The organism is Streptomyces sp. NPDC048473 (assembly GCF_043200155.1).
Classification (GTDB): domain Bacteria; phylum Actinomycetota; class Actinomycetes; order Streptomycetales; family Streptomycetaceae; genus Streptomyces.
In genome coordinates, this window is the sequence record NZ_JBICXE010000001.1 from 398,323 (window position 1) to 453,828 (window position 55,506).

A 55,506-nucleotide genomic window follows, 5' to 3' on the forward strand; every position below is an offset into this window, starting at 1 on the left:
CCTGGCCGGGACCCGTTCGCACTGGCCACTGGACTGACGGCCTGGGGGGGAAATGGAGCGCGGATCAGCTCGCGGCGTCTACGCGCGATCGCAAGGCGGCGGAGCTTCCTCAGATGGGGTCTCCCTGCTCGAACGAAGTTGAGAGCTTGGGGAAGTAGCTATGAGGACGTTTCGCCAATGCGGCGAGCGTGCGTACCGGGCGTCGCGAGCCTGCGGGCTGTTTCCCCCCAGGCCGTGAGTGTCACAGGCGGCCGTTAAGGTCACAGACATGGCACAAATTGCGGTGATCGGCGCCGGGATGGGCGCGATGGCGGCGGCCGCCCGGCTCGCCGTGGCAGGCCACCGGGTGACGGTGTACGAGCGGTCGGAGACCTTCGGCGGCTCGGTCGGCCGGTATGCCCATGAGGGCTTCGCCTTCGACACCGGTCCCACGCTGCTGCATCTGCCCGCGGTCTACCGCGACTTGTTCGTGAAGACGGGCAAGGAGCCGCTGGAGCGGTGCGTCACCATGACCCAGGTCGATCCGGCGAGCCGCCACCTCTTCGCGGACGGCACGGCGGTCTCGCTGCCGAATGCCTCACGGGCCGGGGTGGTCGCCGCCCTGGACACCGCGCTCGGGGGCGGCGCGGGCGCGGCCTGGGGCGAGTTCCTCGACCGGGCGCGCGATGCCTGGGACCGGTCCCGGCGTCCGCTGCTCGAGGAGCCGTTGCGCTCCGACTGGCAGGTGCTCGGCCGTGATCCGTATCCCGCGCTCCGGCAGCGCCGGCTGCTGCGCCCGGCCCGTCAGGCGGGCACGGTGACGGAGGTCGGGGCGTGGGAGCTGTCGGACCCCCGGCTGGCCGCCCTCCTCGACGGGTACGCCCTGTCGTACGGGCTCGACCCGCTGCGCGCACCGGCGGCGGCCGCCCTGCTGCCGTACATGGAGGAGACCTTCGGCAGCTGGTACGTCTCCGGCGGGATCCGGGCCCTGGCTCAGGCGGTGTACGAGCGGTGTCTGGCCCGGAAGGTGGAGTTCGTCTTCGGCGGTGAGGTGGCCCGGGTCGTCGAGAAGGACGGCCGGGCGGCGGGCGTCGAGCTCCTGGACGGGACGGTTGCCGAGGCCGGCCATGTGGTGCTGGGGGCCCGTCCGCATCCGGGCCTGGTGCCCGGTCAGGAGCTGTGGCGGGACGGCGATGTGACGGTTCAGCCGGGGCAGGGGCAGGGGGTGGTGCCGGGCCGGTTCCTGGTCCTGCTGTCGCTGCGCGGCGCCCGGCCCGCGGATGCCGTGCACCGGACCCTGGTGCACCCGGCGGACGGCGGCGCCGAGCGCGAGGCGGTGTTCGACGGAACGCTCGCCGACCGTCCCACGGTGACGGTGCTGCGCCCGGACGACCCCTCGACCCGCCCCGACGACGCGCACGAAGCAGTGACGCTGATGGCGACGGTCGCCCCGCACGGGGCGGTGGACTGGACGGACACGGCGTTGCGCGAGCGGTATGCCGACGCACTGATCGAGGCGGCCGGCGCGGCCGTGCCCGGCATACGGGAGCGGCTGCTCCACGCCGAGGTGCGGACCCCGGCCGAGACGGCGGCCGACACCGGCGCCGAGGGCGGCTCGGTGCCCGCGCCCGCGCTGGCCGGGGCGGGGGGCGCGTATCTGCATCCGGGCAATCGCACCCGGCTGCCGGGGCTCTACGCCGCGGGCGGCTGGTCGCACCCGGGCGGCGGGCTCGCCCACGCAGGGATGTCTGGGGCGCTGGTGGCCGGGCTGATCGTGGAGGGGGACGGGTTCCGGGGCTCCCGATGAGGGAGAGGCCGTCGGCAGTCGGCGCCACCGGGGTGCCGGGCGCGTCCGATCTCCGCCCTGCCCTCGGTCACCCCCGCAGCCCCCTGCCCCTGCCGGGCCGCCGTCAGTAGCGGTGCTGCTGCTCGTTGTAGCCGGTGTCGTAGCCGTTCGGGTACGGGGCAGGCTGTGCGGGCTGCTCCGTAGGCGGGGACGGGTACTGCTCGCCCTCGCGCTGCTGCGGCACCCAGACACCGCCGGGCGGCGTCTCGGGGGCGTAGTGCTGGGCGTAGGGATCGGCGGCGTACTGCTGCTGGCCGCCGTAGCTGTCGTAGCCGTTGCCGTTGCCGTAGCTGTCGTACTGCGTGGAGCCGCCGGTGGTGCCGGTCCCGATGTAGGGGTCGGAGTACGCCGCGTACTGCTGCTGGCCGGTGCCGTAGTCGTACTGCCCGGCAAAGGCATCCTGCCCGCCGAAGGAGTTCTGCCCGGCGTACGGGTCCTGGCCCGGCGCCGCGTACGTGGAGTGATCGGCGTAGGGGTCGTACGCGGCGTACTGGGGCTGCTGCTCGGGCTGCCGGGCCTGGTTCTGCCCCTGCTGCGACTGCTGGTGATCGCTGTAGATGCCGTACTGCCCGGTGTCGTCCGGCAGCGGCTCCGGCTCGTAGACCGAGGCCCCCGGTGCCGCGGCGTCCGCCCGCTGCGGGACCTGCTCGTCGTACTCCGTCTCCAGGTCCGACACCTCAAGGGTGGGCTCGCGGCTGTCCCGGGCGCCCCCGCCCCGGCGGCGACGGCTCTCGCCCGGGCTGCCCCCTATCGCCCAGCCGGTCGAGAAGCCGCGTCGGAAGGACAGCGTGACGTACGTCTGACCGGTCGCGAACGCGATCGCGCCGACGGCGATGACGAACACGGACGGCATCAGTACGCCGACGACCACACAACCGAAGCCTGCGAAGGCGAGCAGACGCCAGCGAAGACGCGCCTTGTACTGCAGGAGCACCTCGCCGAGCAGCCACAGCGCGACGATTCCGAACGCGATGTAGAGGACCGTCCAGCCCATGCCCGCCCCCTCCTACGGCCACCGCCCCGGGTCGTGGCGGGTACGGCCGGTCACGACTGCTTGTGCAGTCCGAGATTCTCGTAGATTTCGAGCGTCGCCGTCGAGTTGTTGAGCGTGATGAAGTGCAGTCCGGGCACACCCTCGGATCGCAGCCTCGCGCAGAACTGCGTGGCGAAGTCGATGCCAATGGAGCGTACAGCGGCGGGATCGTCCTTGGCGGCGAGGATGCGTTCTTTCAGCGCGGAAGGGAAAGACGCGTTGCTGAGCTGCGCAAACCGGTCCAACTGCTTGACGCTGGTCAGCGGCATGACCTCGGGGATGATCGGCGTTTCGCAACCCGCAGCGACCACACGGTCACGCATCCGCAGATAGTCCTCCGGATTGAAGAACATCTGGGTGATCGCATAGTCGGCACCGGCGCGGCACTTGTCCACGAAATGCCGGGTGTCGGTGTCCCAGTCGGTCGAGCGCGGGTGCATCTCGGGAAATGCCGCGACGCCGACGCAGAAATCGCCGGATTCCTTGATGAGCCGGACGAGATCGGCCGCGTACCGCACGCCCTGCGGGTGCTCGACCCACTCGCCCATCGGGTCGCCCGGCGGGTCTCCGCGCACGGCGAGGATGTTCCGGATTCCGGCGTCGGCGTACTGTCCGATCATGTTGCGCAGCTCGGCGACGGAGTGGTTGACCGCCGTGAGGTGCGCGACCGGGGTGAGGGTGGAATCTGCGGCAATCTGCTGGGTGGCCTTGACCGTCCCGGCCCGGGTGGAGCCACCGGCCCCGTAGGTCACGGAGACGAAGCTCGGCCCCACCGCCTCGACGCGGCGCAGCGCATTCCAGAGATTCCGCTCGCCCTTCTCGGTCTTGGGTGCCCAGAACTCGAACGAGTACGAAGTCTTGCCGGTCGCGAGGAAATCACGCACCGTGCGCGCGTGATCTGTCCTGGTAGAGGGTGTGCCAAGGGCCATACGGGCAGGTTAACCAGAGCGCGACGGCCGCAGGACCAGACCAGCGGTAATTGCCCGAATTGACTGGATGTTTGTCCACCCTTCGGACAGTTGGCCGGATCATGCTCCGGCGCGCGCCCGGATTCTCTTGGCCAGCTCGGCAGTGGCGGCGGCCGGGTCGGTGGCCTCGGTGATCGCCCGTACGACGACCACCCGGCGCGCTCCGGCGTCCAGTACCTCGTCGAGGTTGTCCGCGTCGATCCCACCGATGGCGAACCACGGGCGCGGCTGATCGAGCGAGGCGGCGTACCGCACGAGGTCCAGCCCGGGGGCGTGCCGGCCGGGCTTGGTCGGGGTGGGCCAGCAGGGGCCGGTGCAGAAGTAGTCCACCCCGGGCTCGGCGACGGCCGCGTCGACCTCGGACTCGGCGTGGGTGGAGCGACCGATCACCACGTCCTCGCCGATGATGGCGCGGGCGGCGGGGACCGGCAGGTCGCCCTGGCCGAGATGCAGCACATCGCAGCCGGTGGCGTGGGCGACATCGGCCCGGTCGTTCACCGCGAGGAGCTTGCCGTGGCGCCTGCAGGCTTCGGCGAAGACGGCCAGGTGTTCCAGCTCCTCGGCCGCTTCCATGCCCTTGTCGCGCAGCTGGACGACGTCCACCCCGGCGGCGAGGACCGCGTCGAGGAACGCGGGGAGGTCGCCTTGGCGCTTGCGGGCGTCCGTGCACAGATAGAGCCGGGCGTCGGACAGCAGCGCACGAGGCGTGGACATGGTGCGGTTCCCCCTGGAGAGCATTGCGGAGCGGTTGTCGGTACGGCGCGGGGGTGCGGGCCGCGCACTGCTGCGCGGCCCGCCCCTCACATACGGCCGGCGGTCAGACGGCGAGCGCCTGGGCGCGGCGCTTCACCTCCGTGCCGCGATTCTCGCTCAGTGCCTGGGCAGGGGTGCCCGGCAGGGTCGGGTCGGGGGTGAAGAGCCATTCCAGCATCTCTTCGTCGGAGTAGCCGTCGTCCCTCAGGAGCGTCAAGGTGCCGGAGAGGCCCTTGACCACCTTGTCGCCGTCGATGAAGGCGGCAGGCACCTGGAGCGCCCGGTTCTCACCACGTCGTACGGCGATGAGCTGGCCGTCCTTGACCAGCTGCCGCACGCGCGTCACCTCGACACCGAACATTTCGGCGATGTCAGGAAGGTGGAGCCAGGCGGGGACGAGAGCATCGATCTTTGCGTCAATCTCGGTCACAGGGACAAGCGTGCCATCCCGGACCGACAGTCGGTAGCCGGGCCGACCGTACGGGGGTCGGCCTACGCCGTCAGAGGGTTGCCGATTTCAGCGGTACGGAGGGGTCGGCGGCCCGTGCCGGATCGAGCCGCGCCCCCGCCTCGATGAGCTTGCGCCCCTGCGCCAGATCGCGCGGCCGGCCGACGGCGAGGACCGCGATCAGGACGCCGCCGCGCAGCCAGCACACCGACCAGGAGGGGCCGGCGGGATCGCCGCGCCACAACAGGGTGTCGGCGCTCCCGTGGTGGCCCGCGTACTGCACGAACCGGTCGAACTGCTCGGACCAGAAGTACGGCACGGGGTCGTACGTCCGCGGCGCCCGACCGTCCTCGGCCCCCGCCCCGATGATGTTGGCGGCGGCGGTCCGCGGGCCCTGGAGGGCGTTGTCCCAGTGGTGGATGAGAAGGCGTTCGCCGTACCGGGCGGAGGGGAACGAGGCGCAGTCACCGACCGCGTACACATCGGGGAGCGAGGTGCGCAGCGCCCCGTCGGCGGTCACCGATCCGTCGGGGCCGAGCGCGATGCCGGAGCCGGCCAGCCAGCCGGTGGCGGGCCGGGCGCCGATTCCGACGACGACCGCTCCGGCCGGGATCGAGCGGCCGTCCGCGAGGATCACCCTGCCGGGTTCGATCCGGGCGACCCGGGCTCCGGTGAGGAGTTCGGCGCCGCTCTCGGCGTACCAGGCGGTCATGGGGTCGGCGACCTCGGCGGGCATCGCGCCCGCGAGGGGCCGGTCGGCGGCCTCGACGACAGTGACCGCGCAGCCCGCGGCGCGGGCCGCGGTGGCGAACTCGGCGCCGATCCAGCCCGCGCCGACGACCACGACGCCATGCTGCCCGTCGAGGACGGGCCGCAGCCGTGCCGCGTCGTCGAGGGTGCGCAGCAGATGGACGCCGGCTACGCCCCCGGCACCGGGCAGGACGACCGGTTCGGCGCCGGTCGCGATCACCAGGACGTCGTAGGGAACGGGTCCTGACGGGGTGTCCAGCTCGTGCGCGCCCGGCCGCACACCGGTGACCTCGCGGCCCAGTTGCAGATCGATGTCCAGCGCCTCGAAGTCGACATCGAAGGCGGAGTCCTCGGCCTTGCCGAGCAGTACCGCCTTGGACAGCGGGGGCCGGTCGTAGGGCTGGTGCGGTTCGGCGCCGATCAGGGCGACGGGGCCGGTGAAGCCCTGTTCCCGCAGGGCCACCGCCGTCTGCACGCCGGCCATGCCCGCGCCGACGATGACGACGCGGCGCCCTGCATGCCGGTCCGGCTGCTCTGACTGCTGCTGCTCGCTCACCCGTACACCTTAAGCATCTGACTGATCGTCAGGAAAGGGGGGCTCTTCCACCGTGCTCGTACCGCTGCTCTGCAACTCGGTGCACAACTGCTCGACCAGCGCCCGGTTTTGGCGAACACAGGCACGATCGAGTGAACGGTGTGACGATCTGCGGGTATGCCCGGCTGGGTATGCGTAATGTGCGCGGCGCGATCTGGGACGCCGGGTATGGCGTCAGCAGTCGGGCCCCCGTATCACCGGAGTGATGGTTCGGGGCCTCCCCGTCGCCTCTGGCCACACCCACATGGCCAGGTCGTAGGGATTCCGCCCACCTGGGACGGACCGCATACGTGATATGCGTCGCCGCCCAGGAGGCGAAAGCGGAGGACCAACGCGCCCAAGACCGTTCGGGGCGTGCCGGTGGGACAGGACCCGTTCCTGCTCACTGCCCAGGAACGGTTTAGGGTGGCCAACGTAAAACACTCGCGGGAGCCCGGACGCACCGGGCTGAGAGGGAGGCTGGGCGGCTTCCGACCGTACGAACCTGATCCGGGTCATGCCGGCGAAGGGAGGGGTTGGGCACCCATGCGTTCTTCTCGGAACGGAAACGGATCCGACGTCCTTGTCATCGGGGGCGGAATCATCGGTCTGGTGACCGCCTGGCGGGCCGCGCAACGCGGACTGCGCACCGCGGTCGCCGACCCCGACCCGGGCGGCGGGGCCGCCCGGGTCGCGGCCGGCATGCTGGCCGCCGTCACCGAACTCCACTACGGCGAACACATGCTGCTGGGGCTCAATGTCGCCTCGGCCGCCCGCTATCCGGCCTTCGCGGCCGAGCTGGAGGCGGCGAGCGGGCAGGAGACCGGCTTCCGCGCCTGCGGCACCCTGGCCGTCGCGCTCGACTCCGACGACCGCGCCCATCTGCGGGAACTGCACGCCCTGCAGCAGCGTTCGGGCCTGGAGTCGGAGTGGCTCACCGGCCGCGAATGCCGCCGCCTGGAGCCGATGCTCGCGCCGGGCGTCCGCGGCGGTCTGCGGGTCGACGGCGACCACCAGATCGATCCCCGCCGGCTGGCCGCCGCACTGCTGACCGCCTGCGAGCGGGCCGGTGTCGTCTTCCACCGCGGCTGGGTGGAGCGCCTGACGGTGATACGCGACCGGGCCGCCGGAGCCGTGCTCGCCGGGGGTACGGAGCTCGCCGCCGACCAGGTCGTGCTCGCAGCGGGCAGCCTCAGCGGCCGGCTCCCGGGGCTGCCGGACGAGGTCGTACCGCCGGTCCGGCCGGTGAAGGGGCAGGTGCTGCGGCTGACCGTGCCCGCCGCGTACGCACCGTTCCTCACCCGGACGGTCCGGGCCGTGGTCCGGGGCAGCCATGTCTATCTCGTACCGCGCGAGAACGGCGAACTGGTCGTCGGCGCCACCAGCGAGGAGATGGGCTGGGACACCACCGTCACCGCGGGCGGCGTCTACGAGCTGCTGCGGGACGCCCACGAGCTGGTGCCCGGCATCACCGAGCTGCCGCTCACCGAGACCCGGGCCGGCCTGCGCCCCGCCTCCCCCGACAACGCCCCGCTGCTCGGCACCACCGCCCTGCCCGGCCTCCACCTCGCCACCGGCCACCACCGCAACGGCGTGCTGCTGACCCCCGTCACCGGTGACGTCATGGCAGAACTCCTCACCACAGGCGAGCTGCCCGAGGTGGCCCGCCCCTTCACCCCGCACCGTTTCTCGTCCCCCGCCGTCTCCGTGCGTCAGGAGCAGCCCGCATGACCGAGCCCGCACCCCTCTCCGAGCCCGCACCGCTCTCCGTGTCCGTGAACGGCGAGGTCCGTCTCCTCGCCGCGGGCACCACCCTGGACTCCCTTGTCGCCACCCTGACCGCCGCGCACTCCGGCGTGGCGGCCGCCGTCAACGAGACCGTCGTCCCGCGCGGCCAGTGGTCCACCGCCGCACTCCGTGACGGTGACCGCGTCGAGGTCCTGACCGCGGTCCAGGGAGGCTGAACCGTGTCCGACGACCTCTTCACCCTCGGCGACACCACCTTCGGCTCCCGGCTGATCATGGGAACGGGCGGGGCACCCAGCCTCGACGTGCTGGAGCGCTCCCTGACCGCCTCCGGCACCGAGCTGACCACCGTCGCGATGCGCCGCCTCGATCCGGCCGTGCAGGGCTCGGTGCTCTCCGTGCTCCAGCGGCTCTCCATCCGCGTCCTTCCGAACACGGCGGGCTGCTTCACCGCGGGCGAGGCCGTGCTGACCGCCCGGCTGGCCCGCGAGGCGCTCGGCACCGACTGGATCAAGCTGGAGGTGGTGGCCGACGAGCGGACCCTGCTGCCCGACCCGATCGAGCTGCTGGACGCCGCGGAGACCCTGGTGGACGACGGCTTCACCGTGCTGCCGTACACCAATGACGACCCGGTGCTGGCCCGGAAACTCCAGGACGTGGGGTGCGCGGCGGTCATGCCGCTCGGCTCCCCCATCGGCTCCGGCCTCGGCATCCGCAATCCGCACAACTTCCAGCTGATCGTCGAGCAGGCCCGGGTGCCGGTGATTCTCGACGCGGGCGCCGGGACGGCCTCGGACGCGGCGCTCGCGATGGAGCTGGGCTGCGCGGCGGTGATGCTGGCGTCCGCGGTGACCCGGGCCCAGGAGCCCGAGCTGATGGCCGCGGCGATGCGGCATGCGGTGGAGGGCGGACGGCTGGCGTACCGCGCGGGCCGGATCCCGCGCCGGCACTTCGCCGAGGCCTCGTCGCCGGTGGAGGGGCGCGCGGTGCTGGACCCGGAGCGCCCCGCGTTCTGACCCACCGGACCGCCGTCGGCGGCTGCGGCGCGCATGTCCCTGTCACGGCTCGGCTGCAGTACGGCCCCGGGTGTGCCCCGGCCCGTGGGCCGTGTCCGTGGCGGCTCGTAGACTCGCATGCGTGGATACGACCCTCCAGGACCCTCTTGTCGGGCAGCTGCTCGACGGCCGCTACCGCGTCGATGCCCGCATCGCCGTGGGCGGCATGGCCACGGTCTACCGGGCCGTGGACACCCGGCTCGACCGGGTGCTCGCCCTCAAGGTGATGCACCCGGCGCTCGCCACCGACGCCTCGTTCGTCGAGCGCTTCATCCGTGAGGCCAAGTCCGTGGCCCGACTCGCGCACCCCAATGTCGTCGCGGTCTTCGACCAGGGCGCCCAGGGAAGTTACGTCTACCTCGCGATGGAGTACGTCGCGGGCTGCACCCTGCGCGACGTACTGCGCGAGCGCGGCGCCCTGCAGCCGAGAGCCGCACTGGACATCCTGGAGCCGGTGCTCGCCGCCCTCGGCGCCGCGCACCGGGCCGGCTTCGTGCACCGCGACATGAAGCCGGAGAACGTCCTGATAGGGGACGACGGCCGGGTCAAGGTCGCCGACTTCGGTCTCGTACGGGCGGTGGGCGCCGTCACCGACACCACCGGGTCCGTCCTGGGCACCGTCTCTTATCTCGCCCCCGAGCAGATAGAGAACGGCACCGCGGACACCCGCACCGATGTGTACGCCTGCGGTGTCGTCCTGTACGAGATGCTGACCGGGTCCAAGCCGCACGCCGGCGACACCCCCGCCCAGGTCATCTACCAGCACCTCAACGAGGACGTCCCGGCCCCGTCGGCCGCCGTCCCCGGGCTCCCGGTCGGGCTCGACGACCTGGTGGCGAGCGCCACCGCCCGTAACCCCGAGGTCCGCCCGTTCGACGCGGTGGCGCTGCTCGCCGAGACCCGCGAGGCCCGCTCCGGCCTCACCGACGCCCAGCTGGACGCCGTACCGCCACAGGCCCTCGCCGAGGCGCACGACGCCACCGAGGACCGCACGAGCGTGATCCCGCGGCTGCTCCCGGCCGACCAGGGCGTCGCTCATCACACCAGCCGGCTGGAAATGCCCCCGCCGACGCCGCCCGCGCCGCACGGCCTGCGCCGCCGCGGTCCTCGGCGCTCGGTCATCGCCGTGGTCGTCGCCGTGCTGCTGGCGCTGGGGATCGGCACCGGTGTCTGGTACATCAACTCCGGACAGTTCACCCGGGTCCCCTCGGTGCTCGGCCAGACCGAGAAGACCGCCCAGAAGCGGCTCTCGGACGCCGGCCTGGACCTCAAGAGCGTCAAGCGGGCCTACAGCGACACCATCGAGCGCGGCAAGGTCATCAGCAGCGACCCCGGGTCCGGCGCCCGCATCCGGAGGAACGACGCGGTGACGCTCGTCGTCTCGCGCGGCCCCGAAATCGTGAAGGTGCCCGATGTCCAGGGTCTCTCACTCGCCGACGCCAGACGTGCGCTGAAGAAGTCCGGCCTGGTGCCCGGCATGGTCACCAAGGAATTCAGCGAGGAGACGGGACGGGGCGAGGTGATCCGTACGGACCCCGTGGCGGACACCGAGCGCCACCCGGACTCCGCGGTCGCCCTCGTCGTCAGCAAGGGCGCTCCGGTCGACGTCCCTGATGTCACCGGGCTGTCCGTCGAGGACGCCACCGCCGCGCTGGACGAGAAGGGGCTGAAGGCCGAGGTGCTGCCCGACCGGGTCAGCTCCCCCGAGGCCGCGGGCGACATCGCCCATCAGTCACCGGCCGAGAGCAGCCAGGCCGCCGAGGGCGACACCATCACGCTCACGGTCTCCAAGGGGCCGCGAATGATCGACGTCCCGGACGTCACCGGGAAGGACGTCGACGACGCCACGAGCGAGCTGGAGGACGCAGGTTTCGAGGTCAAGGTCGACCGCGGGTTCCTCTCCTTCAGCGACACCATCGCGAGCCAGTCCGTCGACGGCGGCATGCAGGCCCCCGAGGGCAGCACCATCACCATCAAGACCAAGGGGCTCTAGATCCACATGCGCAACCCAGTCGGCGGCCATGTTCCCGTGGCCGGCGGCCTCGCCAAGGTCGGCCTCCCCTACGCCCGCGAGATGGGAGCGGAGGCCGTCCAGGTCTTCGTCGCCAACCCGCGCGGCTGGGCGACGCCCGCCGGAAACCCGGCCCAGGACGAGCAGTTCCGCGCCGAGTGCGCCGACGAATCGATACCGGCGTACGTCCACGCCCCGTACCTGATCAACTTCGGTTCGCACACCGAGGCCACCGTCGAGAAGTCCGTGGAATCTCTGCGTCACTCACTGCGCCGGGCGCGCGAGATCGGTGCCCTGGGCGTCGTGGTGCACACCGGGTCGGCGACCGGCGGCCGGGCCCGCGAACTGGCCCTCGCACAGGTACGCACGCACATGCGGCCGCTCCTGGATGAGCTGACGCACGACGACGACCCGTATCTGCTGCTGGAGTCGACCGCCGGACAGGGGTTCTCGCTCTGCTCGCGGACCTGGGACTTCGGCCCGTACTTCGACGCACTGGATGCCCACCCCAAACTCGGCATCTGCCTCGACACCTGCCACATCTACGCGGCGGGCCACGATCTGACGGGCCCGGCGGGCATGCGGCAGACCCTGGACCTGCTGGTGGAAACGGTCGGCGAAGGGCGGCTGAAACTGATCCATGCCAATGACTCCAAGGATGTGGTGGGAGCCCATAAGGACCGGCACGAGAACATCGGCGCCGGGCACATCGGCGAGGAGCCGTTCCGGGAGCTTTTCGCTCATCCGGCGACCGCCGGCGTACCGCTGATCATCGAGACGCCGGGCGGCAAGGAAGGCCATGCGGCGGATGTGGCGCGTCTGAAGGGGCTGCGCGACCGGGGCTGAGCGCCTCGCCTCCGAACACCGTTGAGAAATACCCCATGGGGGTATACGGTTCCTGCTGTCAGCAGGAACCGCTACTCGGCATTGGGGGATCGCCATGCAGCACGACACACAGCACGAGCAGCAGCATGAACAGCACAGCCCCGGCCACCATGCAGATCGCTCAGGTCGCACCGACCACACCAGCCATACAGGCCACACCGGCCGCCACCACGGCAAGGCCGGCTGGGCCATGGCCGCCCAGGCCACCCTGCACTGCCTCACCGGATGCGCCATCGGCGAGATCCTCGGCATGGTGATCGGCACGGCGCTCGGCTGGGGCAACATGGAAACGATGGTGCTCGCCATCGTCCTGGCCTTCTTCTTCGGCTACACGCTGACGCTGCGCTCCATCCGGAGGGCGGGCGTCGACTTCCGTACGGCCCTGCGGGTCGCCCTCGCCGCCGACACGCTCTCCATCGCGGTGATGGAGCTGATCGACAACGGCATGATCGCGCTGTGGCCGGGCGCCATGGATGCCACTCTCTCCGACGCGCTGTTCTGGGGAGCGCTCGCGCTCTCGCTCGCCGTCGCCTTCGTCGTCACCACACCGGTCAACAAGTGGATGATCGGCCGCGGCAAGGGCCACGCGGTGGTGCACCAGTACCACCACTGAGGACGGACCGGGCCCGGCCCGGGAGCCATCGGGTCAGAGCTCGGGGCCGTCCCCGGGCTCCTCCTGGTAGGAATAGCGCTGCTCACGCCACGGGTCGCCGATGTTGTGATAGCCGCGCTCCTCCCAGAAGCCGCGACGGTCGGCCGTCATGTACTCGACGCCCCGGACCCACTTGGGCCCCTTCCAGGCGTAGAGATGCGGCACGACGAGACGCAGCGGGAAGCCGTGCTCGGCGGTGAGCAGCTCACCGCCCTTGTGGGTGGCGAAAAGTGTTCGGTCCGAGGCGAAGTCGGAGAGCCGGAGGTTCGAGCTGAACCCGTATTCGGCCCAGACCATCACATGGGTGACGTCCGGCGCGGGTGGCGCGAGTTCCAGGACCGTGCGAGCGAGCACCCCGCCCCATTCGGCGCCGAGCATGCTGAATTTGGTGACGCAGTGCAGGTCGGCGACGACCGAGGTGAACGGCAGTACCGAGAACTCCTGGTGGTTCCAGCAGTGCTTATCGCCATCCGCCGTGGCGCCGAAGACCCGGAACTCCCAGCGGTCGGACTTGAACCTGGGCACGGGCCCGTAGTGGGTAACCGGCCAGCCACGCTGGAGTCGCTGTCCCGGCGGAAGCTCGGACTGCTCTGACGCGCTGTTTTCCCGGCTTTCCGGCTGACCCATGACTCCATGGTGACAGACAGGCAGGGGTGGTCCCGACCAGGGCAAGGGCAATTCAGGCAACTCGCACTAAGCATGTACTTACTGGACGATCACCTGGTGCGGTGCGAGGATGCGGCCAACTTGCCCAGTTCACCGGTTGGAAGGAGCCTCTGCGATGCAGGGCGACCCCGAGGTCCTTGAGTTCCTGAACGAGCAGCTGACCGCCGAGTTGACCGCCATCAATCAGTACTTCCTGCATGCAAAGATGCAGGAGAACTTTGGCTGGACGAAGCTGGCGAAGTACACCCGCTCCGAGTCGTTCGACGAGATGAAGCACGCCGAGATCCTCACGGACCGCATCCTCTTCCTCGATGGACTGCCCAACTACCAGCGACTGTTCCACGTACGGGTGGGTCAGACCGTCACCGAGATGTTCCAGGCCGACCGCCAGGTCGAGGTGGAGGCGATCGACCGCCTCAAGCGCGGGATCGAGCTGATGCGCGGCAAGGGCGACATCACATCCGCAAACATCTTTGAGTCGATCCTGGAGGACGAGGAACACCACATCGACTACCTCGACACCCAGCTGGAACTGGTCGAGAAGCTCGGCGAGCCGCACTACATCGCCCAGCAGATCGAGCAGCCGGACAGCTAGGGCCTGTCCGTCGGATCAGGCCGCTTCGGGGAGCCGGATGCCCGGGGCCACGCCCGGGGCGGTGCCGGGAGCGATACCCGGTGCGGTCTCGGGGGCGGTGTCCGTGGCGGCGTCGGCGGCGGTGCCGGGCACCCGCTTCCCGTCGAGCAGTTCGCGGCGCGGGCAGGCGCCTCGGCCGAGCACGGCCTGGATGGCGCGGACGCAGCCGCCGCAGTCCGTGCCCGCCTTGCAGGCGGAGGCTATCTGCCGGGGCGTGCACGCCCCGGCTTCCGCATGTTCCTTGACCTGCTTCTCCGTAATGCCGAAGCACGAGCAGACGTACATGCGGTTCACCTCCCGGCGGGATCGGTCGTGACTGCCACCCCGTTAATCGGTGAGGCTAACCTAACCTTACCCGGCACTCAAAGCCCTTGGAAGCCTCCGAACGCCTTGTGGGGCACGGATCACATCGATCCGTGCCCCACAGTCGTACGCGCGCTGCCTGCGGTGATGCCTACTGGTCCCGGTACATCTCGGCGACCAGGAACGCCAGGTCGAGGGACTGGCTGCGGTTGAGCCGCGGGTCGCAGGCCGTCTCGTAGCGCTGGTGCAGATCGTCCACGAAGATCTCGTGTCCGCCACCGACGCACTCGGTGACATCGTCACCGGTGAGCTCGACGTGGATGCCACCCGGGTGCGTACCGAGGCCCTTGTGCACCTCGAAGAAGCCCTTGACCTCGTCCAGGACGTCGTCGAAGCGACGGGTCTTGTGGCCGGAGGCGGCCTCGAAGGTGTTGCCGTGCATCGGGTCGGTCACCCACGCCACGGTGGCGCCGGAGGCGGTGACCTTCTCGACCAGGTCGGGGAGCTTGTCGCGGACCTTGTCGGCGCCCATGCGGACGATGAAGGTCAGCCGGCCGGGCTCGCGCTCGGGGTCGAGGCGTTCGATGTAGCCGAGCGCCTCGTCGACGGTGGTCGTCGGGCCGAGCTTGATGCCGATGGGGTTACGGATCTTCGAGGCGAACTCGATGTGCGCGCCGTCCATCTGGCGGGTGCGCTCACCGATCCAGACCATGTGGCCGGAGGTGTCGTACAGCTGGCCGGTGCGCGAGTCGGTGCGGGTCAGCGCCGACTCGTAGTCCAGCAGCAGGCCCTCGTGGGAGGAGTAGAACTCGACCGCCTTGAACTCGGCCGGGTCCGTACCGCACGCCTTCATGAAGTTCAGCGCGCTGTCGATCTCGCGGGCGAGCGCCTCGTAGCGCTGGCCGGACGGCGACGACTTCACGAAGTCCTGGTTCCAGGCGTGCACCTGGCGCAGGTCGGCGTAACCGCCGGTGGTGAAGGCGCGGACCAGGTTCAGCGTGGAAGCGGATGCGTGGTACATCTGCTTCAGCCGGTCCGGGTCCGGGACGCGGGCTTCCTCGGTGAAGGCGAAGCCGTTGACGGAGTCGCCGCGGTAGGTCGGCAGGGTGAGGCCGTCGCGGGTCTCGGTCGACTTGGAGCGCGGCTTGGAGTACTGCCCGGCGATCCGTCCCACCTTGACGACGGGTACGGAGGCCGCGTAGGTCAGGACGGCGCTCATCTGGAGCAACGTCTTCAGCTTGGCCCGGATGTGCTCGGCCGACACGCCGTCGAAGGCCTCGGCGCAGTCACCGCCCTGCAGCAGGAACGCCTCGCCCTTGGCGACGGCTCCCATGCGGGCACGCAGCTGGTCGCACTCGCCCGCGAAGACGAGCGGCGGATACGACGCGAGGTCCGCGAGTACATCGCGCAGAGCCTCGGCATCGGGGTACTCGGGCTGCTGCGCCGCGGGAAGGTCTCGCCAGGTGTTGCCACCGGCGACGGAGGTATTGGCGTTCACGGTCACACCGACAACATTACGGGGTCCGGCGGCGCGTCCATCCGTAGGCTCAACAGTTGAGACGCGCGCTCGGATGACGTGGTCATCCGTTAGGGTTCGGAACATGTTCGCGCAGACAAACCAGAACTGGTGGTGGACCGCTCATCCGGCGGCCCACTGATCGATCGCGCGCAACAGACCACGCGAAGGCCGCCCGAGGGGCGGCCTTCTCTGCGTTTCGGGAGCCGTTCCTCCATCCGGAAGGAACACCCCCATGTCTCAGCCTCACCGCACCGGCCTCGTCATCGAGAGGCTTCTCCGTGACGACTGCCCGCCGTTCGCGCTGCTGCGCCGGCGCACCCCCGGCCGCGACCAGGACACCGTCGAGGTGCTGATCGGCCGGGTACGGGAAGCGGACCGGCTCGCCGATCTCCCGGTCGGTGCGCTGCCCTCGCTCGCCCTGGTGCCGTTCCGGCAGATCGCCGAGCGCGGTTTCGATGTGCGCGACGACGGGACGCCGCTGTCCGTGCTGGTCGCGGAGGAGACGTACGAGCTGCCGCCGGCCGAGGTGCTGGACCATCTGCCGGTCCATGACGTGCGGGTCGAGGGCGGCGCCTTCGACGTCCCCGACGAGGAGTACGCCGGGATCGTCCGGCGGGTCATCGAGGACGAGATCGGGCAGGGCGAGGGCGCGAACTTCGTCGTCCGGCGGACCTTCCGGGGCGAGATCCCCGGCTTCGGCCGGGCCGACGCGCTGGCCCTCTTCCGGCGGCTGCTGGCCGGTGAGCGGGGCGCGTACTGGACGTTCGTCGTGCATACCGGGGAGAGGACGCTCGTCGGTGCCAGCCCGGAGGTGCATGTGCGGATGTCCGGCGGGACGGTCGTGATGAACCCGATCAGCGGGACGTACCGCTACCCCGCCGAGGGCCCGACCGTCGAGAATCTGCTGGCCTTCCTCTCCGACCGCAAGGAGCGGGACGAGCTCTCCATGGTGGTCGACGAGGAACTGAAGATGATGTGCACCGTCGGCGACATGGGCGGGGTGGTGGTCGGGCCGCGGCTCAAGGAGATGGCCCATCTCGCGCACACGGAGTACGAGCTGCGCGGGCGTTCCTCGCTGGATGTGCGGGAGGTGCTGAAGGAGACCATGTTCGCGGCGACGGTCACCGGCTCCCCCGTGCAGAACGCCTGCCGGGTCATCGAGCGGTACGAGCCGGACGGGCGCGGGTACTACGGGGGCGCGCTGGCGCTGCTGCGGCAGGAGCCGGGCGGGGCGCAGACCCTGGACTCGCCGATCCTGATCCGTACCGCCGACATCTCGGCCGACGGGCATGTGCGGGTACCGGTCGGGGCGACGCTCGTACGCCACTCCGATCCGGACAGCGAGGTCGCCGAGACCCATGCGAAGGCGGCCGGGGTGCTGACCGCGCTGGGGGTGCGACCGGGCCGGCCGCGGGCCGGGGCGGCGCGTCCGGTGCTGGCCGGCGACCCGCAGGTGCAGGCGGCGCTGGACGCCCGGCGCGACGGTCTCGCGCCGTTCTGGCTGCGGATGCAGGAGCGTACGCACGAGCTGTCCGGTCATGCGCTGGTGGTCGACGGGGAGGACACCTTCACCGCGATGCTGGCGCATCTGTTGCGCTCCTCGGGTCTGGAGGTGTCGGTGCGCCGCTACGACGAGCCGGGGCTGCGCGAGCGCGTACGGGCGCACGAGGGTCCGGTCGTGCTGGGCCCCGGGCCCGGGGATCCGGGTGACACCACCGACCCGAAGATGCGGCTGCTGCGCGAGTTCGCCGCGGAACTGGTCCGTGATCACCGGCACGGGCTGCTGGGGGTCTGTCTCGGCCATGAGCTGATCGCGGCGGAGCTGGGTCTGGAGATCGTCCGCAAGACCGTGCCGTACCAGGGCACGCAGACCCGGATCGATCTGTTCGGACGGCCGGAGACGGTCGGCTTCTACAACAGCTTCATCGCGCGCTGCGACGACGGTGCGGCCACCGGGCTGGCGGCGCACGGTGTCGAGGCGAGCCTGGACGCGGCGACCGGGGAGCTGCACGCGCTGCGCGGACCGGGCTTCGCCTCGGTGCAGTTCCACCCGGAGTCGGTACTGACACTGCGCGGCGCGACGATCGTGGCCGAGCTGCTGGCGGGACTGCCGGTAGCCACCTGAAGGGGCGGACGGGATCCCGGAGGAGCTTCGGGGTCCCGGTTCACCGGGAAAGCACCGGGACGAGGACGTTGTCGCTGCGGCGGTCGGCCAGATAGTCGGCGACGTTCTGGACGGTGGTGTCGATGATCTGGGCCACGGCGTCCTGGGTGTAGTACGCCTGGTGCGAGGTCACGACGACGTTCGGGAAGGTGACGAGCCGGGCGAGCGTGTCGTCGTCGACGCCCTCAAGGGACTTGTCGAGGAAGAAGAGCCCGGCCTCCGCCTCGTACACATCGAGTCCGACACCCAGGAGACGGCCGGCGCGCAACTCGGCGACCAGCGCCGTGGTGTCGATGAGTCCGCCGCGGCTGGAGTTGATCAGGATCGCGTCGTCCTTCATGTGTGCCAGGGCGTCCTGGCCGATGATGTGATGGGTCGAGGGCAGCAGCGGGACGTGCAGGCTGATCAGATCGGACTCGGCGAGGAGCTGTTCCTTCTCGACGTACTTCATGCCGAGCCCTGCGCAGGCGGGGTTCTCGACGATGTCCCAGCCGAGCAGTTTCATGCCGAAGCCGTGAGCGATCCGGGTGAAGGCCTCGCCGATCTTGCCCGTACCGATCACGCCGGCCGTGCGGCCGTGCATGTCCCGGCCGAGGAGGCCGTCGAGCCGGAAATCGAAGTCGCGGGTGCGGCTCGCGGCCCGGATGATGCGGCGGTTGACCGCCATCGCGAGCGTCCAGGCGAATTCTGCGACCGAGTACGGCGAGTAGAAGGAGACCCGGGCGACCCGCAGGGCGAGCCGCTCGGCGACGTCGAGATCGATGTTGTTGAAGCCGGTGGAGCGCTGGGCGATCATCTGCGTGCCACCCGCTGCGAGGGTCTGCAGAACGCTGCTGCCCAGGTCGGCGTTGACGCTGGTGGAGACGATCTCGTAGCCCGCCGCGATGGGGGCGGTGTCCTCGGTGAGGAAGACGTCCAGGCAGCGGACCTCGTGCTGTCCGGCGAAGGCCTTCTCGAGCAGCGGCTTCTCGTCGGACTGCACACCGAATGCCAGGATTTCCACGACTTCTCCCGTTCATCGCACAGATCAGCAGATCAGGGGGACATGGGCCGGTCATCGCGAATATACGGCCCATGCCCCCGGTGCGCCGCTCGCTCCCGGGTGCGCCGCTCGCCCCCCGATCGCGCCGCTCAGCCGAAGAAGACGCTCACCTCCGCATAGAGAGCCGGATCGACGGTCTTGAGCCGGGCGGTCGCCTCCGCGATCGGCACCCGCACGATGTCGGTGCCCTTCAGGGCGACCATCGTGCCGAAGTCGCCGTCTCGCACGGCTTCGATCGCATGCAGGCCGAAGCGGGTGGCCAGCCAGCGGTCGAAGGCGCTGGGGGTGCCGCCGCGCTGGACATGGCCGAGGACGGTCGTTCTGGCCTCCTTGCCGGTGCGGCTCTCGATCTGTTTGGCCAGCCATTCGCCGACGCCGGAGAGCCGGACATGGCCGAAGGAGTCGTGCGATCCGTCCTTGAGGATCATCTCGCCCTGCGCGGGCATGGCTCCTTCGGCGACCACCACGATCGGTGCGTAGCTCGCCCTGAAACGGGAGGTCACCCAGGCGCAGACCTGGTCGATGTCGAAGCGCTGTTCCGGGATGAGGATGACATTCGCACCGCCGGCCAGCCCCGAGTGGAGCGCGATCCAGCCCGCATGACGGCCCATCACCTCGACGACGAGGACCCGCATATGGGATTCGGCGGTGGTGTGCAGCCGGTCGATGGCCTCGGTCGCGATGCCGACGGCCGTGTCGAATCCGAAGGTGTAGTCGGTGGCGGAGAGATCGTTGTCGATGGTCTTGGGAACACCGACGCACTTGATGCCATGTTCGTCGGACAGGGTCGCCGCCACGCCGAGGGTGTCCTCGCCGCCGATCGTGATGAGCGAATCGACCTCGTACTTGGCGAGGTTGTCCCTGATCCGGCGGACGCCGTGCTCCGCGCCGAGCGGATTGGTGCGCGAGGAACCGAGGATGGTGCCGCCGCGCGGCAGGATGCCGCGCACCGCCGGGATGGAGAGCGGCACCGTCTCGCCCTCCAGCGGGCCGCGCCAGCCGTCCCGGAATCCGATGAAGTCGTAGCCGTACTCCTGCACGCCCTTGCGGACGATGGCTCGGATGACCGCATTGAGCCCGGGGCAGTCGCCGCCCCCGGTCAGTACTCCGACCCGCATGGAAGCATCCCTTCGCCGAAGTGAGCTCGCTGCCGACCACGCTAATCGTGATCCAGGTCACCCAGGGATGGGTCGGAGGGTCAATTCCCGTGCAATGCCGGACGGTTGGCTGCCGGCTCCGATGCGCTCAGACGTCGTCGAGGCCGCGCTCGATCGCGTACCGCACGAGCTCCACACGGTTGTGCAACTGGAGCTTGCCCAGGGTGTTCTGGACGTGGTTCTGGACGGTGCGGTGCGAGATGACCAGACGCTCGGCGATCTGCTTGTACGAGAGTCCCTTGGCGACCAGCCGCAGCACCTCGGTCTCGCGCTCGGTGAGCTGCGGGGCCTTGGGTACGTCGGACGCGACGGGCGTGGGGTCGGAGGCGAGCCTGCGGTACTCGCCGAGGACCAGCCCGGCCAGGCCCGGGGTGAAAACGGGGTCACCGACGGCGGTGGACCGCACGGCCTCGGTCAGCTCCTGCGTACTTGCCGACTTGAGCAGATAGCCGGTGGCGCCGGACTTCACCGCTTCCAGTACGTCGGCGTGCTCGCCGCTCGCGGAGAGCACCAGGACACGCAGCCCGGGGTGGGAGCCGACGAGCTCCTTGCAGACCTGTACACCGGGCATGCCGGGCAGGTTGAGGTCGAGTACGAGGACGTCGGGGGTGGCGGCCTTCGCCCTGCGGACGGCCTGCGGTCCGTCACCGGCGGTCGCCACCACGTCGAAACCGGACTCGGAAAGATCGCGGGCGACGGCGTCGCGCCACATCGGGTGGTCGTCGACGACCATCACCCTGATGGTCCGCTCCTCGGCACCCTGGATGTTCTGCGTGCTCATCTGGCTGATCCTGCCTTCCCCCGTGAAACCTTCGGAACCTTCAACTCGACCTCGGTGCCCTGGCCGGGCACCGAAATCAACTCCGCCGTGCCGCCCAGGTCACGCAGCCTTCCCCGGATCGACAGGGCGACCCCCATCCGCCCCTCCCCCTCGGCCTGGGCGAGCCGCCCGTCCGGGATGCCGGGGCCGTCGTCCCGGACCGTCACGATCACCTCGTCCGGCCAGTCCTCGACGAGGATCCAGGCCTGGGCATTCTCCCCCGCGTGGACCCTGACATTGTCCAGGGCGGCACTGACAGCGGCCGCCAGCTCCCTCGCCGCCTCGGGAGCGAGCAGGACCGGAGCGCCGGGCTCCGCGAAGCTGACCCGGGAGCCGGCGTGTGGGGCGAGCAGGGAGCGCAGATCGCAGTCGGCTTGACCGGACGGTTCGTCGTCGACCTCGACGCTGCGGACCACGGCGCCTTCGGCGGCGTCCTCGGAGACCCGGGTGGTGGGCACCAGACCGCTGGAGACCAGGGTGCGCAGGGCGACTTCCTGCTCCCCGGCCATCCTGCCCAGTTCGGCTGCCTCGCCGCCCAGCGCCGTGCCTCGGCGCTGCACCATCGCGAGGACCTGGAGCACGCTGTCGTGGATGTCACGGGCCAGCCGTTCCCGCTCGCGGGTGGCGGCCTCGATCTCCAGGGCGCGGGCGAGGGTGCGCTCACTGGCCCTGGCCACCTCGACGACGTAACCGATGGCAATGGAGGCGACCCAGACCAGCAGGACGTTGTGGAAGGTGTCCCGGCTGGGCTCGCCGCGCTCGACGATGTTGGCGACGGCGACGAAGGTGGAGGCGAAGGCCGCCCAGCGCCAGCCGCCCTTGATCGCGAAGGCCAGCACGCAGCCCGCGGTCCAGATGGACGGCAGCGTCGGGCCGTCGACGTGCTGGGCCTCGAAGTCGGCGAGCGGGGTGAGGAGGATGCCGACGAGAGCGAGAGCCAGGTCGGCGCCGAGGAACCGCTTGGTGCAGGCGACGGCGCCCGCGACCTTCGGAAGTGTGCCGAGCGTCCAGGCCGCCATCACGACCAGGAAGGCGATGGCCACCCACGGCCGGTCGTACCTGTCCCGGCCGAAGACGGCGAGCAGGACCGCGTAGAGCATCGTCAGAATGCGGTACGCCGTCAGCGCACTCCACAGCGGCTGCTCGACCGACATACGTACGACCCGCTCGCGCCTGGCCATTTCCCCACCCCCGGACGGAAACGACGCGGTTACGCGCCGGACCGTTCCCTCACCCTTGCGTTCCGGGCTCTGTGCCCGCGTGCTTCTCCTCCTCGGCACGGCGCTTCGCCTCGTCCGCGATCTGCCGCTTGGCAGCGGTCGCGTAGATGTCGACGTACTCCTGGCCGGAGAGCTTCATGATCTCGTACATCACCTCGTCGGTGACCGAGCGCAGGATGAAGCGGTCCCCCTCCATGCCGTGGTAGCGGCTGAAGTCGAGCGGCTTGCCGATCCTGATCCCCGGGCGCATCAGCTTGGGGATCACCTGACCCGGCGGCTGGATCTTCTCCGTGCCGATCATCGCGACGGGGATGACGGGCGCTCCGGTGGCCAGCGCCACCCGGGCGAGTCCGCCGGGCTTGCCGCGGTAGAGACGGCCGTCGGGCGAGCGGGTGCCCTCCGGGTAGATACCGAAGAGCCCGCCGCTCTCGACGACCTCGATGCCCGCCTTGATGGCCGCCTCACCGGCGCCGCGGGCGCCCGAGCGGTCCACCGGGAGCTGGCCGACACCCTTGAAGAAGGCGGCGGTCAGTCTGCCCTTCACACCGGGCGCGGTGAAGTACTCGGACTTGGCGATGAAGGTGACCTTGCGGTCCAGGACGGCAGGCAGGAAGAAGGAGTCGGAGAACGACAGATGGTTGCTCGCGAGGATCGCCGGTCCCTGCGCGGGGATGTTCTCCAGGCCCTCCACCCATGGCCTGAAGGCGAGCTTCAACGACCCGCCGATGGAGAACTTCATTGCGCCGTAGATCAACTCGGGTGCCTCCTGTGTGCTGTCCGACAGACCTTAACCCGTGGCGCCGTCCGCGCTCCCGCCCGGCACGGAGCCGAAGCGGTGGCCGGGGCCGTGACGACCCTGGTCGGTGTCGGTCCGGTCGCGTACGGTGAAGTAATCCTTCTGCACTCCCCCCTTTCGCTCCCCTTCGAGCCTCACGAACAGGAGACCCCGGTGCCGGTCCTGCCTGGAGCCGAGCCGTTCCGCCACGAGGGCGGAGAGGTCGGCGTCCTTCTCTGTCACGGATTTACCGGTTCCCCGCAGTCGCTGCGCCCCTGGGCCGACTACCTGGCGGAGCGCGGGCTCACCGTCTCGCTGCCGCTGCTGCCCGGGCACGGCACCCGCTGGGAGGACATGCAGCTCACGGGCTGGCAGGACTGGTACGCGGAGGTGGACCGGGAGCTGCGGGACCTGTCGGAGCGGTGCAGCCAGGTCTTCGTCTTCGGGCTTTCCATGGGCGGCGCGCTCACGCTGCGGCTGGCGGCGAAGCACGGGGACGCGATCAGTGGTCTGGTGCTCGTCAATCCGGCGAACAAGGTGCACGGCCTGTCGGCGTACGCACTGCCGGTCGCCCGCCATCTGGTGCGGACGACGAAGGGGCTGGCGAGCGATATCGCCCTGGAGGGCTCCGCCGAGGTGGGGTACGACCGGGTGCCGTTGCACGCGGCGCATTCGCTGCGGAATTTCTTCCGCCTGGTCGACGCCGAGCTGCCCCAGGTCACCCAGCCGATCGTCCTGCTGCACAGCCCGCAGGACCATGTGGTGCCGCCCGCCGACTCGGCCCGGATCCTCAGCCGGGTGTCATCGACGGATGTCGAGGAGATCCTGCTGGAACAGAGCTACCACGTGGCGACGTTGGACCACGATGCGGAGCGGATCTTCGACGAGAGCTTTTCGTTCATCGGCCGCCTCGCTCCGAGCGTCGGAAAGAAGGGGAGCACGTCAGGTGGCTGAGCACGACGCGGAGCGCGCGGGCAGCGAGGAGGGGCGCGAGCCCCTTCCCGCGGAAGGAGCTGCGCTCCCCGCAGAGGGGGCGGCCGTGCCCGACGACGGCACGGGTCCGCAGGATGCTGCTGCCCCGAAGGTGCCGCCGGGCGCCGATGGCGAGCCGTCCGACCGGTCGATCGACGAGGACGCCGCGTGGAAGGCGATCGTCGCGGGGTACGGCGACGAGCCGCCGGACCCGCCGGGCGCCAGGCCGTTCAGGTCGATCGAGGACCTCGCACTGCCGGAGGACGATCAGTCGGGCGTCCTGGATCCGGACAAGGGAGTCGGGAAGAAGACTCCGAAGCCGCCGGAGAAGCCGCTCGGCAGCTCGATCGTGTTCGCGCCCGGCGTCGCCGGTCCGCGCGACTACGAGGTCGAGGAGCCGAAGGACGGCGACATCGACGACAGCGACGAGGGGCATTTCGTCCCCCCGGAGCCGCCGCCGCTGCCGGAGGCCGACGTCACGGCGAAGTTCGCCTGGCTCGCGGTCGTCGGCGGTCCGGTGCTGATGCTGGTCGCGGTGCTGCTGCGGTGGGACATGACCTGGTGGCTCACGACGGTCTGCGTCGGCGGCTTCCTGGGCGGCTTCGTCACGCTGGTGGCGCGGATGGCCGACGACGACGATGACGGCGACGACCCCGGACGCGGGGCGGTGGTCTGAGACCGGACCCGTCGAGGAGGCCTTGAGCTGCTGCCGAGCGGCTCAGGGCCTGGTCGCGGGCACCCGTAGGGCCGCCAGCACCGGCAGGTGGTCCGTGGCCGCCCGCAGGTCCGCGTCGGTGACACCGGGTAGCCCTGCGGGGACACCGCAGCCGAGCACCTCGATCCCGCCCGTCGCGAACACCGCGTCGATGCGCCGCTGCGGACGGTCCGGCGAGAAGGTGTTCTCGTCACCCCACGGCCGGACGGCCCAGCAGTCCTGGAGCCGCCCGGCCAGCCGCCGGAACGCGGTCCCGGTCGGTACGTCGTTGAGGTCGCCGGCCGCGATGGCGTGCTCGACACCCATCGCGTCCAGCCGGTCCAGCAGCATCTCCGTCTGGGTCAGGCGTTCCTCGCGCTGCAGGCTCAGATGGAAGCTCAGCAGACCGATCCGGGTGCCCGCGATCCGTACCACCGACGTGGCGAAGCCCCTGCGGTGCAGTCCGGGGGTGAGCGGCAGCAGCACGTCCTGTGTCCGCTCCACGGTGGCGCGCAGCGAGCAGAGCAGCAGCGGCCCGGCCGCCGTGGCGCCGCCGCTGAGGACGACCAGGCCGGTGCGGGCCGCGAGCCAGGCGGCGCGCTTGCGCCAGCGGAAGAAGCGCGGGGCTTCCTGGATGAGGACGAGGTCGGGGGCGCAGGCGCTGATGACGCGGGCCAGTGCCTCGCAGTCGTCGCGCATCGACCGGACGTTGTAGCTGAGCACTCTGATGACGGCCGAACCATCCGGCTCGGTACGGGAGTCGGGCAGCGGCGTCAGGACCATGCGTCTCACGATACGACGGACGCCCGCCGCTCCCCTGGGGGGCGCGGCGGGCGTCCGGCTCTGTCAGGTTCCGGGTGGTTCAGCCCTGGCGGGCCAGGTCCGCCGCGCCCACCAGGCCTGCCTTGCCGCCCAGTTGGGCCGCGAGCACCTGGGCGTGCGGGCGCCACTCGCCGCCGATCAGCCAGCGCCGGAACGACTTGCGGATCGGGTCGAGGACGAGTTCACCCTCGTCCGACACGCCGCCGCCGACGATGAACGCGGACGGGTCGAAGAGCGAGGCGAGGTCGGCGAGTCCGGCGCCGGCCCAGCGGGCCAGCTCGCGGAACGAGTCGATCGCCACCGGGTCGCCCTGCCGGGCGGCCGCGCTGATGTGCTTGCCCTCGATGCCGTCCACCGTGCCGTCGCCGAGCGACAGCAGGGTCGTGGCGTTCTCGGGGGTGGCGTTGGCGCGCTGCTTCGCGTACCGGACGAGTGCGCGGCCGGATGCGTACTGCTCCCAGCAGCCCTGGCTGCCGCAGCCACAGAGCAGCCCGTCCGGGACGACCCGGATGTGGCCGAACTCGGCGGCCACACCGAAGCGTCCGCGGCGCAGCTTGTTGCCGATGATGATGCCGCCGCCGAGACCGGTCCCGAGTGTGATGCAGATGACGTCGTCGTGGCCCTGGCCGGCGCCGAAGCGGTACTCGCCCCAGGCGGCGGCGTTGGCGTCGTTCTCGACGACGACCGGAAGGCCGACGCGCTGTTCGACCTTGTCCTTCAGTGGCTCGTGCCGCCAGTTGATGTTCGGCGCGAACAGCACGGTGGCGCGCTTGTCGTCGACATATCCGGCGGCGCCGATGCCGACGGCGTCGATCTGGTGGCCCTCGCTCGCGCCGGACACGGCTGCCGCGATCGCGTCCACAATGCCTTCAGCCGTCTGCGGGGTCGACACCTTGAACATCGAGAGGATCTGTCCCTCTTCGTCGACCACTCCAGCTGCAATCTTCGTGCCGCCGATATCGACGCCGATGGTGAGTCCCATGAATCCCTCAGTTTCGGTCGAGCCCCGCTGTGGCCAACGGTACCCGAGCCGGGGACCCGGCCCATCCGTGCCGGTCAGTCCAGGTCGATGTGTTCGCCCGCGGCGGGGCCCTCATCACGGGGGTCGGTGGGGTCGTCGGCCTTCTTTTCGGTGCCTGCGGGGTCCCCGGCGCCCTGGGTCCAGCGGCGTTCCTGGCCTTCCACGGCGGAGCGGTAGGCGGCGAGAAGTTCACTGCCGGCCGCGGCGATGTGATCGAAGACGTCCGGATTGCGTTCGATGACGGGCTCGACGGCGGACTTGGCCTGCTTGATGATCTGCTGCACGGTGCCCTGGGCCGCCGCGCCGAACAGCGGCGACTGGAGGGACGAGACCTTGTCGGCCACGGCGTCGACCAGCTTGCGCAGCTCCTCGGCGGCGGAGCCGGGCTGCGGGCCGTGCTGGGCGCGGCGGCGGGCCTTCTCCGCTTCGAGGTCCTCGGCGCAGGCCTTCGCCCACGCGTCGTCGTCGACGGGACGATCGGTGGCTTCGCTCATGGCGGACTCCTGCGACGTGGTTGCCGGCGGCCCGGCATACGGGACTCGTACTACCGACGTTACCCGAACCGTGATGCGCCGTTCAGCTCGTCCTGGGCCACAGGCCGGGGTCCGGCGTGAACCGGACCCGGAGCACCCCGTCGGTGAGGGCGGCTCCGGAGACGGTGCAGCGGCGCAGCCCGGACTCCAGGGGGACGATCCGGTGGAACGGGCCCACGGTGAGGAGCAGTTCGTTGCCGCGGCGCACCAGCTGGAGGTCCGACTTCACGGCCCCGGGCAGGGGCAGGCACCAGACCAGAACGCGGTCGCCGTCGAGGCCGTCCGGAAGGTTCGGATCCTCGATCCACCAGGGGTCGTCGGCCCGGCCGGGGTTCCGGTCGTCCAGTTCCGCGGCGAGTCCGTCGCCCTCGAAGAGGCCGCCACCGGTGCCGGCCTCCTCGAAGACGGTGCAGCCGGCGCCGGTGTCGAGAAGGGTGAGGTCGTCCAGGCCCCGCGGATCGCGGCCGAGGTGGGGCACTTCGCACAGGGCTGCCGCGGGCACCCATTCCTCGTACCAGTGGTCGATGGTCTTCTCCTGCTGCGCGGCGAGGGCCGCGAACCAGGGGTCGCCGGAGTGCCTGGGCAGTACCCGGTTCACCGCGAGGGTGTCGACGCGCAGTCCGTGCAGGGCGAGTCCGGTGCGGGCGGTGCGCAGGGCGTCCTCGGCGGCGGGGCCGGGTTCGGCGACCAGCCGGAGCGTGGTGTTGCGGTCCTCGATCAGCGCCTGGACGGCGGCCAGCTCGGCGTCCCTGCGGGCGGCGGCCTCGTACAGCCACTGGGCGGGCATGGGTACGCCGGCGAGCTGGGCAAGCATCGGGCGCAGGGCGCGGGCGGCCTGGCGTTCCTGGGGCAGCAGTCTGCGCAGGTAGCGGCGCAGCTGTTCGGGCAGGGCGAGTACGGCGAGTGCTTCGCGCAGTGGCGGCAGGTCGACGACGAGGAGTTCGTAGCCGCCGTGGGACCAGTCGCCCTCGGCGGCGCGGCGCAGGGCGTGCAGGAGGGCGAACCGGTCGCTGCCGGGGAGTTCGGTGAGTTCCTCGCCGTCCAGCCGGTTCCCGCCGAGCAGGTCGAGCACGCCGGACGCCTGGTCCTGAAGGGTGAGGAGTTCGCTGCGGAAGTGTTCGCCGGAGTCGATGCGGGCGGACCACAGGCCGCCGGTGACCTCGGTGGGTTCCGTGCCTTCGGGGAAGCCGGGTATGGCGTCGGCGGAGAGCAGCAGGGTGCGGCGCCCGCGGCGGGCAGCGGCCAGGGCGGTCGCTGCCGCGACGGTGGTACGGCCGGCGCCGCCGGGGCCGGTGACGAGGACCGTACGCACCGGGTCAGGCCTTCGGGATGGACTCGACGCGCTTCTTCAGGCCGGCCAGGGCCCGGTCGATGATGACCTTCTCCGCCTTGCGCTTGATCATGCCGAGCATCGGGATCTTGACGTCGACGGTCAGCCGGTAGGTGACCTCGGTGCGGTCGCCGTCGCCGAGCGGGGCGAGTGCGTAGGAGCCGTCGATGGCACGCAGCATCTGGGACCTGACGAGGGTCCAGCTGACCTCGTAGTCACCGATCCAGGTGTACGCGAGGGTGTGGTCGTCCTTGATCGCTCCGGCGTCGAGGACGAGACGGACCTTCTCGGCGCGGCCCCGGTCGTCGGTGGCCAGGACCTCGGCCTCCTTGACCTCGCCGGTCCACTCCGGGTAGCGGGCGAAGTCGGCGATCACTCCCATGACGTCGGCCGGCGCCGCCTCGATCGTGATGCTCGAGCTGGTGTGTTCAGCCATCGCCGTGGCTCCTCCAGTGCGGTGTACCGGTGCGTCGGCAGAGGCCTGCCGTCAGAAGGCTATCGCGTGTGCGCGGCGCCTCGTTCCAGGGTCCGGTGCCGGTGCGGTCACCATTCCAGGGCCCAGGGCCTGCCGGTGGACGCGAAGTGGCCGACGTTCACGCATTCGGTGGCGCCGATCCGCATCCGGCGGACCAGCGGCTGGTGGACATGACCGAACAGTGCGTACCGGGGGCGGGTCCTGCGGATGGCGTCGAGCAGGGCCCGGCTGCCGCGTTCGAAGCGGCGCGCCACCGTGTCGTACGTCAGCTCCGGCACATCGGGCGGGATGTGGGTGCAGAGCACGTCGACCGGGCCGATGGCCTCGATCTTGGCCGCGTACTCCTCGTCGCTGATCTCGTACGGGGTGTTCATCGGGGTCTTCAGGCCGCCGCCGACGAAGCCGAGTACGCGGCCGCCGATCTCGACGCGGTCGCCGTCGAGGACGGTGGTGCCCGGGCGTGCGTACTCGGGCCACAGGCCGGGGATGTCGACGTTGCCGTAGGTGGCGTACGTCGGGGTGGGGAAGGCGGCGAAGAGCTCGGCGTACTGCTTGCGCACCGCGGAGACGATCGCGGCGTTGCGGTCCACGCCCGCCCACAGGCCGCGACCGAACTCGCGGGCCTCCTCGAAGCGGCGAGCGGTGCGCAGTTCGACGATCCGGTCGGCGTTCTCCACTCCGAAGAGATCGGGGAAGATGCCGCGCGAGTGGTCGGCGTAGTCGAGGAAGAGCACCAGGTCACCGAGGCAGATCAGGGCGTCGGCGCCGTCCCCGGCGCGGGCCAGGGCCTCGGTGTTTCCGTGCACGTCGCTGACCACATGAACGCGCGTGCGCCGCGTGGTCGAGGTTCCTCGGCTGTTCGGTCCAGCTGGCATGACGATCACCCTAGAACTCCGCTGTCCACCTGGGTAGAGGCCGCCGGACCTGCGACGACCTCCGGGTGGTAACCGTGGTGGACTACTGTGCGCGCAAGGATCACGGTTGTGTGTGACGCATAAGACATCTGGCCGCAACCCCCTATCGGGAACCGAGTACTGGTGGGTAACGTCCGGGCAGTCCAGTCGTGCTCACCCCACTGAGCACCTGCCAATCTTGGACCGCAGCCGGTGCGTCACACAGAGCCGTGGCACCGGAGCCCGATGAGGAGCAGCAGTCTTGCGCGAGTTCAGCCTTCCGGCCCTGTACGAGGTCCCCTCGGACGGCAACCTGACGGATCTCATCCGCCGCAATGCCGCTCAGCATCCCGATGTCGCGGTGATGAGCCGCAAGGTGGCGGGGGTGTGGACCGACGTCGACGCCACACAGTTCCTGGCGGAGGTCAGAGCCGTCGCCAAGGGCCTGATCGCCGCGGGGATCGAAGCGGGCGACCGGGTGGCCCTGCTCTCCCGTACCCGCTACGAGTGGGTCCTGCTCGACTTCGCGATCTGGAGCGCGGGCGCGGTCACCGTCCCGGTGTACGAGACCAGCTCGCCCGAGCAGATCCAGTGGATCCTCGGCGACTCCGGTGCCACCTTGTGCATCGTGGAGTCCGAGGCGCACCAGGCCTCTGTGGTCTCGGTCGACGCGGATCTGCCGGCTCTGAAGGGCGTCTGGCAGATCGAGGACGACGCGATCCGCCGGCTGTCGGCGATCGGCGAGGACGTCTCGGACGAGATCCTGGACCTGCGGATGGTGAGTGCCAAGGCGGATGACCCGGCCACCATCGTCTACACGTCGGGCACCACCGGCCGTCCCAAGGGCTGTGTGCTCACGCACCGCAGCTTCTTCGCGGAGTGCGGCAATGTGGTGGAGCGGCTGAAGCCCCTCTTCCGTACCGGCGAGTGTTCGGTGCTGCTCTTCCTGCCCGCCGCGCATGTCTTCGGACGGCTGGTCGAGGTGGCCTCCGTGATGGCCCCGATCAAGCTCGGCTGCGTACCGGACATCAAGAACCTCACCGATGAACTGGCCTCCTTCCGGCCGACGTTGATCCTCGGCGTGCCGCGGGTCTTCGAGAAGGTCTACAACTCGGCGCGTGCCAAGGCGCAGGCCGACGGCAAGGGCAAGATCTTCGACAAGGCCGCGAACACGGCGATCGCGTACAGCCGCGCGCTGGGTACTCCTCAGGGCCCGCCCATGGGCCTGAAGTTCAAGCACAAGGTCTTCGACCGGCTGGTCTACAGCAAGCTGCGGGCCGTCCTCGGCGGACGCGGCGAGTACGCGATCTCCGGCGGTGCACCGCTGGGCGAGCGGCTCGGCCACTTCTACCGCGGTATCGGCTTCACCGTCCTGGAGGGCTACGGCCTCACCGAGACCTGTGCGGCCACCGCCTTCAATCCGTGGGACCGGCAGAAGATCGGTACGGTCGGCCAGCCGCTGCCCGGCTCGGTCGTCCGGATCGCCGACGACGGCGAGGTACTGCTGCACGGCGAGCACCTGTTCACGGGCTACTGGAAGAACGAGGCGGCCACGGCCGAGGCGCTGGCCGACGGCTGGTTCCACACGGGTGACATCGGCACGCTCGACGAGGACGGCTATCTCGCGATCACCGGCCGCAAGAAGGAGATCATCGTCACGGCGGGCGGCAAGAACGTCGCTCCCGCGGTGATCGAGGACCGTATCCGCGGGCACGCCCTGGTCGCCGAGTGCATGGTGGTCGGCGACGGGCGGCCGTTCGTGGGCGCGCTGATCACCCTGGACGAGGAGTTCCTGGGCCGCTGGGCCGAGGAGCACGGCAAGCCGGCCGGCTCGACGGCCGTGTCGCTGCGCGAGGACCCGGAGCTGCTGGCCGAGGTGCAGCGGGCGGTGGACGACGGGAACGCCGCGGTGTCCAAGGCGGAGTCGGTACGCAAGTTCCGCATCCTGGCCTCCCAGTTCACCGAGGAGGCGGGCCACATCACACCGTCGCTGAAGCTGAAGCGGAATGTAGTGGCGAAGGACTTCGCGGACGAGGTCGAGTCGATCTACCGGAGCTGACCGGAAGTACGTGAGAGGGGCCCGCACGCCGTGTGCGGGCCCCTCTCACGTACCAGCGGGCTCTTTTCGTGTACGTGGGTCAGAGCAGCGCCCGGAGCCTCTCGGCCAGCAGGTCCCAGCGCCACTTCTCCTCGACCCAGGCCCGCCCCCGCTCCCCCATCCGCTGCCGCAGCTCCGGGTCGCGGAGCAGGGTGACGATCCGGTCGGCGGACTCCTCCACGGAGCCGCCGCGCACCACCCACCCGGTCTCGCCGTCGAGCACGGCGTCCGGCGCACCGCCCGAGTCGCCCGCCACCACGGGCAGTCCGGTCGCGGACGCCTCCAGGAAGACGATGCCGAGGCCCTCCACGTCGAGGCCGCCGCGACGGGTGCGGCACGGCATGGCGAAGACGTCACCCGCACCGCAGTGGGCGGGCAGCTCGTCCCACGGCACCGGCCCGGTGAAGCGCACCGAGTCGCCGACCCCTGTCCGAGCGGCCAGCCGCTTCAGCTCCTTGGCGTACGGTCCGCCACCGACGATCAAGAGCACCGCGTCGGGCACCTGCGCCAGGATCGCGGGCATCGCGAGGATCAGCGTGTCCTGGCCCTTGCGCGGCACGAGCCGTGACACACAGACGACGACGGGCCGGTCCGAGAGCCCGAGCCGGGCCCTGATCAGGTCCCCGCCGGAGTCCGGGTGGAAGGTCTTCACGTCGACGCCGGGCGGCAGTTGGACCATGCGGGCCGCCGCCTCGGGGCTGAGAGCGGTGGCGATCCGGGAGCGGGTGTACTCCCCCAGGTAGGTGATCGTGTCCGTGCTTTCGCCGATCTTTCCCAGCAGCTGCCGGGCCGCGGGCAGCTGGGCCCAGCCCGCCTCGTGACCGTGCGTGGTGGCGACCAGGCGGCGGGCACCGGCCCTGCGCAGCGCCGGCGCCATCAGCCCGAGCGGGGCCGCGGCGCCGAACCAGACGGATGTGCAGCCGTGTACGCGCAGCAGCTGCACCGCGCGCCGGGTGACCCGCGGGGTCGGCAGCAGCATCGTCGTCCGGTCGCGGACGACGGTGAACGGCTGCTCGGCGTCGAAGGCGGCGGTGGCCGCGATGCCTTCGGGGCCACGCTTCCAGGCGGAGGCATATACGACGATCTGTCCGGGGTCCAGGCGCAGTGCCATGTTGTGCAGAAATGCCTGGATGCCGCCGGGGCGGGGCGGGAAGTCGTTGGTCACGATCAGGGTCTTGTCCATCCCGGCCGACAGTACCGGGCGGCCGGGCGGATGGCTCTCGCACAGGCCGGGCGGGCATCATGGCTCCTCGTACCCACCGAGTACCCACCGAGTACCCACTGACGAAACGGATGAGGCGTTCATGACGGGATCGACCGGCGCGCGGCTCGCTCTCGCGGTGTGGGCCCTCACCAGGGTCGCTCTGCTGCTCTGCGTCACGAAGGTGATCACGCTGCCCGGACCGGACGTGACCAGTGATGTCTCGGTGATCTACCACGGCTGGTCCGAGGTCCTGAAGACCGGTACGTACCCGCAGTCCGACGTCACCTGGCAGTACCCGCCCCTCGCCGCGCTCGCCATCCTCTCCCCCGCCCTGCTCCCGTTCCTGGACTACGCCTCGGCCTTCTTCGTCCTCGCGTTCCTGTGCGACGGGCTGGTGCTGGGGCTGCTGCTGTACGCGGGCCGCCGGACCGGCCGGTGGACGGCGGGCGCCTGGGTGTGGGTGGCGGGGGTGCCGCTGCTCGGTACGACCGCGTACGCCCGCTACGACGTGATGGTGGCGGCGGTGGCGGTGGCGGCGCTGTTCGCGGGGGTGCGGCATCCGCGGGTGCTGGGGGTGCTGGCCGCCGTGGGTGCGCTGCTGAAGGTGTGGCCGGTGCTGATCCTGGCCGGTACCGCGCGCGGGTCGCGGACGCGCCGGGCGTGGACGGCCGCGGCGGTGGCGGCGGCCGGGCTGCTGGTGGTGTGCACCGTGGCGATGCCCGGTGCGCTGGCCTTTCTCGGCTTCCAGCGCGACCGGGGCACCGAGGTCGAGTCGCTGGGGGCGCTGGTCTTCCATGTGTGGCGACAGTTCGGCTGGCAGGGCCGGGTGGAGCTGCACTACGGCTCGCTGGAGTTCCTGGGTCCGCATGTGCCGCTGGTGAGCACGCTCGCCCTCGGGCTCTCCGGCGTGGCCTTCGGCTGGCTGCTGGTGTGGCGGCTGCGGGCCCGTGACTTCCGGGTGAGCACCCCGGCCGACGCGGCGTTCACGGCGGTGCTGCTGTTCACGACCACGAGCCGGGTGATCAGCCCCCAGTACATGCTGTGGCTGGTCGGTCTGGCGGCGGTCTGCCTGGTCTTCCGCGACAGCCGGATGGGGCTGCCGGCCGTTCTGGTGCTGCTCGCCACGGGTATCACCCAGCTGGAGTTCCCACTCGGGTTCGTCCATGTGGTGACCAGTGACGCGACGGGCGTGACGCTGATGTTCCTGCGCAACGGCCTGCTGGTCGCGGCGACGCTGATCGCCTGCCGGCAGCTGTGGCGGCAGACGGTGTCCGGGACGCTGCGCGAGGGCGGGCAGCCGCCGGCCGCCCGGTCCGGCGTCGGCCGGGAGGCGGAGCCGGTCGGCTCCTGAGCCGTGCGCCTGGCTCAGCCGAGACGGGAGCGCAGATACTCCCGCCAGCGTGCCGTGAAGTCCTGCGGGGTCGTGGAGAGCACCTCCTGCATGGCCTGCTCCACCGCCCCGTCCCGCCCTGAGTGTTCTCCGACGGCCCGGTAGAAGGCGAACAGCTTCTTCTCGCCCCAGTGGTCGGCGATCAGCTCGCAGGCCAGCCAGGCGCCCTCGTACGCCTTCGCCAGGCGCGCGGAGTCGCCCGCGAAGCGGAAGTCCTCGTCCGCGGGGAGTCCGGCGGGCAGATCGCCGTGCAGGACGGCGTCGGCCAGTTCGGGCGCGGCCTGTGCGGCGGTACGGTCCTCGGCGCGGTAGGCCGCCCAGTCGGCGAAGCCCTCGGAGAGCCAGGTCGGGGTGGCGGCGGAGGTGCGGGTGCGAGTGGCGACATGGGTGGTCTCGTGGGTGAGGACGATCCGCCGCCCGAAGGTGCTGAGCACGCCGTACGCCTGAGGGTTGACGATCACCCGGTCCGCGGGCGCCCGGTCCGGGCCGCCGGTCTGCCCGGTGGTGACGGCCGCGATGCCCCGGTAGTTCGCCGCCGGCGCCCCCAGCAGCCCTGCCATGTCCTCCACGGTGCGCGGTACGAGCACCACCACGCGGCCTGCCCAGCGTTCCGGCCAGGCGTCCGAGACCGCGGGCACCGCGCGGTCCGCGGCCTGGGCGATCCGGCGCAGCTCCTGCTCCGTGCGGCCGACCCCGAGGACGAGGCTGTGCTTTGCGCGTACCACCTGGACATCGCCCTGCTGCCAGAGCTGCCGGCCGCCGTCCTTGCCCGCCCGGTCGCCGGTGATGTACCAGCGGCCGTCCGCGCTGTCCCGCCTCAGATCGAGCACCCGGTCCGCAGTGACCGGGGCGGCGTCGTAGCCCTTGATCCGGTAGCGCAGCTGTACGTCCGCGGTGGCCCGGTCGGCGCCCTGTCCGGTCACATCCGTCAGCCGGTACGTCCATGAGCTCAGCGGTACGTCCGCGAGGTTGCCCAGTTCCCGGCGCTGGGCCGTGCGCAACCCGGTGGCCCGCGGGTCTATGGCGGCCAGGTAGGCGTCCGTGTCGTGGGCCGGCACGGCGGCCGCACGGCGGTCCAGGGTGGCGCGGATACCGCGGGCGGTGGAGTCCGGGGCGGCGCCGTCGTCGGGGGCCGCGCAGGCGGAGGCGAACAGCAGCCCGGCGAGCAGCACTCCCGCCGTGCGCCGTCCTCCGTTACGTCCCCGCCGTGCGGTACGCCGCTGATCAGCCACCCGGTCGAGGGTACGGGTCAGACGCGGGTGACCGAGGAGACGGGCATCATGCCGACGGGGTCGTAGCGCACCGGGGCGCCCGGATACGGGGCGTGGATCACCTGGCCGTTGCCGACGTACATCCCGATGTGGCCGGCGTCCGCGCGGTAGGCGACCAGGTCGCCGGGACGGGCCTCGGAGAGCGGCACCATGTGTCCCGCGTACCGCTGGGCCTGCGAGGTGCGCGGCAGGCTGACCCCGGCCTGGGCGTACGCCCACTGCATCAGCCCGGAACAGTCGAATCCGGCGGGTCCGTTGGCCCCCCAGATGTACGGGCGGCCCAGTGCCTGCCGGACCGCCATGACGGCTGCGGCCGCCCGGGCGGAGCCGGCCGGCAGGTCGGCCATGGCCGGGAACACGTCGCCGCGGCCAGAGCGCGAGGCCCGCTCGAAGTCCGCCCGGTCGGCGCTGGGCAGCGCGTCCAGCAGCTGCTTGGCCTGGGCGAGCTTGCCCTCGACAGTCCGTTTGTGGCGGGTGGCGGCCGCCCGGTTGCGCTCCAGCTCGGCCAGCGCCCCGGCGGCCTCCGCGCGGGTCTGCGCGAGAGAGCGCTGGGCCTGCTGGAGTTCCCGCAGCTCGGTGGCCTGACGCTCGGTCAGGCGGTCCAGGGTGGCCGCCCGGTCGAGGTAGGTGTCCGGGTCGGAGGAGAGCAGCAGGGCGAGCGAGGGATCGAGGCCGCCCGAGCGGTACTGCGCGCTCGCCACGGAACCGAGCGCCGTACGCATCCGGTTGAGGCGTTCCTGGCCGCGGGCCGCACGGTCCTGGGTCCGCTTCACCTCGCCGCGCAGCCGGTCGGCGTTCTCACCGGCCTTGTTGTACTGCTCGGTGGCCCGCTCGGCCTCGCCGTACAGCCGGTCGACCCGGGCCTTGGCAGCCCGGGGCGTGTCCTGCGGGTCGGCGTTCGCGGTGGCCGCCCCGAAGGTGGCGGCCGCGGTCGCCGCGGCGGCCGACAGAACAGTGACCCGGACGCCCCGGTTGAGGCCGGGCTGTGTGGAACGGCGATGGGACACCACAGGACGCCGTACTCCCTTCCGCTGTACGCACATGTGCGCAGCCCCTGCCGCCCGGGGCGGGCGGACCGACGACCGGGAGCTGCACGGCAGGCAGACAGTAGTCGGGCGATTACGGAGCGGCCAACGGCCGCGCCGGGCGGACGGGGGCGCAAACAGGAGCGCCCCGCCGGTGACCTGTGGTCTCCGGCGGGGCGGACTGTCTGTGCGGGCGCGGGAATTCGCCCGTTCGGGCGTCGTCAGATGCGCACGCCGACCTGGAAGGTGCCGATGGTGTTCATCGACTCGTAGCGGACGACCGCGCCCGGCTTCGGGGCGTGCAGGACGGTGTTGTTGCCCGCGTAAAGGGCCACGTGCGAGGTGTTGTTGAAGAAGACCAGGTCGCCCGGCTTCAGCGCGCTGCGCCCGATCTGGCGGCCGTCGTTGATCTGGGTGTACGTGGTGCGGGTGATGTGGGCGCCGGCCTGGGCGTAGGCCCACTGGGTCAGGCCCGAGCAGTCGAAGGAGTTGGGGCCGGTGCCCCCGGAGACATACGGCTTGCCCTGCTGGGTGGAGGCGGCCTGGAGGGCGGCGGCGCCGAGGGCCGAGGCGGGGACCTCGTTGCCGAGGTCGACCCGGTCGCCGGCGGCACGGCTGGCGCGCAGGTCGTCCTGGCGCATCTTCTCGCGCTCGGCGGCGGTCAGCGTGTTGAGCAGCCGCTGCGCATCGGCGAGCTTGCCCTGGAACTTCTTCTTCTTCTCGCCGAGCGTCTTGCGGACGTCCGCGAGGTCACCGAGCTTGTCCTGGGCCTCCTTGCGCTCCTGCGCGAGGGCCCGCTGCTTCTCCTGGATCTTCTCCAGCGACTCGGTCTGCTTGGCCGTCAACTGGTCGAGGGCCGAGGCCTCGTCGAGGAAGCTGTCCGGGTTCGACGCGAGGAAGAGCTGGACCGACGGGTCTATGCCACCGGAGCGGTACTGCGCGGCGGCGAGCGAACCGAGGCCGCCGCGGAGCGTGTTGATCTCCTCCTGGCCGCGGGCCACCTTGTCCTGCAGCGCGCCGACTTCCTTCTCCAGCTTCTGCTGCTGCTCCTTGGCCCCGTTGTACTGCTCGGTGGCCTTCTCCGCCTCGTGGTAGAGCTTGTCGACCTTCGCCTTGACCTCGCTCTTGGAGGGCTTGGGGTCGGCGTGGGCCGCCTGGGAGGTCAGGGCCACGGCCGCGGCGGCGGTCGCGGTGAGCACGGTCACGCGGGTGCGGCTCGGCTGCTTGGGACGACGGTGGGACGCCACGAAGGCGAGCTCCTTCTTCCTCGAGCCGCCTACCGGGCTGTGGGGGACTGAAATCCCCGGCTCCGTGCATGTCACGGACTCGGCGGTTCCTTCGCCGTCACCCCGGATGGGTGATCAACCGCGCGAAGGTTCGAGGCCTGACCCTAGTGACCATCTTGTGATCAGTTCAAATCCTCACGAGAAAAATCTCGTCACAGGAGGTACTTCTTTACCCACAGCACACAGGGTGTAGCGGCGACTTGACGGTCCGTTCTCCAATTTCCGCCGACTCCCGACAAGTGTCACTAGACGCGCGAAAGGCGCTTCAGGAGCAAGACGGACGCAACGGGCCTGGCGCCCGCCTTCGCCACTCCGTCGGCGACTTCGCGGTCGGTGGAGACCACCACGACCGGCCGGCCCGGCGGTTCGGCGCGCGCCAGCTGACGGATGAGCTCATCGGCGGTCACACCGGGCTTGCTGAACAGCACCCGGACCCCGCGCGGCGGTGCGAGCAGCACCGGGGCGGCCAGTTCGGCCCCGTCGAAGACACAGGTCATCTCGGCGCCGGTCTGCGCCGCGAGGACCGCGAGGCCGCCCAGCAGCCTCAGCCGCTGCTTCTCCAGCGGCAACTGCGGATAGCCGGTCTTGGTGACGTTGTAGCCGTCCACGATCAGATGCGCCTGCGGCAGCGCGAGCAACTGGTCGAGCAGGGCCGGATCGGTCTCCGAAAGGGCCCTGGCGGCAATGTCCTTGGGCGACATCCTGCCGGGCTCGACCGCGTCGGCACTGTCCGCGGGGCGGATCGACGAGGGCGGCAGGGCCAGTTCACGACGGAGCCCGCGGGCCGCGTCGAGCACCGTGTCCAGCAGCAGCCGCAGCCGCATGTCCTCGACCGAGCGGCCCTCCCTGGCGGCCCTGCGGCCCGCCTCGACGGACGCCTCGGCCTCACCGAGCCGCGCCTTGAGCCGACGGGTCTCGCTCTCGGCCGCGGAGACCTGGGCGGCCGCCTCGGACCGTACGGCGTCGATCTCGGCCCGGCTGCGGCGCAACGCGGCCTCGCCGCGCTTGACCTCGTTGACGGCACTGCGCAGTTTGCGCTGGACGGATTCGGCTTCCTTGCGGGCCGCGTCCAGCTCGCTGCGGAGCCGTTCGGTCTCGCTCTTCGTCTGGGAGCGGGCCTGGGCGAGCTCCTCGCGCAGCCGTTCCAGCTCGCGGCGGCTCTCCTCGTCGACGCGCTCGGCATCGGCCCGCTGGGCCTCCTCGCCGGCGGCGGTGACCAGCTTCACCCAGCCGGCCGGGCGCAGCACATAGGCCGCGGCGGCCACATCGACGGGGTCGGCGGCGGCGGGCGGCGAACCGGCCTCCAGCGCGGCCGTCAGCTCCGGCTGCGCCTCCCTGAGCCGTTCGCCGATGCGCTGCCGGAACAGCGCGTCGCCCTCCAGGGCGGCGGCCATCGCGTTCCCGGCGAACTTGGCACGCCGGGTCGGGGTGAATCGGGCGTACTGCCTCAGCTGGGCCGGGAGTTCGGTGACCGTCAGGCCGCCGAACGCGTCCGAGACCAGCGCGACGACCCGTCGCCGTACGCCTTCGGGCAGCGGGCGGTCGAGCGCCTCGACGGCGTCGTCGGCCGGCTCGGCCGACTCGGCGCCGCTAGCGGGCTGCTCCACCATCCGTCACCCCAAATCGTCTGTCCGCACGGCCCCGTCAGGAGTCGGCACCCGGCCTGTCCACCAGTTCGATCTGATCCACCGCATTGCACCAACGACAGCGCACCGACTCGATGGTCTCACTGACCACCTCGCGTTCCTCGACGGTGGACTCCCCGGCCAGGTCGAGATGGACGTATTCGATGACCTTGGAGGATCGCGTCACGTCGAACCGCGTGAGATTCCCGCAGAGCGTGCAGCGCCAGCGGGTCACGTCGGTCGGCTGGGGAACCGTCGTCATCGTGCGTCCTCTTTCGTCGAGCCTCGTGACGTCTGCTTCAAGGATCTCGCGGTGCGCCGTCGAACTGCGGATGTCCTGCCGTAACCCTACGGCCTCGCCGCGTCCCCCTGACACGGCGAGGCGGTCTGTCCCGTTCCCTCCGCTTGCGTCATGCTCTGTTCATGATCGATCGGCGGGCTGCGGCCGGCAGATTCACCAGCGGGCTACTACGGACGGTCACCTCCGGCGGACCGCCGGTGACCCATGCCCTGATCGCCCTGTGCTGTCTGGTCTTCCTGATCAGCCCGCTCTCCGGCTTCAACCCGCCCTCCGGCGGCCCCGACGCCCTGCTCGCCGCCCAGGCCGGGTACTTCGAACGCTGGGGCGTGATCCCGAGCGAGCTGTGGAACGGCTCCGCACACCCCCTGCTCACCCCGCTCACCGCCCTCTTCGTGCACGGCAGCTGGCTGCATCTGCTCGGCAACATGCTCTTCCTGTACGTGTTCGGCGCGATGGCCGAGGAGCGCATGGGCCATGCCGAGTTCACCTTCTTCTATCTCGGCTGCGGCTATCTCGCCCTGGTCGCCTACGCGGCCGCGCACGCCACGTCCGACCAGACGCTCGTCGGCGCGTCGGGGGCGATCTCGGCGGTGCTCGGGGCGTTCCTGTACCTGTTCCCCAGGGCCCGGGTCACCAGCCTGTTTCCGTTCCTCTTCTTCCTGCCGCTGCGCTTCCCCGCCTGGATCGTGCTGATCTTCTGGTTCGTCCTGCAGTGGCTGGCGGTCCAGGGCGCGGGCAGCGGGGGCCCCGGCGTGGCCTATCTGGCCCATGTGGTCGGCTTCGCCCTCGGCTTCCTCTACGCCTGGGGGCGTTACCGGCGTACGGATAGAGTGAAGTCTCCAGCCACGGCCACCGAGGGAGAAAGCCAGCCGTGATCACCGCGATCGTGCTCATCAAAACCAGCGTGGACCGGATCCCCGAGATCGCCGAGGCCATCGCCGCGCTGGACTGCGTCAGCGAAGTCTTCTCGGTCACCGGTACGTACGACCTGATCGCCATGGTCCGGGTGGCCAAGCACGATGATCTGGCGGACGTCATCCCCGGCCGGATCAGCAAGATCCCCGGCGTCGAGGCCACGGATACGCATGTGGCCTTCCGTACGTACTCGCAGCACGACCTGGAGGCCGCCTTCGCCATCGGCCTCGACGCGTAGGTACGCCCCTTACTACGGCGTAGCACTTCGGCGGGGGACGGGCTCGGCTGCCCGTCCCCCGCCGAAGTGCTACGTGCCGTCAGAGCTGCGCCGCGCCCCGGTCCGGGACGCAGCGGCCGTCCTCGGTGCGGTACTTCCACTGGGCGCCCTTGCTCACCAGCTCCTTGACCGCGCGGACGAATCGCTCGATGTGCTCGTCCGGCGTACCGGCCCCGAAGCTCACCCGGATCGCGTTCAGTGAGCGCTCGCCCGGCTCGGCCTCCGGCGCGCCGCACTCGCCGACCTCCTGCGGGTCGCTGCCCAGCAGGGTGCGGACCAGCGGGTGGGCGCAGAACAGTCCGTCGCGGACCCCGATGCCGTACTCGGCGGAGAGCGCGGCGGCGAAGTGCGAGCTGTTCCAGCCCTCCACCACGAAGGAGATGACGCCGACCCGCGGGGCGTCGTCGCCGAACAGCGAGAGCACCTTCACCTCGGGGACGTCGGCGAGTCCGGCCCGGACCGCGGTGACGAGGTGCTGCTCCCGGGCGACCAGGTTGTCGAAGCCCGCCTCGGTCAGCGCCTTGCAGGCGGAGGCGATGGAGTACACGCCGATGACGTTGGGGGAACCGGCCTCGTGGCGGGCGGCGGTGGAGTGCCACTCGACGTCCACACCGCCGTCGGTGCGGCGGGCGACCTTGCGCGAGGCGCCGCCGCCGGCCAGGTACGGTTCGGCGTCCTGCAGCCAGTCGGCCCGGCCCGCGAGCACACCCGAGCCGAACGGCGCGTACAGCTTGTGTCCGGAGAAGGCGACCCAGTCGACGTCCAGCTCGGTGATGTCGACGGGGTGGTGCGGGGCGAGCTGCGCGGCGTCCAGCACGATCCGGGCACCGTGCGCGTGCGCGGCGGCCGCCAGCTCCTTGACCGGCCACAGTTCGCCGGTGACGTTGGAGGCGCCGGTGACGCAGACCAGCGCGGGGCCGTAGGGGTCACGGTCGGCGAGCGCCCGCTCCAGCGTCTCGACGGCCTGGGCCGGGGTGCGCGGGGCGTTCAGGTAGGTCACCCGGGCGTCGCGCCATGGCAGCAGCGAGGCGTGGTGCTCGGTCTCGTACACGAAGACCTGACAGTCGGCGGGGACGACGGCGGCCAGCAGGTTGAGGGAGTCGGTGGTCGAGCGGGTGAAGATCACCTGGTCGTCGGCACGGCAGCCGAGGAACTCTGCGACGGTCGCGCGGCTGTTCTCGAAGAGGTCCGTGGAGAGCTGCGAGAGGTACCCGGCGCCGCGGTGGACGCTGCCGTAGTACGGGGCGTACGCGGCGACGTCGTCCCAGACGCGCTGCAGGGCCGGCGCGCTGGCGGCGTAGTCGAGGGCGGCGTACGTGACTTCACCGCCCGTGACCAGCGGAACCGTTACATCCTTACCCAGAACCGGCAGAGGGGCACAAAGCGACCGGTCGGCGGCAGCGGTGAAGACAGACATGGCGAACTCCCGTAACAGGCAGGCGAATTGCATGCGCCGGCGGATACGCGGCAGCGCAGCAGAAAGAGAAAAGGGTGTGCGGAGGAGGGCCGAGAAGCCCTATCGCATTCGCTTGCTCACAAGAGACTCCCTAGGGACCAGGACCCCGGGGGCTGGCATTCACAGATGCCGAGGGGCCCGCGCTTGCCGCAGACCTCGCTGCCTACGGCCTGGTCTTCACCCGGGGCACCCCGCCACGGACGGAGGGTTGCCGGACAGCGGGCCGGGGCCGTAGTCGCTGTCACTCATGACCTGCTCAGCATCCTGCCATACGTACGTCGACGCGCAAGGCGCGGTCCAAGATCTGGACCGCGCCCTGCGTCACATTCCGTCCGGTCAGGCGTTGCTGACCGCCACCCAGCGCTCCAGCACCTGCCGGGCCGCCCCCGAGTCGATGGACTCGGCGGCCTTCGCGATCCCGGCGGCGAGCTGCTCGTTCAGCGTGCCGTCCGTCGGGTCCAGCGCGACCAGCGCCGCCGCCGAGTTGAGCAGCACGGCCTCCCGTACGGGGCCTCGCTCGCCGGCCAGCACCCGGCGGGCCACATCGGCGTTGTACGAGGCGTCGGCGCCACGCAGCGCCTGCGCCGGCACGAGCTCCAGACCGACGTCGCGCGGGTCGAACGCCTCCTCGCGCACCGATCCGTCCCGGACCACCCAGACGCGCGAGGTCGCGGTCGTCGCCAGCTCGTCCAGGCCGTCGTCGCCGCGCAGGACCAGCGCCGAATTGCCTCGCTCGGCGAGGACACCGGCGACGATGGGCGCCATTCGCAGGTCGGCGACGCCGACGGCCTGGGAGCGCACGTTGGCCGGGTTGGTGAGCGGCCCGAGGATGTTGAACGTCGTCGGGGCGCCGAGCTCCTTGCGGGCCCTGGCGGCGTAGCGCAGGGCGGGGTGGAACTTCACCGCGAAGCAGAAGGTGATGCCCGCCTCCTCGGCCACTTCGACGACCCGCTGCGCGCTGATGTCCAGATTGACGCCCAGCTTCTCCAGCACATCGGAGGAACCGCTCGCCGACGAGGAGGCGCGGTTGCCGTGCTTGACGACCTTGGCGCCCGTACCCGCGATGACGATCGCCGACATCGTGGAGATGTTGACCGTCTTGGCGAGGTCGCCGCCGGTGCCGACGATGTCGACCGTGCGACCGGGTACGTGGATGGTGTTGGCGTGCTCGTACATCGCGCGCACCAGGCCGGACACCTCGTCGACCGTCTCGCCCTTGGCGCGCAGGGCCACCGCGAAACCGGCGATCTGCACATCGGTCGCCTCACCGCTCATGATGCGGTCCATCGCCCACGCGGTGTCGTCCGCGGTCAGGTTCTCGCCGCGCAGCAGCGGGTTCAGCACGCCGGGCCAGGAACGGTCCGCCACGCTGTCGCCGCCGACCGGGGTCACAACGTTCATGGTCCGCTCCTGGGGGTCCACAGCCGATAAAAGAGGTTGCCCCCACCCTATCGAGCGCCATGGACAGCAAAGAGCCCCGTCCATCGGATGGACGGGGCTCCAGCTGTGGCGATCAGTTCAGGCGATCAGTGGTGACCGTGGCTGCTGGTGATCTCCTTGTACTCCTCGGTGGTGGGCTTGGCGATCTGGTTGTTTTCGCCGTAGTAGCCCTTGCTGAGCCTGGCCCGCAGCTTCTGCAGTGCGGGCACCTTGCGCTCGACACCGTTCTCGTCGACCGTCGGGCCGATCTCGACCGGCTTGTACTGCTCGTGCGCGGTGAGCGTGTGCAGCTGCTCGGGGCTGAGCGGCTCGTGGATCTCGACGAACTCACCGTGCGGCAGGCGCTTGATGATGCCGGACTCGCGCCCGTGCAGCACCTTCTCCTTGTCGCGGCGCTGGAGGCCGAGGCAGATCCGCCTGGTGGCGATGAACGCGATGACCGGGCCCACGAAGATGAAGATCCGGACGAACCAGGAGATGGCGTTCAGCGACAGGTGGAAGTGCGTGGCCCACAGGTCGTTGCCACCGCCGATGAAGACGATGACGTACTCGGTGATCCAGGCGACGCCGAAGGCGGTCCGGGTCGGGGCGTTGCGCGGGCGGTCCAGGATGTGGTGCTCGCGCTTGTCCCCGGTGACCCAGGACTCGATGAACGGGTAGACCGCGATGATCGCGAGTACCAGTCCGAAGGCCATCAGCGGGATGAACACGCCCAGGACGAGCGTGTGACCCCAGAGGTTGATCTCCCAGCCCGGCATCACTCGGATCAGACCCTCGGCGAAGCCCATGTACCAGTCGGGCTGGGCGCCGGTGGACACCTGGTCCGGGCGGTACGGGCCGATGGCCCAGATCGGGTTGATCGACGCGATCGCCGCGATGATGGCGATGATGCCGAAGACCAGGAAGAAGAAACCTCCGGCCTTCGCCATGTACACCGGCAGCAGCGGCATGCCGACGACGTTCTTGTTGGTGCGGCCGGGACCCGCGAACTGCGTGTGCTTGTGGTAGAAGACCAGGATCAGGTGCGCCACCAGCAGGCCGAGCATGATGCCCGGCAGCAGCAGGATGTGGATCGAGTAGAACCGGGCGACGAAGTCGTGGCCGGGGAACTCTCCGCCGAACAGGAACATCGAGATGTACGTGCCGACGATGGGCGTCGACAGGATCGCGCCCTGGGTGAAGCGGACACCCGTACCGGACAGCAGGTCGTCCGGGAGCGAGTAGCCGGTGAAGCCGGTGAACATACCCAGCACGAACAGCAGGAAGCCGAACAGCCAGTTGATCTCACGCGGCTTGCGGAACGCACCCGTGAAGAAGACGCGCATCATGTGCACGAACATGCCGGCCAGGAAGATCAGCGCGGCCCAGTGGTGGATCTGGCGAACCAGCAGACCACCGCGGACGTCGAAGCTGATGTCCAGCGTCGAGGCGTATGCCTCGGACATCCGGATGCCCTGCATCGGCTCGTACGAGCCGTGGTACACGACTTCGTTCATGCTCGGGTGGAAGAACAGCGTCAGATACACACCCGTGAGGATGATGATGATGAAGCTGTAGAGGGCGATCTCACCGAGCATGAAGGACCAGTGGTCCGGGAAGATCTTGCGCATGTTGGACTTGGCCAGGGAGTAGATCCCGAGCCGGCCGTCCGCCCAGTCGGCCACCCGCTCGCCGGCGGGCGCCTTGCGATTGCCCGGTGCGGCAGCACCGGATGTGTTCGTGGTCGCAGTACTCATCCGCGCTCCCAGAATGCAGGACCGACGGGCTCTTCGAAGTCACCGAGCGCCTCGAGGTTGCCCTCGCTGTTCACACCGATCCGCAGCTGCGGAAGGGCGTGACCGGCCGGACCGAAGATGACGCGGGCGCCGTCGGAGAGGTCGAAGGTGGACTGGTGGCACGGGCAGAGCACGTGATGCGTCTGCTGCTCGTACAGGCTGATCGGGCAGCCGACGTGGGTGCAGATCTTGGAGAAGGCCACGATTCCCTCGTGGGCCCACTCGCGCTCGCGCTTGTCCTTGATGTTCTCCGGCTGGATACGGATGATCATCAGCGCGGACTTGGCGATCTGGTTCTGGAAGTCCTCCGCGTCCTCCGCCAGGCCCTCGGGCATGGCGAAGGTCAGCGAACCGACGGCGACGTCCTCGGGACGCAGCGGCTCCATCGTGTTCATGTTGATGAGCTGCTTGCCCTTGGCCCACAGGGTGCTGCGGAGCTTCTTCTCCGGCAGCGGACCGAGGTCGCGCAGCAGCACCACACCGGCGAGCGGCACCAGGGCCAGCGCACCGAACATGGTGTTCCGGATCAGCTTGCGCCGGCCGAACGCGGACTCCTCGGCACCTGCCGCGAAGTCTGCGAGAACCTTCGCCTTGACCTCGGGCTCGGCCTCGATGGCGTGCCGGTCGTCGGCGACCTCCACGTCGGACATCAGGGTGCGCGCCCAGTGGACGGCACCGGCACCGATCGCGAAGAGGGCCACGCCCAGGGTCAGACCCAGGGAGAAGTTGAGCGCGCTCACATGGCCGAAGGGCCAGATGTACACGATCTTGTCGACCGGGAAGATGACGTACGAGGCGATGAAGCCGATCGTCGCCAGCATGGACAGCGTGAACATGAACGCGACGGCGCGCTCGGAGCGCTTCGCGGCCCGTTCGTCGATGTCCTGGATGCGCGGCTTGTGGGCCGGCAGCCCCGGGTCGGCGAACGGGTCGTCCGCGACCTCTACCGCGCCGTGCGCGGTGTCCTGCTCAGCGGGCAGGTTCTCGTCTGGAATCTCTTGGCTACTCATGACTTCTTGGCCTTAGCGGTGTGGGCCGCGACCCAAATGGCAACTGCGATCAGTGCGCCGAGCCCGAAGATCCAGGCGAACAAGCCTTCGCTGACCGGCCCCAGGCCACCCAGCTTGAGGCCACCCGGGCTCTCGGACTGGGCGCCGTTCACGGTCTGGACGTACGCGATGATGTCCCGCTTCTGCTGCTCGGGCATCGTCGTGTCCGGGAAGGACGGCATGCTCTGCGGGCCGGTCTGCATGGCCTCGTAGACGTGCTTCGGGTCCACGCCTTCAAGGCTGGGCGCGTACTTGCCGTTCGTCAGCGCACCACCCTCGCCAGTGAAGTTGTGGCACTGCGCGCAGTTGGTACGGAACAGGTCGCCACCCTTGGCGATGTCCGCACCGTCAGGGCTGACCTGGTTCTTGGTCGGAACGATCGGACCGGCGCCGAGCGACGCGACGTAAGCCGCGAGCTGGTCGATCTCGGCCTGGCTGTAGATGACCTTCTTCTTCGGTACCTGGGCACCCGGCTGCTGCGCCGGCATACGGCCCGTACCGACCTGGAAGTCCACGGCGGCGGAGCCCACGCCGACCAGGCTCGGCCCGTCGGTGGTGCCCTGACCGCCGGTTCCGTGGCAGCTGGCGCAACCGACGGAGTACAGCTTCTTGCCCTCATCGATGGCGAGGGACTGGGCGGTGTCGTCGGCCTGCGCCTTACTCGCGGGCGCAAACGCGGCGTACAGCCCCCCAGTGGCCGCCAGCGCGAGGAGTAGTACGACGACCGCCGCCAACGGATGGCGTCGTCGTGCGGAGAGCTTTTTCACGGATTACCCCGGTGTCAGGATCTTCTGCGTCGATGCTGGATGTGGTTCGGGTTCGAGCCCGGTTACTTGATCATGTAGATCGTGGCGAAGAGGCCGATCCACACGACATCGACGAAGTGCCAGTAATAGGACACGACGATGGCAGCGGTCGCCTGTTCATGGGTGAACCTCTTGGCTGCGTATGTCCTGCCCAGAACGAGCAGGAAGGCGATGAGACCGCCTGTCACGTGCAGCCCGTGGAAGCCGGTCGTCAAGTAGAACACCGAGCCGTACGGATCGGAGGACAGCGAGAGGCCGTCCTTCTTCACCAGCTCGGTGTACTCGAAGACCTGGCCTCCGATGAAGATCGCACCCATCACGAAAGTGATCATGAACCAGGTACGGAGCTTCTTCACGTCGCCCCGCTCCGCGGCGAAGACGCCGAGCTGGCAGGTGAGTGAGGAGAGCACCAGGATCGTGGTGTTCGTCGCCGAGAACGGGAAGTTCAGGGCCGAAGCCATTTCCTTCCAGTGGTCCGGTCCCATCACCGATCGCAGAGTGAAGTACATCGCGAAGAGGGCCGCGAAGAACATCAGCTCGGAACTCAACCAGATGATGGTTCCGACGCTGGTGAGGTTCGGTCGATTGACCGACGGGTGCGCGTGCCCGGTTTCTACTGTCGTTGCTGTCGCCACGACCGACATTATGTCGGTCCCTTATCCCGCCCTCACTCCGGGGGGTGCCGTTCGGTGTGTCAACAGGGTGTGCCCTCCCCGAACGGCCCATGAATCCGCTGTCCCGAGCGGTGCTGACAGGCCATCGGGCAGAGTACGATCCGCGCATCGGTTCATGCCCGGAAAGCCCCGAAGACACAGATGTCACGGAGGAACAATGCAGCCGACCGCCACGGTCCTGGTCTACAGCGACGACGCCAACACCCGTGAGCAGGTGAGGCTGGCAGCCGGGCGCAGGCCCGCGGCCGATGTGCCACCGGTGGAGTTCCTCGAATGCGCCACCCTGCCCGCCGTCCTGGACGCGCTGGACAACGGCGGCATCGATGTCTGTGTACTGGACGGCGAGACGGCGCCCGCGGGCGGCATGGGCGTCTGCCGGCAGATCAAGGACGAGATCTTCCACTGCCCGCCCGTGCTGCTGCTGATCGGGCGCCCGCAGGACGCCTGGCTGGCCACCTGGAGCCGTGCGGACGCCGCGGTGACCCTGCCGGTCGAACCGGCCGGGTTCGCGGACGCCCTGGCCGCTCTGCTGCGCAGCAGGGACTGCGTGGACGCCTGAGACCTGCCGCGGTTTCGTCTGCAGTCCCGCTGAGGGGCAGCGCACTCCCCGGGCCGGTCAGACCTCGGGGCGCAGTCGCGCCGCCTGGATCGTGTCCGTGCGGTCCGGGGTGGCGTTCTTCTGCAGGGCGCTGCCCTGCTGCCATTTGGCCCAGGACAGGTTCCAGTCGCCGTAGCCGTTGTCGAACGGCGTCATCGTCTCGCCCTGGCTGCCGACGACCTGGACGATGTCGCCCGTGCGCACGGTGTTGTAGAACCACTCGGCCAGGCTGGTGCTCATGCCCGTACAGCCGTGGCTGACGTTCTCGTACCCCTGCGAGCCGGTGGACCAGGGGGCCGCGTGCACGTACTCGCCGCTCCAGGTGACGCGGGTCGCGTAGTAGACCAACAGGTCGTACCCGTCGTCGGAATTCTCCGAGATGCCGATGGTCTCTCCGCGCATGCGTACGGAGTACTCCTTGCTCAGCACGACCTTGACGCCGTTTCGGGTGGAGAAGCCGGGCTTGCCGGTGGTCACCGGAATGGTGTTGATCACTTTCCCGTTGCGCTTGACGGTCATCGTGTGCGCGGCGGCGTCGGTGATGGCCTCGACACGGTCGCCCGTGGTGAGCTTCAGCGCCTTCGTGGGGGCTCCGTACAGCGTGTCGGTGACCTTGATGCCCGCCAGGCCGCTGGTGACGTCGATGGTGGCCCCGGCGGGCCAGTAGTCCTTGGGGCGGTAGTGCAGGATCTTGTCGTCGACCCAGTACCAGGAGCCAGTCACGGCGGGCGTGGAGCGGACCCGCAGGGCGCGCTCCACGATGGCCCTGGACGCCTTGTCCTTGACCGGAGCGCTGAGTTCCGCTGTGACGGGCTGTCCGACGCCGTAGGTGCCCGCCTGAGGGCCGAAGGTGACCTTCAGGAGCTTCTTGGCCTTGGCGGAGGCGGTCTCGAAGGAGAGCGTGCGGCTGCCCGGGGCGCCATCGCTGTCCTCCATGCTGACGTGCACGGTGTAGCGGGCGCCGGCGGCGAGCGGGGAGGTGGAGTGCCAGCGCGCCCCGTCGGCGTCGAGTTCACCCGCCAGATGGCGTCCGATCGTGTCCACGGCCGTCACGTCCGTGATCCGGCCGTCGTCGCCGTCGACAGTGACTTCGAGCGGCTTGTCGGAGTCGACCTTCCCGTCGCCCTCGGGCACGTTGGAGGAGATCTCGTCCGCCGCGTCGTACGGTTTCGCCGCGAGCGGGTGGCCATTGGACCCTCCGCAGGCGGTCACACCTGCGACCAGGGTCACGACCAGCAGAGTGCAGCTCACTACGGGGCGAAAGCGCGGCGTGGTGTTCATGAACACACGCTATGAAGATTCATCCCTATTAGCGCGCAATGTGACTGCAAACGGGGGGCCTGTACTTCTTTTGGTGGAGAAGTACAGGCCCCCCGTCAGGTGGAGCGGTGACGCGCTGTTACTGGGTGCGGTTCTCACCGCGGTAGTACTCGAAGACCCAGCCGAACAGGCCGATCAGGATGATCGGGGCCGAGAAGTAGAGCAGCCACCAGCCGAAGATGATGCCCAGGAAGGCGAGGGCGCCACCGACGGCCAGCGAGAGCGGCTGCCAGCTGTGCGGGGAGAAGAACCCCACCTCGCCGGCCTCGTCCGCGACATCGGCTTCCTTGTTGTCCTGAGCCAAGGCGTCGACCCGCTGCGCCGTGAAGGCCAGGTAGAAGCCGATCATGACGCTCAGGCCGAAGGCCAGGACGAGCGCGGTGGTACCGGCCGGCTCCTTCGACCACACGCCGTACGTGATGGCCATGGCGAGGATGAAGAAGCTCAGCCAGAGGAACATCTTGCCCTGGATCTTCACTTACCGGCCTCCTTGCCACCAGCGAGGGCCTTGTCATCCGCGGAGTGGTGCTCCAGCTGCTCGAGCGCCGCGATCTCCGGGTGGTGCAGGTCGAACGCCGGGGATTCGGAACGGATCCGCGGCAGCGTGAGGAAGTTGTGCCGCGGCGGCGGGCAGGAGGTCGCCCACTCCAGCGAACGGCCGTAGCCCCACGGGTCGTCGACCTCGACCTTCTTGCCGTACTTGGCGGTCTTCCACACGTTGTAGAAGAACGGCAGCATCGACAGGCCGAGCAGGAACGAGGAGATCGTCGAGATCGTGTTCAGCGCGGTGAAGCCGTCTGCGGCGAGGTAGTCCGCGTAACGACGCGGCATGCCCTCGGCACCCAGCCAGTGCTGCACCAGGAACGTGCCGTGGAAGCCCACGAACAGCGTCCAGAACGTGATCTTGCCGAGCCGCTCGTCCAGCATCTTGCCGGTGAACTTCGGCCACCAGAAGTGGAATCCGGAGAACATCGCGAAGACCACGGTGCCGAAGATGACGTAGTGGAAGTGCGCGACGACGAAGTACGAGTCCGAGACGTGGAAGTCCATCGGGGGCGACGCCAGGATCACGCCGGTCAGACCACCGAAGGTGAAGGTGATCAGGAAGCCGACGGCCCAGAGCATCGGTGTCTCGAAGGACAGCGATCCCTTCCACATCGTGCCGATCCAGTTGAAGAACTTCACACCGGTCGGTACCGCGATGAGGAATGTCATGAACGAGAAGAACGGCAACAGCACACCGCCGGTGACGTACATGTGGTGCGCCCACACGGTCACGGAGAGGCCTGCGATGGCGATCGTCGCGCTGATCAGACCGATGTAGCCGAACATCGGCTTTCGGCTGAACACCGGGATCACTTCGGAAATGATTCCGAAGAATGGCAAGGCAATGATGTACACCTCTGGATGGCCGAAGAACCAGAAGAGGTGTTGCCAGAGCAATGCGCCGCCATTGGCCGCGTCGAATACATGCGCACCGAACTTGCGGTCCGCCTCCAGCGCGAAGAGCGCGGCGGCGAGGACCGGGAAGGCCAGCAGGACCAGCACACCGGTCAGCAGGACGTTCCAGACGAAGATCGGCATGCGGAACATCGTCATGCCGGGGGCGCGCATGCAGATGATCGTGGTGATGAAGTTGACCGAACCGAGGATCGTGCCGAAGCCGGAGAAGGCCAGACCCATGATCCACATGTCGGCGCCGACACCCGGCGACCGGACGGCGTCCGAGAGCGGGGAGTAGGCGAACCAGCCGAAGTCGGCCGCACCCTGCGGGGTGAGGAACCCGGCCACCGCGATGATCGAGCCGAAGAGGTACAGCCAGTACGCGAACATGTTCAGCCGCGGGAACGCCACATCGGGCGCGCCGATCTGCAGCGGCATGATCCAGTTCGCGAATCCGGCGAACAGCGGCGTCGCGAACATCAGCAGCATGATCGTGCCGTGCATCGTGAACGCCTGGTTGAACTGCTCGTTCGACATGATCTGCGTGCCGGGACGGGCCAGTTCGGCGCGCATGAAGAGCGCCATCAGACCGCCGATGCAGAAGAACGCGAACGATGTGACCAGGTACATCGTGCCGATCGTCTTGTGGTCAGTGGTGGTCAACCACTTGATGACGACGTTTCCCGGCTGCTTCCGCCGGACCGGCAGCTCGTCCTCGTACGAGTCGTCTGCTGCCGCGGCACCCTGAGGTTCGTTGAGGATGCTCACAGTTTGTTCGTCTCCGCATTCCTGGCCGGGTCAGTCTGCTCGATGCCGGCCGGCACGTAGCCCGTCTGGCCCTTCTTCGCCAGCTCCTTGAGGTGCGCCTGGTAGCGCTCCGGGGAGACGACCTTGACGTTGAAGAGCATCCGGGAGTGGTCGGCGCCGCAGAGCTCGGCGCACTTGCCCATGAAGGTGCCCTCCTGGTTGGGAGTCACCTCGAAGGCGTTGGTGTGGCCCGGAATGACGTCCTGCTTCATGAGGAACGGCACCACCCAGAAGGAGTGGATGACGTCACGCGAAGTCAGAACGAAGCGGACCTTCTCGCCCTTCGGCAGCCACAGGGTCGGACCCGGGTTGCCGTTCTGCGGGTTCCGGGTTCCCGGGATGCCGAAGTCGTAGACGCCGTCCGCACCCTTGGGGAAGTCCTTCCGGAACCTGTCCGGGATGGCGTCGAGTTCCTTGGGGATCTCGTTGCCCGTGGCGGTGGAACCGTCCACGTTCTCGATGTAGTTGAAGCCCCAGCTCCACTGGTAGCCGACCACGTTGATGGTGTGGGCAGGCTTCGGGGAGAGCGTGAGGAGCTTCGATTCATCGCGCGCGGTGAAGTAGAACAACACCGAGACGATGATCAGAGGGACCACGGTGTACAGCGCCTCGATGGGCATGTTGTACCGGGTCTGCGTAGGAACCTCGATCTTGGTGCGGCTGCGCCGGTGGAAGATGACGCTCCACAGGATCAGGCCCCAGACCAGCACGCCCGTGGCGAGCGCTGCCGCCCACGAGCCCTGCCAGAGGGAAAGGATCCGTGGTGCCTCTTCCGTTACCGGCGTGGGCATACCAAGGCGGGGAAAGTCCTTGTATGTGCAACCGGTGGCGGTCGCCAGGATCAGGCCCGCAGTCAGCACCTGCGGCAGCTTCCGCCGCATCGGGCGCCGCGACGAGCGGTCGGAGCCGTTGGGACTCACGTAGCGCCTTCCCGAGAGTCTCGCCCGCGCGGTCGGCGCGGCCGTGTCTCTGGTCGGTCGCCGCCCTGACGCGGGCAGGGGTTTGGATGTTTATGCGGACCAAACCCTACTGGACGCTATTTGGGGTCGCGCGGGGAGGGTGCCCAACGCGCCGTCCGACACCCCGAAGGGGTGGAATACGGGCCTCCGGCCGCCATCTGACGCCCCCTATCCTGGCTGGGCGGGCGGCCCGTCCCCGGGTGCGGGCCCGGCGCGGGCTAGCGTGGCCGTGTGCCCTACTTCGACGCCGCATCCTCCGCTCCCCTGCACCCCGTCGCCCGCCAGGCGCTGCTTGCCGCGCTGGACGAGGGCTGGGCCGACCCGGCCAGGCTCTACCGCGAGGGGCGGCGGGCCCGGCTGTTGCTGGACGCGGCCCGGGAGGCCGCCGCGGAGGCCGTCGGGTGCCGTCCGGACGAGCTCACGTTCACTCCTTCGGGGACGCGGGCGGTGCACTCCGGAATTTCCGGGGCTCTCGCGGGGCGTCGGCGTGTCGGCCGCCATCTGGTCGTCTCCGCGGTCGAGCACTCGTCGGTACTCCATTCGGCCGCCGCCCATGAGGCGCAGGGCGGATCGGTCTCCGAGGTCGCGGTGGACCGGTCGGGGGCGGTGAGTGCGGCGGCGTACGGGGAGGCGCTGTGCGAGGACACCGCGCTGGCCTGTCTGCAGTCCGCCAATCACGAGGTCGGCACCGAGCAGCCGGTTGCCGAGGTCGCGGAGGTCTGCCGGGCGGCGGGGGTGCCGCTGCTGGTGGACGCCGCGCAGTCACTGGGCTGGGGACCGGTGCCGGACGGCTGGTCGCTGCTGGCGGCCAGCGCGCACAAGTGGGGCGGGCCCTCGGGGGTCGGGCTGCTGGCGGTACGCAAGGGAGTGCGGTTCGCGGTTCAAGGACCGGCCGACGAGCGGGAGTCGGGGCGGGCCGCGGGGTTCGAGAACCTTCCGGCGATCGTGGCCGCGGCGGCATCGCTGCGGGCGGTGCGGGCGGAGGCGGCGGCGGAGTCCGTACGGCTGCGGGCCCTGGTGGACCGCATCCGGGCCCGGGTGCCGCAGCTGGTGCCCGATGTGGAGGTGGTCGGTGACCCGGTGCGGCGGCTGCCGCATCTGGTGACCTTCTCCTGTCTCTATGTCGACGGAGAGACACTGCTCCATGATCTGGACCGGGCCGAATTCTCCGTATCATCCGGTTCGTCCTGCACCAGCAGCACGCTGACGCCGAGCCATGTGCTCAGGGCGATGGGGGTGCTGTCGGAGGGGAACGTACGGGTTTCGCTGCCGACCGGCACCACGGTCGAGGAGGTCGACCGTTTCCTGGACGTGCTGCCCCGGGTGGTGGCAGAGGTGCGGGAGAGGCTGGGGGCGCCCGTTTCGGCGCCCCGGGAGGCCGCCGCGGTCGCGTCCCTGGTGGTCGACACCCTCGGGAAGCGCTGCCCGATCCCTGTGATCGAGCTCGCCAAGGTGATCGGGGAGGTACCGCTGGGCGGGACGGTGACCGTGCTCTCCGACGACGAGGCGGCGCGCCTGGACATCCCGGCCTGGTGCGCGATGCGCGAGCAGGAGTACGTGGGCGAGGAGCCGGCGGACCGTGGCTCGGCCTATGTGGTCCGCCGGCTGACCTGAGGTTCCTCTTCGGATCAGCCCAGGTGCGTGCGGACCTCGGCGGCGGCGTCGTGGCCGTACGCCTTGGTGAAGCGGTCCATGAAGTGGGCGCGGCGCAGGGTGTACTCCTGGGTGCCGACCGTCTCGATGACCAGGGTGGCGAGCATGCAGCCGACCTGGGCGGCGCGCTCCAGGCCGACGCCCCAGGCGAGACCGGAGAGGAAACCGGCCCGGAAGGCGTCGCCGACGCCGGTCGGGTCGGCCTTGGTCTCCTCCTCCGGGCAGCCGACCTCGATGGCCTCCTGGCCGACCCGCTCGATCCGGACACCGCGGGCGCCGAGCGTGGTGACCCGGTGGCCGACCTTGGACAGGATCTCCTCGTCGCTCCAGCCGGTCTTGGACTCGATGAGCCCCTTCTCGTACTCGTTGGAGAAGAGGTACGTGGCGCCGTCGA

At 69.9% G+C, this 55,506-nt stretch carries 55 protein-coding genes and 2 riboswitches (2 of these 57 cut by a window edge); of the genes, 19 read left to right on the forward strand and 36 right to left on the reverse strand.

Annotated elements, in window-relative coordinates; all coding sequences use genetic code 11:
* Both ACGFU7_RS01855 and ACGFU7_RS01860 read left to right on the forward strand, forming a co-directional pair.
* Nucleotides 1–37: the 3' portion of a DUF4126 domain-containing protein gene (locus tag ACGFU7_RS01855; RefSeq protein WP_393691278.1), read on the forward strand. 581 nt of this gene lie to the left of the window's left edge; the window shows 37 of its 618 coding nt (coding positions 582–618); its start codon lies off the left edge, out of view; its stop codon occupies nt 35–37.
* Between the two features lie 231 nt (nt 38–268).
* Nucleotides 269–1,786, forward strand: coding sequence for a phytoene desaturase family protein (locus tag ACGFU7_RS01860; RefSeq protein ID WP_393691280.1), 1,518 nt, complete (start codon nt 269–271; stop codon nt 1,784–1,786).
* A 103-nt stretch (nt 1,787–1,889) separates the two neighbouring features.
* Here ACGFU7_RS01860 and ACGFU7_RS01865 read toward each other — a convergent pair whose 3' ends face one another.
* From ACGFU7_RS01865 to ACGFU7_RS01885, 5 genes are all read right to left on the reverse strand, one after another.
* Nucleotides 1,890–2,819, reverse strand: a complete 930-nt coding sequence (locus tag ACGFU7_RS01865; RefSeq protein WP_393691282.1) for a hypothetical protein — start codon at nt 2,817–2,819, stop codon at nt 1,890–1,892.
* A 50-nt stretch (nt 2,820–2,869) separates the two neighbouring features.
* Nucleotides 2,870–3,787: a methylenetetrahydrofolate reductase [NAD(P)H] gene (metF, locus tag ACGFU7_RS01870; protein ID WP_393691284.1), complete on the reverse strand. Its 918-nt coding sequence runs from the start codon at nt 3,785–3,787 to the stop codon at nt 2,870–2,872.
* Between the two features lie 99 nt (nt 3,788–3,886).
* The gene (thiE, locus tag ACGFU7_RS01875; RefSeq protein WP_393691286.1) at nt 3,887–4,540 is read right to left on the reverse strand and encodes a thiamine phosphate synthase; all 654 of its coding nucleotides are present in this window, start codon (nt 4,538–4,540) and stop codon (nt 3,887–3,889) included.
* Between the two features lie 103 nt (nt 4,541–4,643).
* On the reverse strand, nt 4,644–5,009 hold the full coding sequence (locus ACGFU7_RS01880) for an Rv2175c family DNA-binding protein (RefSeq protein ID WP_393691288.1): 366 nt from the start codon (nt 5,007–5,009) through the stop codon (nt 4,644–4,646).
* A 70-nt stretch (nt 5,010–5,079) separates the two neighbouring features.
* Nucleotides 5,080–6,333, reverse strand: a complete 1,254-nt coding sequence (locus tag ACGFU7_RS01885) for an NAD(P)/FAD-dependent oxidoreductase (RefSeq protein ID WP_393691290.1) — start codon at nt 6,331–6,333, stop codon at nt 5,080–5,082.
* Between the two features lie 454 nt (nt 6,334–6,787).
* Nucleotides 6,788–6,901: riboswitch (TPP riboswitch) on the forward strand.
* Between ACGFU7_RS01885 and thiO the strand changes: the two genes are divergently transcribed.
* From thiO to ACGFU7_RS01915, 6 genes are all read left to right on the forward strand, one after another.
* Nucleotides 6,898–8,082 carry a glycine oxidase ThiO gene (gene thiO / locus ACGFU7_RS01890; protein ID WP_393691291.1) on the forward strand — a complete coding sequence of 395 codons (1,185 nt, stop codon included), beginning with the start codon at nt 6,898–6,900 and terminating at the stop codon, nt 8,080–8,082. It overlaps the preceding riboswitch by 4 nt.
* Nucleotides 8,079–8,315: a sulfur carrier protein ThiS gene (thiS, locus tag ACGFU7_RS01895; protein ID WP_393691293.1), complete on the forward strand. Its 237-nt coding sequence runs from the start codon at nt 8,079–8,081 to the stop codon at nt 8,313–8,315. Before thiO ends, thiS begins: the two co-directional genes overlap by 4 nt.
* 3 nt (nt 8,316–8,318) lie before the next feature.
* Nucleotides 8,319–9,113, forward strand: a complete 795-nt coding sequence (locus ACGFU7_RS01900; RefSeq protein WP_393691294.1) for a thiazole synthase — start codon at nt 8,319–8,321, stop codon at nt 9,111–9,113.
* 121 nt (nt 9,114–9,234) lie between these two features.
* Nucleotides 9,235–11,145 carry a Stk1 family PASTA domain-containing Ser/Thr kinase gene (gene pknB, locus ACGFU7_RS01905; protein ID WP_393691296.1) on the forward strand — a complete coding sequence of 637 codons (1,911 nt, stop codon included), beginning with the start codon at nt 9,235–9,237 and terminating at the stop codon, nt 11,143–11,145.
* Nucleotides 11,146–11,151: 6 nt separating this feature from the next.
* Nucleotides 11,152–12,009 carry a deoxyribonuclease IV gene (locus ACGFU7_RS01910; protein ID WP_393691298.1) on the forward strand — a complete coding sequence of 286 codons (858 nt, stop codon included), beginning with the start codon at nt 11,152–11,154 and terminating at the stop codon, nt 12,007–12,009.
* Nucleotides 12,010–12,103: 94 nt separating this feature from the next.
* Complete coding sequence (locus tag ACGFU7_RS01915; RefSeq protein ID WP_393691300.1) at nt 12,104–12,661, forward strand: DUF4396 domain-containing protein; 558 nt, start codon at nt 12,104–12,106, stop codon at nt 12,659–12,661.
* A gap of 33 nt (nt 12,662–12,694) precedes the next feature.
* Here the strand turns inward: ACGFU7_RS01915 and ACGFU7_RS01920 are convergent, their stop codons facing one another.
* On the reverse strand, nt 12,695–13,327 hold the full coding sequence (locus ACGFU7_RS01920; RefSeq protein ID WP_393691302.1) for a sulfite oxidase-like oxidoreductase: 633 nt from the start codon (nt 13,325–13,327) through the stop codon (nt 12,695–12,697).
* A 154-nt stretch (nt 13,328–13,481) separates the two neighbouring features.
* Here ACGFU7_RS01920 and bfr point away from each other — a divergent pair, with 154 nt between their 5' ends.
* The gene (gene bfr, locus ACGFU7_RS01925; protein ID WP_393691303.1) at nt 13,482–13,961 is read left to right on the forward strand and encodes a bacterioferritin; all 480 of its coding nucleotides are present in this window, start codon (nt 13,482–13,484) and stop codon (nt 13,959–13,961) included.
* A gap of 15 nt (nt 13,962–13,976) precedes the next feature.
* On the opposite strand, the gene ACGFU7_RS01930 is transcribed toward bfr, so the two are convergent.
* Complete coding sequence (locus ACGFU7_RS01930) at nt 13,977–14,285, reverse strand: bacterioferritin-associated ferredoxin (protein WP_393691305.1); 309 nt, start codon at nt 14,283–14,285, stop codon at nt 13,977–13,979.
* 169 nt (nt 14,286–14,454) lie between these two features.
* Nucleotides 14,455–15,801: a class II 3-deoxy-7-phosphoheptulonate synthase gene (locus tag ACGFU7_RS01935; protein WP_393691830.1), complete on the reverse strand. Its 1,347-nt coding sequence runs from the start codon at nt 15,799–15,801 to the stop codon at nt 14,455–14,457.
* A 103-nt stretch (nt 15,802–15,904) separates the two neighbouring features.
* Here ACGFU7_RS01935 and ACGFU7_RS01940 point away from each other — a divergent pair, with 103 nt between their 5' ends.
* Both ACGFU7_RS01940 and ACGFU7_RS01945 read left to right on the forward strand, forming a co-directional pair.
* Nucleotides 15,905–15,961 carry a trp operon leader peptide gene (locus ACGFU7_RS01940; protein ID WP_107408160.1) on the forward strand — a complete coding sequence of 19 codons (57 nt, stop codon included), beginning with the start codon at nt 15,905–15,907 and terminating at the stop codon, nt 15,959–15,961.
* A gap of 93 nt (nt 15,962–16,054) precedes the next feature.
* On the forward strand, nt 16,055–17,947 hold the full coding sequence (locus tag ACGFU7_RS01945) for an anthranilate synthase family protein (protein WP_393691307.1): 1,893 nt from the start codon (nt 16,055–16,057) through the stop codon (nt 17,945–17,947).
* A 40-nt stretch (nt 17,948–17,987) separates the two neighbouring features.
* On the opposite strand, the gene ACGFU7_RS01950 is transcribed toward ACGFU7_RS01945, so the two are convergent.
* The 5 genes from ACGFU7_RS01950 to ACGFU7_RS01970 form a co-directional block, all read right to left on the reverse strand.
* Nucleotides 17,988–18,989 carry a 2-hydroxyacid dehydrogenase gene (locus ACGFU7_RS01950; RefSeq protein ID WP_393691308.1) on the reverse strand — a complete coding sequence of 334 codons (1,002 nt, stop codon included), beginning with the start codon at nt 18,987–18,989 and terminating at the stop codon, nt 17,988–17,990.
* A gap of 128 nt (nt 18,990–19,117) precedes the next feature.
* Complete coding sequence (locus tag ACGFU7_RS01955; RefSeq protein WP_393691309.1) at nt 19,118–20,146, reverse strand: 6-phosphofructokinase; 1,029 nt, start codon at nt 20,144–20,146, stop codon at nt 19,118–19,120.
* 127 nt (nt 20,147–20,273) lie between these two features.
* Nucleotides 20,274–20,966, reverse strand: coding sequence for a response regulator (locus tag ACGFU7_RS01960; protein ID WP_393691311.1), 693 nt, complete (start codon nt 20,964–20,966; stop codon nt 20,274–20,276).
* Nucleotides 20,963–22,186 (reverse strand): MacS family sensor histidine kinase, encoded by a 1,224-nt coding sequence (gene macS, locus ACGFU7_RS01965; RefSeq protein ID WP_393691313.1) that lies wholly within the window; start codon nt 22,184–22,186, stop codon nt 20,963–20,965. The genes ACGFU7_RS01960 and macS overlap by 4 nt, the downstream gene beginning before the upstream one ends.
* 49 nt (nt 22,187–22,235) lie before the next feature.
* Nucleotides 22,236–22,979: a lysophospholipid acyltransferase family protein gene (locus tag ACGFU7_RS01970; RefSeq protein WP_393691315.1), complete on the reverse strand. Its 744-nt coding sequence runs from the start codon at nt 22,977–22,979 to the stop codon at nt 22,236–22,238.
* Between the two features lie 195 nt (nt 22,980–23,174).
* Between ACGFU7_RS01970 and ACGFU7_RS01975 the strand changes: the two genes are divergently transcribed.
* Together ACGFU7_RS01975 and ACGFU7_RS01980 are read left to right on the forward strand one after the other, a co-directional pair.
* Complete coding sequence (locus ACGFU7_RS01975; RefSeq protein WP_393691317.1) at nt 23,175–23,954, forward strand: alpha/beta hydrolase; 780 nt, start codon at nt 23,175–23,177, stop codon at nt 23,952–23,954.
* Nucleotides 23,947–24,648, forward strand: a complete 702-nt coding sequence (locus ACGFU7_RS01980; RefSeq protein WP_393691319.1) for a hypothetical protein — start codon at nt 23,947–23,949, stop codon at nt 24,646–24,648. Before ACGFU7_RS01975 ends, ACGFU7_RS01980 begins: the two co-directional genes overlap by 8 nt.
* A 42-nt stretch (nt 24,649–24,690) precedes the next feature.
* On the opposite strand, the gene ACGFU7_RS01985 is transcribed toward ACGFU7_RS01980, so the two are convergent.
* The 6 genes from ACGFU7_RS01985 to ACGFU7_RS02010 all read right to left on the reverse strand — a co-directional run bounded on the left by ACGFU7_RS01985 (nt 24,691) and on the right by ACGFU7_RS02010 (nt 29,722).
* Nucleotides 24,691–25,449 (reverse strand): endonuclease/exonuclease/phosphatase family protein, encoded by a 759-nt coding sequence (locus ACGFU7_RS01985; RefSeq protein ID WP_393691321.1) that lies wholly within the window; start codon nt 25,447–25,449, stop codon nt 24,691–24,693.
* Nucleotides 25,450–25,528: 79 nt separating this feature from the next.
* Nucleotides 25,529–26,470, reverse strand: a complete 942-nt coding sequence (locus ACGFU7_RS01990) for an ROK family glucokinase (protein WP_393691323.1) — start codon at nt 26,468–26,470, stop codon at nt 25,529–25,531.
* Between the two features lie 74 nt (nt 26,471–26,544).
* Nucleotides 26,545–27,003, reverse strand: a complete 459-nt coding sequence (locus tag ACGFU7_RS01995) for a DUF5304 domain-containing protein (RefSeq protein ID WP_393691325.1) — start codon at nt 27,001–27,003, stop codon at nt 26,545–26,547.
* A gap of 82 nt (nt 27,004–27,085) precedes the next feature.
* Complete coding sequence (locus ACGFU7_RS02000; RefSeq protein WP_393691327.1) at nt 27,086–28,354, reverse strand: ArsA family ATPase; 1,269 nt, start codon at nt 28,352–28,354, stop codon at nt 27,086–27,088.
* Between the two features lie 4 nt (nt 28,355–28,358).
* Nucleotides 28,359–28,808: an SRPBCC family protein gene (locus tag ACGFU7_RS02005; protein WP_393691329.1), complete on the reverse strand. Its 450-nt coding sequence runs from the start codon at nt 28,806–28,808 to the stop codon at nt 28,359–28,361.
* Between the two features lie 107 nt (nt 28,809–28,915).
* Nucleotides 28,916–29,722, reverse strand: coding sequence for a metallophosphoesterase (locus tag ACGFU7_RS02010; RefSeq protein ID WP_393691331.1), 807 nt, complete (start codon nt 29,720–29,722; stop codon nt 28,916–28,918).
* 280 nt (nt 29,723–30,002) lie between these two features.
* On the opposite strand from ACGFU7_RS02010, the gene ACGFU7_RS02015 reads away from it, so the two are divergent.
* A complete protein-coding gene (locus ACGFU7_RS02015; protein ID WP_393691332.1) occupies nt 30,003–31,799 on the forward strand; it encodes an AMP-dependent synthetase/ligase in 1,797 nt (598 codons plus the stop codon).
* A 79-nt stretch (nt 31,800–31,878) separates the two neighbouring features.
* Here the strand turns inward: ACGFU7_RS02015 and ACGFU7_RS02020 are convergent, their stop codons facing one another.
* Nucleotides 31,879–33,021, reverse strand: coding sequence for a glycosyltransferase family 4 protein (locus ACGFU7_RS02020; protein WP_393691334.1), 1,143 nt, complete (start codon nt 33,019–33,021; stop codon nt 31,879–31,881).
* A 121-nt stretch (nt 33,022–33,142) separates the two neighbouring features.
* On the opposite strand from ACGFU7_RS02020, the gene ACGFU7_RS02025 reads away from it, so the two are divergent.
* A complete protein-coding gene (locus ACGFU7_RS02025) occupies nt 33,143–34,393 on the forward strand; it encodes a glycosyltransferase 87 family protein (protein WP_393691336.1) in 1,251 nt (416 codons plus the stop codon).
* A gap of 14 nt (nt 34,394–34,407) precedes the next feature.
* Here the strand turns inward: ACGFU7_RS02025 and ACGFU7_RS02030 are convergent, their stop codons facing one another.
* The 5 genes from ACGFU7_RS02030 to ACGFU7_RS02050 form a co-directional block, all read right to left on the reverse strand.
* Nucleotides 34,408–35,664, reverse strand: a complete 1,257-nt coding sequence (locus ACGFU7_RS02030; RefSeq protein WP_393691338.1) for a hypothetical protein — start codon at nt 35,662–35,664, stop codon at nt 34,408–34,410.
* A 17-nt stretch (nt 35,665–35,681) separates the two neighbouring features.
* The gene (locus ACGFU7_RS02035) at nt 35,682–36,713 is read right to left on the reverse strand and encodes an NlpC/P60 family protein (protein ID WP_393691340.1); all 1,032 of its coding nucleotides are present in this window, start codon (nt 36,711–36,713) and stop codon (nt 35,682–35,684) included.
* A 236-nt stretch (nt 36,714–36,949) separates the two neighbouring features.
* A complete protein-coding gene (locus ACGFU7_RS02040; RefSeq protein ID WP_393691342.1) occupies nt 36,950–37,975 on the reverse strand; it encodes an NlpC/P60 family protein in 1,026 nt (341 codons plus the stop codon).
* A 284-nt stretch (nt 37,976–38,259) separates the two neighbouring features.
* Nucleotides 38,260–39,621 (reverse strand): NYN domain-containing protein, encoded by a 1,362-nt coding sequence (locus ACGFU7_RS02045; protein ID WP_393691832.1) that lies wholly within the window; start codon nt 39,619–39,621, stop codon nt 38,260–38,262.
* A gap of 37 nt (nt 39,622–39,658) precedes the next feature.
* Nucleotides 39,659–39,901, reverse strand: coding sequence for a hypothetical protein (locus ACGFU7_RS02050; RefSeq protein WP_393691344.1), 243 nt, complete (start codon nt 39,899–39,901; stop codon nt 39,659–39,661).
* A gap of 161 nt (nt 39,902–40,062) precedes the next feature.
* On the opposite strand from ACGFU7_RS02050, the gene ACGFU7_RS02055 reads away from it, so the two are divergent.
* Together ACGFU7_RS02055 and ACGFU7_RS02060 are read left to right on the forward strand one after the other, a co-directional pair.
* Nucleotides 40,063–40,815, forward strand: coding sequence for a rhomboid family intramembrane serine protease (locus ACGFU7_RS02055; RefSeq protein WP_393691346.1), 753 nt, complete (start codon nt 40,063–40,065; stop codon nt 40,813–40,815).
* Nucleotides 40,812–41,093, forward strand: a complete 282-nt coding sequence (locus ACGFU7_RS02060) for an Lrp/AsnC family transcriptional regulator (protein WP_393691348.1) — start codon at nt 40,812–40,814, stop codon at nt 41,091–41,093. Before ACGFU7_RS02055 ends, ACGFU7_RS02060 begins: the two co-directional genes overlap by 4 nt.
* A 79-nt stretch (nt 41,094–41,172) precedes the next feature.
* On the opposite strand, the gene ACGFU7_RS02065 is transcribed toward ACGFU7_RS02060, so the two are convergent.
* The 6 genes from ACGFU7_RS02065 to ACGFU7_RS02090 all read right to left on the reverse strand — a co-directional run bounded on the left by ACGFU7_RS02065 (nt 41,173) and on the right by ACGFU7_RS02090 (nt 48,302).
* Complete coding sequence (locus ACGFU7_RS02065) at nt 41,173–42,549, reverse strand: aminotransferase class V-fold PLP-dependent enzyme (protein ID WP_393691350.1); 1,377 nt, start codon at nt 42,547–42,549, stop codon at nt 41,173–41,175.
* A gap of 174 nt (nt 42,550–42,723) precedes the next feature.
* Nucleotides 42,724–42,841, reverse strand: a riboswitch (SAM riboswitch).
* A gap of 83 nt (nt 42,842–42,924) precedes the next feature.
* Nucleotides 42,925–43,989: an anthranilate phosphoribosyltransferase gene (gene trpD, locus ACGFU7_RS02070; RefSeq protein ID WP_393691352.1), complete on the reverse strand. Its 1,065-nt coding sequence runs from the start codon at nt 43,987–43,989 to the stop codon at nt 42,925–42,927.
* A 125-nt stretch (nt 43,990–44,114) separates the two neighbouring features.
* On the reverse strand, nt 44,115–45,764 hold the full coding sequence (locus ACGFU7_RS02075; protein ID WP_393691354.1) for a cytochrome bc complex cytochrome b subunit: 1,650 nt from the start codon (nt 45,762–45,764) through the stop codon (nt 44,115–44,117).
* Entirely contained in the window at nt 45,761–46,813 is a 1,053-nt protein-coding gene (locus ACGFU7_RS02080; RefSeq protein WP_393691356.1) for a Rieske 2Fe-2S domain-containing protein, read from the reverse strand. The genes ACGFU7_RS02075 and ACGFU7_RS02080 overlap by 4 nt, the downstream gene beginning before the upstream one ends.
* On the reverse strand, nt 46,810–47,619 hold the full coding sequence (locus ACGFU7_RS02085) for a c-type cytochrome (RefSeq protein WP_393691358.1): 810 nt from the start codon (nt 47,617–47,619) through the stop codon (nt 46,810–46,812). The genes ACGFU7_RS02080 and ACGFU7_RS02085 overlap by 4 nt, the downstream gene beginning before the upstream one ends.
* A gap of 62 nt (nt 47,620–47,681) precedes the next feature.
* Nucleotides 47,682–48,302 (reverse strand): heme-copper oxidase subunit III, encoded by a 621-nt coding sequence (locus ACGFU7_RS02090; protein WP_393691360.1) that lies wholly within the window; start codon nt 48,300–48,302, stop codon nt 47,682–47,684.
* Nucleotides 48,303–48,489: 187 nt separating this feature from the next.
* Here ACGFU7_RS02090 and ACGFU7_RS02095 point away from each other — a divergent pair, with 187 nt between their 5' ends.
* A complete protein-coding gene (locus ACGFU7_RS02095; RefSeq protein WP_393691362.1) occupies nt 48,490–48,891 on the forward strand; it encodes a hypothetical protein in 402 nt (133 codons plus the stop codon).
* A gap of 57 nt (nt 48,892–48,948) precedes the next feature.
* On the opposite strand, the gene ACGFU7_RS02100 is transcribed toward ACGFU7_RS02095, so the two are convergent.
* The 4 genes from ACGFU7_RS02100 to coxB all read right to left on the reverse strand — a co-directional run bounded on the left by ACGFU7_RS02100 (nt 48,949) and on the right by coxB (nt 53,420).
* Nucleotides 48,949–50,211 (reverse strand): Ig-like domain-containing protein, encoded by a 1,263-nt coding sequence (locus tag ACGFU7_RS02100; protein WP_393691364.1) that lies wholly within the window; start codon nt 50,209–50,211, stop codon nt 48,949–48,951.
* Nucleotides 50,212–50,329: 118 nt separating this feature from the next.
* On the reverse strand, nt 50,330–50,728 hold the full coding sequence (locus tag ACGFU7_RS02105; RefSeq protein ID WP_393691366.1) for a cytochrome c oxidase subunit 4: 399 nt from the start codon (nt 50,726–50,728) through the stop codon (nt 50,330–50,332).
* Entirely contained in the window at nt 50,725–52,461 is a 1,737-nt protein-coding gene (ctaD, locus tag ACGFU7_RS02110; RefSeq protein WP_383971177.1) for a cytochrome c oxidase subunit I, read from the reverse strand. Before ctaD ends, ACGFU7_RS02105 begins: the two co-directional genes overlap by 4 nt.
* Complete coding sequence (gene coxB, locus ACGFU7_RS02115; RefSeq protein WP_393691368.1) at nt 52,458–53,420, reverse strand: cytochrome c oxidase subunit II; 963 nt, start codon at nt 53,418–53,420, stop codon at nt 52,458–52,460. The genes ctaD and coxB overlap by 4 nt, the downstream gene beginning before the upstream one ends.
* A gap of 270 nt (nt 53,421–53,690) precedes the next feature.
* Between coxB and ACGFU7_RS02120 the strand changes: the two genes are divergently transcribed.
* Nucleotides 53,691–55,073: a cysteine desulfurase/sulfurtransferase TusA family protein gene (locus ACGFU7_RS02120; protein ID WP_393691370.1), complete on the forward strand. Its 1,383-nt coding sequence runs from the start codon at nt 53,691–53,693 to the stop codon at nt 55,071–55,073.
* Between the two features lie 14 nt (nt 55,074–55,087).
* Here ACGFU7_RS02120 and ACGFU7_RS02125 read toward each other — a convergent pair whose 3' ends face one another.
* Nucleotides 55,088–55,506, reverse strand: partial view of a carbohydrate kinase family protein gene (locus ACGFU7_RS02125; protein WP_393691372.1) — the final stretch only. The gene runs 556 nt beyond the window's last position; 419 of the gene's 975 nt are visible here — the last part of the coding sequence; its start codon lies off the right edge, out of view; its stop codon occupies nt 55,088–55,090.

What these genes read in the sequence shown, in the direction of transcription:
- ACGFU7_RS02065 (WP_393691350.1), bottom strand. Translation starts at nt 42,549, where the DNA reads ATGTCTGTCTTCACCGCTGCCGCCGACCGGTCGCTTTGTGCCCCTCTG.
- ACGFU7_RS01990 (WP_393691323.1), bottom strand. Translation starts at nt 26,470, where the DNA reads ATGGGACTCACCATCGGCGTCGATATCGGCGGCACGAAGATTGCAGCT.
- macS (WP_393691313.1), bottom strand. Translation starts at nt 22,186, where the DNA reads ATGGCCAGGCGCGAGCGGGTCGTACGTATGTCGGTCGAGCAGCCGCTG.
- ACGFU7_RS02090 (WP_393691360.1), bottom strand. Translation starts at nt 48,302, where the DNA reads ATGTCGGTCGTGGCGACAGCAACGACAGTAGAAACCGGGCACGCGCAC.
- ACGFU7_RS01860 (WP_393691280.1), top strand. Translation starts at nt 269, where the DNA reads ATGGCACAAATTGCGGTGATCGGCGCCGGGATGGGCGCGATGGCGGCG.
- ACGFU7_RS01945 (WP_393691307.1), top strand. Translation starts at nt 16,055, where the DNA reads ATGTCTCAGCCTCACCGCACCGGCCTCGTCATCGAGAGGCTTCTCCGT.
- ACGFU7_RS01985 (WP_393691321.1), bottom strand. Translation starts at nt 25,449, where the DNA reads ATGGTCCTGACGCCGCTGCCCGACTCCCGTACCGAGCCGGATGGTTCG.
- ACGFU7_RS01920 (WP_393691302.1), bottom strand. Translation starts at nt 13,327, where the DNA reads ATGGGTCAGCCGGAAAGCCGGGAAAACAGCGCGTCAGAGCAGTCCGAG.
- ACGFU7_RS02080 (WP_393691356.1), bottom strand. Translation starts at nt 46,813, where the DNA reads ATGAGTAGCCAAGAGATTCCAGACGAGAACCTGCCCGCTGAGCAGGAC.
- ACGFU7_RS01910 (WP_393691298.1), top strand. Translation starts at nt 11,152, where the DNA reads ATGCGCAACCCAGTCGGCGGCCATGTTCCCGTGGCCGGCGGCCTCGCC.
- thiO (WP_393691291.1), top strand. Translation starts at nt 6,898, where the DNA reads ATGCGTTCTTCTCGGAACGGAAACGGATCCGACGTCCTTGTCATCGGG.
- ACGFU7_RS02005 (WP_393691329.1), bottom strand. Translation starts at nt 28,808, where the DNA reads ATGGCTGAACACACCAGCTCGAGCATCACGATCGAGGCGGCGCCGGCC.
- thiS (WP_393691293.1), top strand. Translation starts at nt 8,079, where the DNA reads ATGACCGAGCCCGCACCCCTCTCCGAGCCCGCACCGCTCTCCGTGTCC.
- ACGFU7_RS01995 (WP_393691325.1), bottom strand. Translation starts at nt 27,003, where the DNA reads ATGAGCGAAGCCACCGATCGTCCCGTCGACGACGACGCGTGGGCGAAG.
- ACGFU7_RS01960 (WP_393691311.1), bottom strand. Translation starts at nt 20,966, where the DNA reads ATGAGCACGCAGAACATCCAGGGTGCCGAGGAGCGGACCATCAGGGTG.
- bfr (WP_393691303.1), top strand. Translation starts at nt 13,482, where the DNA reads ATGCAGGGCGACCCCGAGGTCCTTGAGTTCCTGAACGAGCAGCTGACC.
- metF (WP_393691284.1), bottom strand. Translation starts at nt 3,787, where the DNA reads ATGGCCCTTGGCACACCCTCTACCAGGACAGATCACGCGCGCACGGTG.
- ACGFU7_RS02025 (WP_393691336.1), top strand. Translation starts at nt 33,143, where the DNA reads ATGACGGGATCGACCGGCGCGCGGCTCGCTCTCGCGGTGTGGGCCCTC.
- ACGFU7_RS02010 (WP_393691331.1), bottom strand. Translation starts at nt 29,722, where the DNA reads ATGCCAGCTGGACCGAACAGCCGAGGAACCTCGACCACGCGGCGCACG.
- ACGFU7_RS02020 (WP_393691334.1), bottom strand. Translation starts at nt 33,021, where the DNA reads ATGGACAAGACCCTGATCGTGACCAACGACTTCCCGCCCCGCCCCGGC.
- ACGFU7_RS02075 (WP_393691354.1), bottom strand. Translation starts at nt 45,764, where the DNA reads ATGAGTACTGCGACCACGAACACATCCGGTGCTGCCGCACCGGGCAAT.
- trpD (WP_393691352.1), bottom strand. Translation starts at nt 43,989, where the DNA reads ATGAACGTTGTGACCCCGGTCGGCGGCGACAGCGTGGCGGACCGTTCC.
- ACGFU7_RS02095 (WP_393691362.1), top strand. Translation starts at nt 48,490, where the DNA reads ATGCAGCCGACCGCCACGGTCCTGGTCTACAGCGACGACGCCAACACC.
- ACGFU7_RS01865 (WP_393691282.1), bottom strand. Translation starts at nt 2,819, where the DNA reads ATGGGCTGGACGGTCCTCTACATCGCGTTCGGAATCGTCGCGCTGTGG.
- ACGFU7_RS02100 (WP_393691364.1), bottom strand. Translation starts at nt 50,211, where the DNA reads ATGAACACCACGCCGCGCTTTCGCCCCGTAGTGAGCTGCACTCTGCTG.
- ACGFU7_RS02055 (WP_393691346.1), top strand. Translation starts at nt 40,063, where the DNA reads ATGATCGATCGGCGGGCTGCGGCCGGCAGATTCACCAGCGGGCTACTA.
- thiE (WP_393691286.1), bottom strand. Translation starts at nt 4,540, where the DNA reads ATGTCCACGCCTCGTGCGCTGCTGTCCGACGCCCGGCTCTATCTGTGC.
- ACGFU7_RS01930 (WP_393691305.1), bottom strand. Translation starts at nt 14,285, where the DNA reads ATGTACGTCTGCTCGTGCTTCGGCATTACGGAGAAGCAGGTCAAGGAA.
- ACGFU7_RS01915 (WP_393691300.1), top strand. Translation starts at nt 12,104, where the DNA reads ATGCAGCACGACACACAGCACGAGCAGCAGCATGAACAGCACAGCCCC.
- ACGFU7_RS01955 (WP_393691309.1), bottom strand. Translation starts at nt 20,146, where the DNA reads ATGCGGGTCGGAGTACTGACCGGGGGCGGCGACTGCCCCGGGCTCAAT.
- ACGFU7_RS02050 (WP_393691344.1), bottom strand. Translation starts at nt 39,901, where the DNA reads ATGACGACGGTTCCCCAGCCGACCGACGTGACCCGCTGGCGCTGCACG.